Annotated in this window: 52 protein-coding genes and 3 pseudogenes (2 of these 55 running past the window's edge); 25 read left to right on the forward strand and 30 right to left on the reverse strand. The window is 65.7% G+C overall.

All coding sequences use genetic code 11. The annotated features are described in order from the left end of the window. Positions 1 to 844, forward strand: partial view of a sigma factor-like helix-turn-helix DNA-binding protein gene (locus AC1DK4_RS10030; RefSeq protein WP_441613975.1) — the 3' portion only. Its footprint begins 29 nt before the window's first position; only the last 844 of its 873 coding nucleotides appear in the window; its start codon lies off the left edge, out of view; the stop codon is at positions 842 to 844. Between the two features lie 16 nt (positions 845 to 860). Here the strand turns inward: AC1DK4_RS10030 and AC1DK4_RS10035 are convergent, their stop codons facing one another. From AC1DK4_RS10035 to AC1DK4_RS10135, 21 genes and pseudogenes are all read right to left on the reverse strand, one after another. After that, positions 861 to 1868: a bestrophin family protein gene (locus tag AC1DK4_RS10035; RefSeq protein WP_441613976.1), complete on the reverse strand. Its 1008-nt coding sequence runs from the start codon at positions 1866 to 1868 to the stop codon at positions 861 to 863. A 119-nt stretch (positions 1869 to 1987) separates the two neighbouring features. Then, a complete protein-coding gene (locus AC1DK4_RS10040) occupies positions 1988 to 2983 on the reverse strand; it encodes an alpha/beta fold hydrolase (protein WP_441649728.1) in 996 nt (331 codons plus the stop codon). A gap of 375 nt (positions 2984 to 3358) precedes the next feature. Beyond that, the gene (locus tag AC1DK4_RS10045) at positions 3359 to 3985 is read right to left on the reverse strand and encodes an FMN-dependent NADH-azoreductase (protein WP_441614072.1); all 627 of its coding nucleotides are present in this window, start codon (positions 3983 to 3985) and stop codon (positions 3359 to 3361) included. Continuing rightward, a complete protein-coding gene (locus tag AC1DK4_RS10050) occupies positions 3985 to 4437 on the reverse strand; it encodes a GNAT family N-acetyltransferase (RefSeq protein ID WP_441643211.1) in 453 nt (150 codons plus the stop codon). Before AC1DK4_RS10050 ends, AC1DK4_RS10045 begins: the two co-directional genes overlap by 1 nt. A 103-nt stretch (positions 4438 to 4540) precedes the next feature. Then, positions 4541 to 5440 carry an IclR family transcriptional regulator gene (locus AC1DK4_RS10055; RefSeq protein ID WP_441613979.1) on the reverse strand — a complete coding sequence of 300 codons (900 nt, stop codon included), beginning with the start codon at positions 5438 to 5440 and terminating at the stop codon, positions 4541 to 4543. Between the two features lie 43 nt (positions 5441 to 5483). Beyond that, positions 5484 to 6611 (reverse strand): FAD-dependent monooxygenase, encoded by a 1128-nt coding sequence (locus tag AC1DK4_RS10060; protein ID WP_441613980.1) that lies wholly within the window; start codon positions 6609 to 6611, stop codon positions 5484 to 5486. A 249-nt stretch (positions 6612 to 6860) separates the two neighbouring features. Continuing rightward, a complete protein-coding gene (locus tag AC1DK4_RS10065; protein ID WP_441613981.1) occupies positions 6861 to 7835 on the reverse strand; it encodes an oxygenase MpaB family protein in 975 nt (324 codons plus the stop codon). Between the two features lie 62 nt (positions 7836 to 7897). Continuing rightward, positions 7898 to 8920 carry a cytochrome d ubiquinol oxidase subunit II gene (locus tag AC1DK4_RS10070; protein ID WP_441613982.1) on the reverse strand — a complete coding sequence of 341 codons (1023 nt, stop codon included), beginning with the start codon at positions 8918 to 8920 and terminating at the stop codon, positions 7898 to 7900. Then, positions 8917 to 10293: a cytochrome ubiquinol oxidase subunit I gene (locus AC1DK4_RS10075; protein ID WP_441613983.1), complete on the reverse strand. Its 1377-nt coding sequence runs from the start codon at positions 10291 to 10293 to the stop codon at positions 8917 to 8919. Before AC1DK4_RS10075 ends, AC1DK4_RS10070 begins: the two co-directional genes overlap by 4 nt. 4 nt (positions 10294 to 10297) lie before the next feature. Beyond that, complete coding sequence (locus AC1DK4_RS10080) at positions 10298 to 10939, reverse strand: GbsR/MarR family transcriptional regulator (protein ID WP_441613984.1); 642 nt, start codon at positions 10937 to 10939, stop codon at positions 10298 to 10300. 131 nt (positions 10940 to 11070) lie between these two features. Continuing rightward, positions 11071 to 11229: pseudogene (locus AC1DK4_RS10085) on the reverse strand (MFS transporter); the annotation flags it as partial. A 46-nt stretch (positions 11230 to 11275) separates the two neighbouring features. Next, the gene (gene arsH / locus AC1DK4_RS10090) at positions 11276 to 12040 is read right to left on the reverse strand and encodes an arsenical resistance protein ArsH (protein ID WP_441613985.1); all 765 of its coding nucleotides are present in this window, start codon (positions 12038 to 12040) and stop codon (positions 11276 to 11278) included. Next, positions 12037 to 12459: an arsenate reductase (glutaredoxin) gene (gene arsC, locus AC1DK4_RS10095; protein WP_441613986.1), complete on the reverse strand. Its 423-nt coding sequence runs from the start codon at positions 12457 to 12459 to the stop codon at positions 12037 to 12039. Before arsC ends, arsH begins: the two co-directional genes overlap by 4 nt. 9 nt (positions 12460 to 12468) lie before the next feature. Next, on the reverse strand, positions 12469 to 13533 hold the full coding sequence (gene arsB / locus AC1DK4_RS10100; RefSeq protein ID WP_441613987.1) for an ACR3 family arsenite efflux transporter: 1065 nt from the start codon (positions 13531 to 13533) through the stop codon (positions 12469 to 12471). 28 nt (positions 13534 to 13561) lie between these two features. Beyond that, entirely contained in the window at positions 13562 to 13891 is a 330-nt protein-coding gene (locus tag AC1DK4_RS10105) for an ArsR/SmtB family transcription factor (RefSeq protein ID WP_441614073.1), read from the reverse strand. Between the two features lie 141 nt (positions 13892 to 14032). Then, a complete protein-coding gene (locus AC1DK4_RS10110) occupies positions 14033 to 14374 on the reverse strand; it encodes a copper-binding protein (RefSeq protein WP_441613988.1) in 342 nt (113 codons plus the stop codon). Continuing rightward, positions 14371 to 17538 carry an efflux RND transporter permease subunit gene (locus tag AC1DK4_RS10115; protein ID WP_441613989.1) on the reverse strand — a complete coding sequence of 1056 codons (3168 nt, stop codon included), beginning with the start codon at positions 17536 to 17538 and terminating at the stop codon, positions 14371 to 14373. Before AC1DK4_RS10115 ends, AC1DK4_RS10110 begins: the two co-directional genes overlap by 4 nt. After that, on the reverse strand, positions 17535 to 19064 hold the full coding sequence (locus tag AC1DK4_RS10120; protein ID WP_441613990.1) for an efflux RND transporter periplasmic adaptor subunit: 1530 nt from the start codon (positions 19062 to 19064) through the stop codon (positions 17535 to 17537). The genes AC1DK4_RS10115 and AC1DK4_RS10120 overlap by 4 nt, the downstream gene beginning before the upstream one ends. Continuing rightward, positions 19061 to 20362 (reverse strand): TolC family protein, encoded by a 1302-nt coding sequence (locus AC1DK4_RS10125; RefSeq protein WP_441613991.1) that lies wholly within the window; start codon positions 20360 to 20362, stop codon positions 19061 to 19063. Before AC1DK4_RS10125 ends, AC1DK4_RS10120 begins: the two co-directional genes overlap by 4 nt. 72 nt (positions 20363 to 20434) lie before the next feature. After that, positions 20435 to 20707: a hypothetical protein gene (locus AC1DK4_RS10130; protein WP_441613992.1), complete on the reverse strand. Its 273-nt coding sequence runs from the start codon at positions 20705 to 20707 to the stop codon at positions 20435 to 20437. Positions 20708 to 21051: 344 nt separating this feature from the next. Further along, positions 21052 to 21966, reverse strand: coding sequence for a LysR family transcriptional regulator (locus AC1DK4_RS10135; protein WP_441613993.1), 915 nt, complete (start codon positions 21964 to 21966; stop codon positions 21052 to 21054). A gap of 144 nt (positions 21967 to 22110) precedes the next feature. On the opposite strand from AC1DK4_RS10135, the gene AC1DK4_RS10140 reads away from it, so the two are divergent. The 10 genes from AC1DK4_RS10140 to AC1DK4_RS10185 all read left to right on the forward strand — a co-directional run bounded on the left by AC1DK4_RS10140 (position 22111) and on the right by AC1DK4_RS10185 (position 32105). Further along, complete coding sequence (locus AC1DK4_RS10140) at positions 22111 to 23163, forward strand: TauD/TfdA family dioxygenase (protein ID WP_441613994.1); 1053 nt, start codon at positions 22111 to 22113, stop codon at positions 23161 to 23163. A gap of 54 nt (positions 23164 to 23217) precedes the next feature. Then, positions 23218 to 24210 (forward strand): Bug family tripartite tricarboxylate transporter substrate binding protein, encoded by a 993-nt coding sequence (locus AC1DK4_RS10145; RefSeq protein ID WP_441613995.1) that lies wholly within the window; start codon positions 23218 to 23220, stop codon positions 24208 to 24210. A gap of 14 nt (positions 24211 to 24224) precedes the next feature. Beyond that, a complete protein-coding gene (locus AC1DK4_RS10150) occupies positions 24225 to 25007 on the forward strand; it encodes a class II aldolase/adducin family protein (protein ID WP_441613996.1) in 783 nt (260 codons plus the stop codon). Between the two features lie 81 nt (positions 25008 to 25088). Beyond that, entirely contained in the window at positions 25089 to 25913 is an 825-nt protein-coding gene (locus AC1DK4_RS10155; protein ID WP_441613997.1) for an enoyl-CoA hydratase/isomerase family protein, read from the forward strand. 33 nt (positions 25914 to 25946) lie between these two features. Continuing rightward, positions 25947 to 27125 (forward strand): thiolase family protein, encoded by a 1179-nt coding sequence (locus AC1DK4_RS10160; protein WP_441613998.1) that lies wholly within the window; start codon positions 25947 to 25949, stop codon positions 27123 to 27125. 26 nt (positions 27126 to 27151) lie between these two features. Further along, positions 27152 to 28159 (forward strand): Bug family tripartite tricarboxylate transporter substrate binding protein, encoded by a 1008-nt coding sequence (locus AC1DK4_RS10165; RefSeq protein WP_441613999.1) that lies wholly within the window; start codon positions 27152 to 27154, stop codon positions 28157 to 28159. A gap of 127 nt (positions 28160 to 28286) precedes the next feature. Then, complete coding sequence (locus AC1DK4_RS10170; RefSeq protein ID WP_441614000.1) at positions 28287 to 29519, forward strand: CaiB/BaiF CoA transferase family protein; 1233 nt, start codon at positions 28287 to 28289, stop codon at positions 29517 to 29519. Between the two features lie 31 nt (positions 29520 to 29550). Next, positions 29551 to 30549 carry a tripartite tricarboxylate transporter substrate binding protein gene (locus AC1DK4_RS10175; RefSeq protein WP_441614001.1) on the forward strand — a complete coding sequence of 333 codons (999 nt, stop codon included), beginning with the start codon at positions 29551 to 29553 and terminating at the stop codon, positions 30547 to 30549. A gap of 225 nt (positions 30550 to 30774) precedes the next feature. Further along, complete coding sequence (locus AC1DK4_RS10180) at positions 30775 to 31602, forward strand: AraC family transcriptional regulator (protein WP_441614002.1); 828 nt, start codon at positions 30775 to 30777, stop codon at positions 31600 to 31602. A gap of 77 nt (positions 31603 to 31679) precedes the next feature. After that, positions 31680 to 32105 carry a cupin domain-containing protein gene (locus AC1DK4_RS10185; protein ID WP_441614003.1) on the forward strand — a complete coding sequence of 142 codons (426 nt, stop codon included), beginning with the start codon at positions 31680 to 31682 and terminating at the stop codon, positions 32103 to 32105. Between the two features lie 33 nt (positions 32106 to 32138). On the opposite strand, the gene AC1DK4_RS10190 is transcribed toward AC1DK4_RS10185, so the two are convergent. Next, positions 32139 to 32903 (reverse strand): IclR family transcriptional regulator, encoded by a 765-nt coding sequence (locus tag AC1DK4_RS10190; protein ID WP_441614004.1) that lies wholly within the window; start codon positions 32901 to 32903, stop codon positions 32139 to 32141. 148 nt (positions 32904 to 33051) lie between these two features. On the opposite strand from AC1DK4_RS10190, the gene AC1DK4_RS10195 reads away from it, so the two are divergent. From AC1DK4_RS10195 to AC1DK4_RS10230, 8 genes are all read left to right on the forward strand, one after another. Then, entirely contained in the window at positions 33052 to 34056 is a 1005-nt protein-coding gene (locus tag AC1DK4_RS10195) for a Bug family tripartite tricarboxylate transporter substrate binding protein (protein WP_441614005.1), read from the forward strand. A gap of 1 nt (position 34057) precedes the next feature. Next, positions 34058 to 35626 (forward strand): AMP-binding protein, encoded by a 1569-nt coding sequence (locus AC1DK4_RS10200; protein WP_441614006.1) that lies wholly within the window; start codon positions 34058 to 34060, stop codon positions 35624 to 35626. A gap of 11 nt (positions 35627 to 35637) precedes the next feature. Next, on the forward strand, positions 35638 to 36804 hold the full coding sequence (locus tag AC1DK4_RS10205) for a thiolase domain-containing protein (protein ID WP_441614007.1): 1167 nt from the start codon (positions 35638 to 35640) through the stop codon (positions 36802 to 36804). 4 nt (positions 36805 to 36808) lie between these two features. Further along, positions 36809 to 37210, forward strand: a complete 402-nt coding sequence (locus AC1DK4_RS10210) for a Zn-ribbon domain-containing OB-fold protein (RefSeq protein WP_441649729.1) — start codon at positions 36809 to 36811, stop codon at positions 37208 to 37210. A gap of 32 nt (positions 37211 to 37242) precedes the next feature. Further along, the gene (locus tag AC1DK4_RS10215) at positions 37243 to 38061 is read left to right on the forward strand and encodes an SDR family NAD(P)-dependent oxidoreductase (protein WP_477131504.1); all 819 of its coding nucleotides are present in this window, start codon (positions 37243 to 37245) and stop codon (positions 38059 to 38061) included. A 413-nt stretch (positions 38062 to 38474) separates the two neighbouring features. After that, entirely contained in the window at positions 38475 to 39116 is a 642-nt protein-coding gene (locus tag AC1DK4_RS10220; RefSeq protein WP_441614010.1) for a cysteine hydrolase family protein, read from the forward strand. Further along, on the forward strand, positions 39113 to 40690 hold the full coding sequence (locus AC1DK4_RS10225) for an aldehyde dehydrogenase (NADP(+)) (protein WP_441614011.1): 1578 nt from the start codon (positions 39113 to 39115) through the stop codon (positions 40688 to 40690). The genes AC1DK4_RS10220 and AC1DK4_RS10225 overlap by 4 nt, the downstream gene beginning before the upstream one ends. A gap of 104 nt (positions 40691 to 40794) precedes the next feature. Next, on the forward strand, positions 40795 to 42114 hold the full coding sequence (locus AC1DK4_RS10230; RefSeq protein ID WP_441614012.1) for an epoxide hydrolase family protein: 1320 nt from the start codon (positions 40795 to 40797) through the stop codon (positions 42112 to 42114). Positions 42115 to 42156: 42 nt separating this feature from the next. On the opposite strand, the gene AC1DK4_RS10235 is transcribed toward AC1DK4_RS10230, so the two are convergent. Next, positions 42157 to 43152 carry a quinone oxidoreductase family protein gene (locus tag AC1DK4_RS10235; RefSeq protein WP_441614013.1) on the reverse strand — a complete coding sequence of 332 codons (996 nt, stop codon included), beginning with the start codon at positions 43150 to 43152 and terminating at the stop codon, positions 42157 to 42159. 59 nt (positions 43153 to 43211) lie between these two features. On the opposite strand from AC1DK4_RS10235, the pseudogene AC1DK4_RS10240 reads away from it, so the two are divergent. From AC1DK4_RS10240 to AC1DK4_RS10255, 4 genes and pseudogenes are all read left to right on the forward strand, one after another. Then, positions 43212 to 43508 (forward strand): annotated as a pseudogene (locus AC1DK4_RS10240) (cupin domain-containing protein); the annotation flags it as partial. A gap of 45 nt (positions 43509 to 43553) precedes the next feature. Next, entirely contained in the window at positions 43554 to 44003 is a 450-nt protein-coding gene (locus AC1DK4_RS10245; RefSeq protein WP_477131514.1) for a helix-turn-helix transcriptional regulator, read from the forward strand. A gap of 127 nt (positions 44004 to 44130) precedes the next feature. Then, a complete protein-coding gene (locus AC1DK4_RS10250) occupies positions 44131 to 45114 on the forward strand; it encodes an aldo/keto reductase (protein WP_441649731.1) in 984 nt (327 codons plus the stop codon). A gap of 41 nt (positions 45115 to 45155) precedes the next feature. Then, positions 45156 to 46082 carry a LysR family transcriptional regulator gene (locus AC1DK4_RS10255; protein ID WP_441614015.1) on the forward strand — a complete coding sequence of 309 codons (927 nt, stop codon included), beginning with the start codon at positions 45156 to 45158 and terminating at the stop codon, positions 46080 to 46082. Positions 46083 to 46302: 220 nt separating this feature from the next. On the opposite strand, the gene AC1DK4_RS10260 is transcribed toward AC1DK4_RS10255, so the two are convergent. The 6 genes and pseudogenes from AC1DK4_RS10260 to AC1DK4_RS10285 all read right to left on the reverse strand — a co-directional run bounded on the left by AC1DK4_RS10260 (position 46303) and on the right by AC1DK4_RS10285 (position 52746). Beyond that, positions 46303 to 47325 (reverse strand): DUF1254 domain-containing protein, encoded by a 1023-nt coding sequence (locus AC1DK4_RS10260; RefSeq protein WP_441614016.1) that lies wholly within the window; start codon positions 47323 to 47325, stop codon positions 46303 to 46305. 55 nt (positions 47326 to 47380) lie between these two features. Further along, positions 47381 to 48721, reverse strand: coding sequence for a DUF1214 domain-containing protein (locus AC1DK4_RS10265; protein ID WP_441614017.1), 1341 nt, complete (start codon positions 48719 to 48721; stop codon positions 47381 to 47383). Between the two features lie 12 nt (positions 48722 to 48733). Next, positions 48734 to 49320: pseudogene (locus tag AC1DK4_RS10270) on the reverse strand (SDR family NAD(P)-dependent oxidoreductase). A gap of 33 nt (positions 49321 to 49353) precedes the next feature. Further along, a complete protein-coding gene (locus AC1DK4_RS10275; protein ID WP_477131505.1) occupies positions 49354 to 50151 on the reverse strand; it encodes an SDR family NAD(P)-dependent oxidoreductase in 798 nt (265 codons plus the stop codon). Further along, positions 50111 to 51088, reverse strand: a complete 978-nt coding sequence (locus tag AC1DK4_RS10280; protein ID WP_441614020.1) for an alpha/beta hydrolase — start codon at positions 51086 to 51088, stop codon at positions 50111 to 50113. The genes AC1DK4_RS10275 and AC1DK4_RS10280 overlap by 41 nt, the downstream gene beginning before the upstream one ends. A 65-nt stretch (positions 51089 to 51153) precedes the next feature. Continuing rightward, positions 51154 to 52746, reverse strand: a complete 1593-nt coding sequence (locus tag AC1DK4_RS10285; protein WP_441614021.1) for a flavin-containing monooxygenase — start codon at positions 52744 to 52746, stop codon at positions 51154 to 51156. 225 nt (positions 52747 to 52971) lie between these two features. Between AC1DK4_RS10285 and AC1DK4_RS10290 the strand changes: the two genes are divergently transcribed. Next, positions 52972 to 53943, forward strand: a complete 972-nt coding sequence (locus AC1DK4_RS10290; protein ID WP_441614022.1) for a LysR family transcriptional regulator — start codon at positions 52972 to 52974, stop codon at positions 53941 to 53943. A 179-nt stretch (positions 53944 to 54122) separates the two neighbouring features. Next, positions 54123 to 55823 carry a GMC family oxidoreductase gene (locus tag AC1DK4_RS10295; protein ID WP_441614023.1) on the forward strand — a complete coding sequence of 567 codons (1701 nt, stop codon included), beginning with the start codon at positions 54123 to 54125 and terminating at the stop codon, positions 55821 to 55823. A 228-nt stretch (positions 55824 to 56051) separates the two neighbouring features. On the opposite strand, the gene AC1DK4_RS10300 is transcribed toward AC1DK4_RS10295, so the two are convergent. After that, on the reverse strand, positions 56052 to 56713 hold the 3' end of the coding sequence (locus AC1DK4_RS10300; RefSeq protein ID WP_441614024.1) for an isocitrate lyase. It continues 919 nt past the right edge of the window; 662 of the gene's 1581 nt are visible here — the last part of the coding sequence; the start codon falls outside the window, past its right edge; its stop codon occupies positions 56052 to 56054.

Raw genomic sequence — 56713 nt, forward strand, 5'->3', positions numbered from 1 at the left:
GAAAACCCGCCTGATCGGCATCGCCGATCGCATGCTCGGCATCCGTGCCGAGGCCGAGGCCGAGGACGTGGCCAGGGACGCATGGCTGCGCTGGCAGGAGGCTGACCATGCCCGCATGCCTTCCGCGCAGGCATGGCTGGTCACGGTCACGACAAGGCTGCCGATCGATCGCCCGCGTTCGCGCGGGCAAGAGCAGGCGGAGTACGTCGGCTGGTGGCTGCCGGAGCCGCTGGTCGAGCTTTGCGAAGACACCCCGCAGGCCGAGGCGGCACTGGCGAGCGATTTGTCCGGGGCGCTGTTCTGGGTCCTGGAGCGCCTCTCTCCCGACGAGCGCGCGACGTTTCTGCTGCGCCAGGCGTTCGACCTGGACTACGAGGAAATCGCCGCCGTCCTCGGCAAGACCGGCGCGGCCTGCCGCCTGATCGTGGACCGCGCCGGCGAGCACGTCCGCGCAAGCTGGCTGCGCTATGACGCATCCAGACAGGAACATCGCGCATTGCTGGCGCGCTTCATGGAGGCCGCCAGCGCCGGCGACTGTACGGCGATGCGGTCCATGCTCGAGCCAGACGCCGTCCTGGTTGCCGACGGCGACGGCAAGGGGCCATCGCGCGGGCGCGTCCTGCGCGGCGCGGCCCGGATTGCCGGCGTCTACCGGTCCGCCCTGCGCGCGGTACCGGGCCGGGTGCGCTACCGGGCGGCCCGCATCAACGGCATGCCGGGCCTCCTGCGCTATGTGGACGGCAAGATCGAATCGGCACACGCCTTGAGCATCGACGCGGGGCGCATCGCCACGATCTACGTCGTGCGCAATCCCGACAAGCTTGCGGGGGTCCCGTCCTTCTAGGCTGTTCGTCTAGAGACTAGAGAACGATGTGGCCGTCCGACTCCGGCTCGGGCGACACGGGCTCGTCGCCCAGGAGGTTCATCAGTTCGCATTCGATCTGCCGGCAAATCCGTGTGATGGGCACATCGTTGGCGTTTCCTTCGAACGGGTTCTCCGTGCTTTCGCCCACCTGTTCCAGCGCGAGATACATCCAGGAGATCATCGCGCTGAACGGAATGACCAGCCAGATCATGTTGCCGTGCATGATCCCCGTAACGCGCTCGCTGAGTTTCTCGAACTCCGCGAGGATGCCGAAGGGAAGCAGCAAGCAGAAGGAACGTACAAACAGGACATTGATGACTGCGTATTGCCTGGGATACGGATACTCCTTGATACGCTCCGCCCTGCCTTGTTGCTGGAAGCACTCCCGGAACGTCCGTTGGAATTCCATATAGAAAGGGTGGCTGATCTCGCCGGCGGCCAGGAGTCGCTTGACCGCCGCGGCCTGCGCGCCCAGCAGGCTGGTTGCCTTGTTGTCGGCTTGCAGAAGCGACGCAAGCTCGGCCGGCGGCAGGTACGGCGCAAGCGCCTGTTCCAACGGCATCTCCCACTCGGAAATCCGGTAGTACTTCCGGTACTCCACGTTGAAGATCTTGTCGGCGTTCTCCCAGACCCTGGGGCTTCTCAGTTGGTAGCGCAGCGCCGTCAACCATGCACAATGCCGCAGCACCAGTTCCCGGCCGGCCGTTGGCGTCGCCGGGAAGTCCCGGCAGATGACGGCCAGGAAACGGCTGCCGTTCAGGATGTCAGTCCAGATCTCTTGCGCCTCCAGTGCCCTGTTGTAGGTCTGCACGTTCTTGAAGCCGACGATGAACGACGTGGCCGTGCCCAGCAGCACGACAACCGGCAGCGGGATCGACAGCCATTTCAGCCCGAGGAACTGATAGAGGAAAATGGGCAGCGCACCGCATACGAGCAAGGCATAGATCTGCCTTCTCGACCAGAACACGAACTCGGACAACGTGTACGACTTTCCCAGGTGCATGGTATGCATCTCGCGGCAGTGTGGCAGCGCGCAGGGCCGGGGTGCGGGCCGCCGGCAAGGAATCCGGAGGCAGCCCGGCGGCCACAGGTGCGCCCGCCGATCTGCTCCCGAGGGACCGGTCAGCTACGCAGGAAGGCCAGCAGATCCTGGTTGAGCTGATCCTTGTGCGTCTCGGTCAGGCCGTGCGGCGCGCCTTTGTAGATCTTCAGGATGGCATGCGGGACCAGCGTCTTCGACGCGCGCCCGCCCACATCGACCGGCACGATCTGGTCGTCGTCGCCGTGCACGATCAGCGTCGGCTTGTCGAACTTCTTCAGGTCCGCGGTAAAGTCCGTTTCCGAGAACGCGCGAACCGAGTCGTAGGTGTTCTTGAAGCCGCCCGTCATGCCCTGCAGCCACCATGATTCGATCATCCCTTGGGATGCCTTTGCGCCGGGACGGTTGAAGCCATAGAAGGGCCCGCTCGCGATGTCCCGGAACAGCTGCGAGCGGTCTGCGATCATCGCCGCGCGGATCCCGTCGAAGGCCTCTATCGGCACGCCGCCCGGGTTGGCGGCGGTCTTGACCATCAGCGGCGGCACCGCCGAGATCAGGCCGATCCTTGCCACGCGAGCGCTGCCGTGGCGGCCGATGTACCGGGCGACCTCGCCGCCCCCCGTCGAGAAGCCGATCGCCGTCACGTTCTTCAGGTTCAAGGTATTGATGACCGTGGCCAGGTCGTCGGCGTAGTGGTCCATGTCGTTGCCGTCCCAGGGCTGGCTGGAACGGCCGTGTCCGCGCCGGTCATGCGCGACCACGCGGAAGCCGTTCGACGCAAGGAAGAATGCCTGGCTTTCCCAGCTGTCCGAGCAAAGCGGCCAGCCATGGCTGAGCGTGACTGCCGGGCCGCTCCTGGGGCCCCATTCTTTATAGTAGATGTCGACGCCGTCTTTGGTGGTGATCCTGTCCGCGGACTGGTTTCCGGCCGCGCCACGAACGGGGGCTGACGTGGGCACGCGGCCGGTGGCGGCCGCTGCGGCGGCCGGAAGGACGGTTGCGATCGTTGCCGCGGCGCCGCCGAGCATCAGGTTTCGCCGGCCTGCGCCGTCGGCAGAGAGGAGAGGTTCACGCTTCATGTTTCATGCTCCGGTGGTGATTGGCATCGCGATCGCTGTCGATTCACCGGGCCCTGGCCGGCCGGCCGGGCGAAGGGAGACTGTGCCGTTGACGGGGTAACGGCGCGAATGGAACGATGTACAGCGAGGTGGCCCGTCGCAAAATGCGTTGCGCGGCAAGGAACGCATCGTACGAGTGCCGCCGTCCCGGCGGTAGATACGCACAGGGGCTCATGCTGTTGTCCGGACGGCACCAATCCGTGAGCGCCGCGCACGGCTGCGTGCTTGCGCCGCCGCTTGTCTTTACGCGAAAGGGATGGCCGCGGAAGACGGCTGGTGCGGGCGGGAGCGCCCCCGACGCCCGCCAGCCGCGGCCGCCCGGACCCGGTCAGCGCGCTAGCCGAGCAGGCGCGGCAGCTCGGCCGCGATGTTTGTGCGGGCCGCCGCGAGCGCCTCGGCCACGGCCGTGTCGCCGAAGACGAGTCCCTGCAGCAGCACGAACTTCACGTCGTGGATGCCGATCGCGGCGAGCGCGTGGCGCAGGTATGGCGTCAGGAAATCCGGCTGCCGTGCGCGCTCGCCGGCAATGTGGCCGCCGGAGCCGACCAGCACGAATGTCGGCCGGTCCCGCAGCAGCCCGACCTTGCCGGCCGGCGTCGCGGCGAATGTGCGGTGGATGCGCAGCACGTAGTCGATCCACAGCTTGAGCGAGGCCGGCACGGTGAAGTTGTGCATCGGCGTGCTGATGACCAGCAGGCTGGTTTCCTCGAGCTCGCGGATCAGCCGCTCGGACCACGCCAACGCCGCGGCGTCCGGCTTGCTGCCCGGTGGCATCGTGATGGCGCTTGCGTAGGCCTTGTCGATCGCCGGCGGCGGCTCTTGCGCGAGGTCGCGCACGATCAGCGGGAAGTCCGTCGCGCGCGGGCCGTGCGACTCGCGCAGGCTGGCAATCAGTTCGCCGGCCAGGCGGTGGGCATGGCTCGCGGCGCCATGCGGGCTGGCATTCACGTGCAGTGCGCGCATCATGCCTCGCTCCCTTGCGACAGCGCTTCGACGAAGTGCATGCCGCGTGCCAGCAGGCCCTGGCGGAAATAGAAGCGCTGCGCGAGTGCCATGTGCAGCCCGGTATCGAGCACGAAATGCGTGCAGTCCCGTGCCACGGCCTGTTGCCGCGCCGCGTCCAGCAGCCGCGCGCCGAGGCCGGAGCGCTGCAGCGATGCGGCCACCACGAGGTCGTCGACGTAGACGAAGCGGCCGTAGATCAGGTTTTCCTGCAGGCGGTAGCCGGCCAGGCCGAGAATCTCGCCGTGCTGGCGCGCGGCCAGCAAGCGGTAGCCCTGGGCGTGCTGCCGCTCGAGCTGGCTGGCGAAGGCTTGCGCGTCCCGCAGGTGCGGCCGCAGCGCCTTCATGACGGGGAAGGCGGCCAGCCAGTCTGGCCGGGATTCGAGATGCTGGATGTCGATGGGTGCGTTCATGCTGGTTCCTTTAAGCGCGTACGGCCAATGTAGCGGGGCCGCGGTACACCTTCCAGAGCCAAGAAACGGCAAAACGACTAGGCCATCCGACTAGGCCATCCGACTAGGCGATCTGCCTGCCGCCGCGGGCGCCGCGGGTGGCGCCGGCATGTCCCAGCAGCCCGGACAGGTCGCGCGCCGCGCGCCTGACCTCGCGCTCGGTGCGCTCGCGCAGCGCGGGATCGCGCTCGAAGCGGATATCGGGGCCGGCCACGCTGATCGCGGCGACGGTGGCGCCGCTGGCATCGAACACCGGCGCCGCGCAGGAATCGATGCCGGGCTCGAACCCGGAGAAGCTCCACGCGCAGCCGCGCTCGCGGTCCGCCGCGAGCACGTCGCCCAGGCGCGCGTAGGTGGCCGGGCTCTGCGGCGTCGCCGTGGCGAGCGGCTCGTCGCCGAGGCAGGCGCGCAGGGCGCCGTCGGACAATCCCGCCACCAGCATGCGGCCCGGCGTGGTGAGGTGCGCGGGCACGCGGCTGCCCACCTGGATATTGCTGACCAGCGACGTCTGCGGCATGTCGCGCAGCAGGTAAAGCACATTGCCGTCGTCCAGCACGCACAGGTAGGCGGACAACTGCAGCGACTCGCTCAGGCTGGCCAGCACGCGCCGCGCGAAGACGGTGAGGTCCTTGCCGGCCAGCACGCGGGCGCCGAGCTTGAGGAAATCGAAGCCGGGCTGGTGGCCGCCCTGCGGCAGCCGCTCCAGCATGCCCTCGTGCTCGAGCGTGTCGAGCAGACGCATGACGGTGACGCGGTTGACGTCGATGCGCCGGCCGACTTCGCTGAGGTTCGCGGTGGAGCCGCCCTCGGCCACGAAGCGCAGCAGCCGCAATGCGCGGATCACGGGGCCGACGAGTTGCGGCTTGTCGTCGTCACCGGTGATCTCGGGGGCCGCCGGCGCGGCGGTCTCGGTCTCGGCCGCGGATGGCGCGGCGCTCTGGGCTGGCTTGGATGTCTTGCGCATGGATCCTGGTGGGCGGGTCGCGGTGCGGCCCCGCCGAATCGCTTCAGCCGAGCGCAACCTGCCACGCATTGTAGTCGTACACCCAGTCGGCGTTGCCGCCTTCCTTGAGCCACGCATTGCTGCGCGAGCCGATCTGCACGCGGCTGGTCCGTGCGTGGCGCGCGGCCTGGTAGCGCGCCAGCGCGGCCGGGACGTCACCGTCCTGCGCATCGGCCAGGCAGCGCGCGAGTACCACGCCATCCTCGATGGCCATGCCCGCGCCCTGTGCCATGAACGGCATCATCGGGTGGCACGCATCGCCCAGCAGCGCGATGTGGCCCGCCGACCATCGCGGCAGCGGGTCGCGCACGTACAGCGCGGAGATCAGCACGTCGTCGCAGGCGTCGAGCAGGGCGCGCGCCTCGGGGTGGAAGCCGGCATACGCCGCGCGCACATCTTCCACGCGGCCCGGCGTGGTCCACGATTCATGGCGCCAGGCGTCCTGCGCCACCGTGGCGAAGATGAAGATCTCGCGTCCGCGGTTGAGCGGGAACGTGACGATCTGCGAGGTCGCTTCCGGGCCCCACCACTTGGTGAAGGCCTGCAGGTTGGGCACCGACAGGCGCTCGGCCGGCACCACCGCGCGGTAGGCCACCACGCCGGTGAACACCGGGTGCTCGGGCCCCAGGATGGCGGCGCGCACGGCCGAGTGGATGCCGTCGGCGCCGATCAGCACGTCCACGTCTTCCTGCGTGCCGTCGGCAAAGCGCAGGGTGGCGCCGGCTTCGCGCGGGATGATCTCGGTGGCCTTCTTGCCCAGCTTCACGCACGCGGACGGCAGCGCGCCTTCGAGCGCGGTCATCAGGTCGCCGCGGTGCATGGTGAGCTGCGGCGCGCCGTAGCGGATCTCGGCCTCGTCGCTCATGGCCAGGCGCGAGGTCTCTTCGCCGGTATCCCACTGGCGGCTGATGCGGTGGGTGGGGCGCGCGGCGGTCTCGCGCAGCGCGTCGCCCACGCCTAGCCCGTCCAGCGCCAGCACGGCGTTCGGCGTGAGGTTGATGTCGGCCCCGACGCGCGCGAAGCGCGCCGCCTGCTCGAACACCACCACGTCCTGGCCAAGCTTGCGCAGCGCAATCGCCGCGGCCAGTCCGCCGATGCCGGCGCCGTTGATGCCAATCTTTCGTGAAGCCATGATGCTCTTTCCTTTTCCGGGGCGTCGCGGGATGCGGTCAGTTGCGCGTGGCGCGCTGTCGCCGTGCGATGTCCTGACCTTGTTTATGTTCAAAAATGAACGTAGCGTTCATAAAAGAATATTAAGGTGCGACGGCGAAGTCAATCCGGGGGTTTACGCGTAGATCGTGGGACAGGCGCGAGCGCGTGCAGCGGCGGGCGCACGTGTGCGCCGCCGCAAGACGAGGCCTGCAGGGAGGGATGCTGCCGCTCAGGAGGCCTGGGCCGACGCCACGGGTGCCGCTTTGAGCGCGCGCCGGCGCGCGCGGGCGGCCAGGCCGTTGCCGAGCGCCCAGCGCAGCGTCGGTGCCAGCATGCGCATGCCCGCCAGCGAGACCGGCAGGCGCAGGGCCGCGGCGCCGTGCAGGCCGAGCTCGCGCTGGGCCCAGCGCGGCAGCAGGGCAATGCCCGCGTCGGCCATGATGCGCACCGCCGGCTTGAGCAGCGGGCTGGCCACGGGCATCGCCATGACCAGCCGCACCACTTCATGTGTGCGCTCGCTTACCACCAGTTCGGGGCGCATGCGCTCCAGGTAGGCCGCGATGGCGGCCGCGCTGCGCGGCACGCCGGTGGCGCCGAGCATCTCGGCAATGCGCGCGGTCTCGTCGTAGTAGCGGTCCTGCTCCGCCAGCGGGAGCGGGCCGACATAGCGCAGGTAGGCCCCGAGGAAGCTCGAGACCTCGGCCACGTGGACCCAGGTGAGCAGCGCGGGGTCGTCGGCGGCGTAGGGGCGGCCGTCCGGCGCCGTGCCCTTGACCTGGGTGTGGATGCGCCTGACGCGGTCGATCAGCGCCAGCGCGTCGGCGCGGTTGCCATACGTGGTGCCCGCGATGAACTGCGCGGTGCGGCCCAGCCGGCCCTGCATGTCGGTGCGGAACGTGGAGTGGTCCCACACGCCGGCCAGCGCCAGCGGGTGCAGCGTCTGCAGCAGCAGGGCGCTGACGCCGCCGGCCAGCATCGCGGGAAAGTCCGCGTGCACGCGCCAGCAGACCGCGTCCGGGCCGAACAGGCCGGGGTCGCCGGGCGGGTTGTCGTAGTCCAGGCTGAGACCGGAGTTGCTGCGCGTGAGGCCGCGCACCTGCGCGCCCGCGCGGGCCCGCAGGCGGTTGAGCAGGCGGCGGGGCAGGGGGCCGGCCTCGGGGATGGTGGGGGGCGTGCCGGGTTGTTGGCCTTGCGAGCCGCTCATGAGTTGCTGTCTGTCCTTGTCGATATGGCCGCCTGCCGGGCCGGGCGCCCGGTCCGCATGCTTCAGTAGTAGTGCAGGTCGGTCGCCTTGCCCCAGAATACACGGTACGCGTACAGCGTGTAACCCAGGATGGTCGGCAGCACCACGGCCGCGCCCGCCAGGATCACGCCCAGCGATTCGGGCGCGCTGGCCGCCTGCCAGACGTCGATCTTGTCCACCACGAGGTAGGGGAAGATGCTGTAGGCCAGGCCGTTGAACGCCATCAGGAAGATCACGGCGGTGCCGGCGAAGGGCACGCAGCACCAGCGATCGTTGCCGCGTTCGAGCCAGGCCGGCATGCGCCGCAGCAGCCGGTCGAGGATCACGAACAGCGCCACCGTCACCAGCGGGATCGGCGCCAGCAGGATGATGTTGGGCAGCGAGAACCATTTGTCGAAGATGCGCTGGCTCACCAGCGGCGTCACCACCGAGATCAGGGTCACGCCGGTGCCGGTCAGCCACAGGCTGCGCCGTGCCCAGTACATGGCGCGCCGCTGCAGGCTGCCGCTGGTCTTCATGATCAGCCAGCCCGCGCCCAGCAAGCAATAGCCCGCCACCAGGCACAGCCCCACCACCACCGCGAAGGCGATATCCAGCCAGCCATGCCGGAAGCCGGTGATGTACAGGCCCAGCATCAGCCCCTGCGAGAAGCTGGCCAGCAGCGAGCCCGCGTAGAACGCGCGGTTCCACCACGGCTTGTGGTGCGCGCGCGCCTTCACGCGAAAATCGAACGCCACGCCGCGGATGATCAGCCCGGCCAGCATCAGCGCCACCGGCAGGTAGAGCTGGGTGAGGATCATGCCGTGCGCGATCGGGAAGGCCGTGAGCAGCAAGCCCACGCCCAGCACCAGCCAGGTCTCGTTGGCATCCCAGAACGGGCCGATCGAGGCGATCATGGTGTCCTTGTCGGCATCGTCGGCACGGCGCAGCAGCACGCCCACGCCAAGGTCGTAGCCGTCCAGGATCACGTAGATCAGCATGGAGACGCCCATCAGGGCCAGGAACACCAGCGGCATCCAGCCGGCGGGTTGGGTCAGGTCGTTCATTCTGCGCTCCGCAGTTCGCCGGGCAGCACGGCGCGAGGGGTTTCGAGCCCGGACGCGTCCAGGTCGGGGCTGCCCGCCTTGCGCGCCAGGTAGAACACCACCGAGATGTACGCCGCGATCAGCGCCGCGTAGAGCGCCAGGTACATCGCCAGCGTGGCGCCGATCATCATGGCCGGCACCTTGGAGGCGGCCTGCGCCGTGGTCAGCACGCCGTACACCAGGTAGGGCTGGCGGCCGATCTCGGTGACGTACCAGCCCGCCACCAGCGCCACCCAGCCCGAGAATGTCATCGCCAGCAGCGCGCGCGCCATCCAGCGCGAGGGCTGCCCGTGGCGGCGCAACTGCCAGGCCGCCGTCCACGACACCGCCAGCATCAGCAGGCCCACGCCCACCATGATGCGGAACGCGAAGAACAAGGGCGCCACCGGCGGGTGCGCGCCCTCGAACGCGTCGATGCCCTTGATCTCGCCGTCGGCGCTGTGGGTCAGGTAGACCGAGGCCAGCTTGGGGATGGCGATCTCGAAATCGTTGCGCTGCGTGGTGGCGTTGGGCAGGCCGAACAGCACCGCGGGCGCGCCCTTCTCCGTCTTCCAGATGCCTTCCATGGCGGCGATCTTGGCCGGCTGGTGGTGCAGCGTATTGAGGCCGTGCAGGTCGCCAGCGACGATCTGCAGCGGGATCAGCACCGCCGCGATGACCACGCCCGTGCGCAGCGACGACAGCACCTCAGGCGCGCGGTCGCCGCGCAGCCAGCGGTAGGCCGAAATGCCTGCCAGCAGGAACGCCACGGTCAGGCCAGAGGCCAGCAGCATGTGCACGAGGCGGTAGGGGAACGACGGGTTGAAGATCACCGCCAGCCAGCTCGTCACGTGCGCGCGGCCGTCGATCATCTCGAAGCCGGCCGGGGTTTGCATCCACGAATTCAGCGCCAGGATCCAGAACGCCGACAGCGTGGTGCCGCCGGCAACCAGCAGCGTGGCGACGGTATGCGTGCGGTTGCTCACGCGGCGCATGCCGAACAGCATGATGCCGAGGAAGGTGGCCTCCAGGAAAAACGCGGTCAGCACCTCGTAGGCCAGCAGGGGGCCGGCCACGTTGCCCACGGTCTCCATATAGCCCGGCCAGTTGGTGCCGAACTGGAAGCTCATGGTGATGCCGCTCACCACGCCCAGCGCGAAGGTCAGCGCGAAGATCTTCACCCAGAAACGGTAGGCCGCCATCCAGCGGTCGTCGCCGGTCTTGTTGAAGCGCAGCTTGAAGAACAGCAGCACCCAGGTCAGCGCGATGCTGATGGTGGGAAACAGGATGTGGAAGGTGATGTTGGCGGCAAACTGTACGCGCGCCAGCACCACCGGGTCGAGCGACGAGAACATGCAATTACTCCTTGCGGGTACGGGCCGGCCTGGCCTTGGGCTTTGCCTCGGGGGCCGGAGTGGCCGTGGTAGCCGGGGTGGCACCGGCGCGCGCCTTGCCGCCGATGGCGCTGCTGAGCTTGTCCTTGACCTCCAGCAGCTTGTTGACCCTGGAGCCCAGCTTCATCAGCTTCTCCAGCGTGGCCACGTCGAGCTTCTGGATATCGCCGAACCAGCTCGTCACCAGCACGATCAGCCCGTACATCTCCTTCATGCGCGCCTGCGCATGGCGGTCGTCGGCCGTGGTCGGCGACTCGAGCTGTACCTCGCGCAGCATCGACAGCGTCGGGTCGATCTCGCGGCGGCGGCGCTCCTCGGCCAGCGTGCGGAAGATGGCCCAGACATCGTCCGGCGCCGAGAAATACTCGCGGCGGTCGCCCGGCTGGTGCGACAGCCGCACCAGGTTCCACGACTCCAGCTCCTTCAGGCCGATGCTGACATTGGAGCGCGAGAACGCCAGCGCCTCGGCGATCTCGTCCGCGTTGAGCGGGCGCGAGGCGGTAAACAGCAGGGCATAGATCTGCCCGACCGTGCGGTTGATGCCCCAGCGGCTGCCCATTTCGCCGAAATGGAGCACGAAGCGCTGGACCAGGGGCGAGAGTTGCATGGCTTGTCTGTTTCGAATTTTTAGAAAGTTGTGAAAGTTTAGTACGAAACAGGGAGGTGGAGACGAGGGATCGGGGAGGGTGCGACAACGGGTCGCTGTTGTCGCTGGCGCTTGTCACGTCCCGAAGCTGGTATTTGCGCCTCCATGAAAGTCGGCAGCGGCCATCCGATGTTGCTGGCAAAGCCTGCAATCAGCGTGATCCCTGCGATGGCACCCGGCGAACGATTGCCGTGCAGCGCGACCAGCGTGGCAGACGCGGCTTCGCAGAGGCTTGCGCCCATGCCGATGCCCGGAGTTACCACCTGCCCGCCATGCTCGCAACGCCAACGGCACTGCTTATTCGACTTCGCCGCTATCGTTGTCGCCCGCCTGGGCTTCGTTCTCGTGGCTCATGGCAGCCGCCGCGAGCGCCGTGGCGGCTGACGGGGCCGCTTCCTTGCGCTCGCTGTACCGGTCGGTCAGGTAGTCGCTGCGATCGCGTATGAGTAGCGTGAACTTGTAGAGTTCCTCCATGACGTCGACCACCCGGTCATAGTAGGAAGATGGCTTCATCCGGCCGTTGTCGTCGAATTCCTGGTATGCCTTGGCGACAGACGACTGATTCGGGATGGTCACCATGCGCATCCAGCGCCCCAGCACGCGCAGCGCGTTGACGGCGTTGAACGACTGCGAGCCGCCGCAGACCTGCATCACGGCCAGCGTACGCCCCTGTGTCGGCCGCAGCCCGCCCAGCTCCAGCGGCAGCCAGTCGATCTGATTCTTGAAGACGGCAGTCAGCGTGCCGTGGCGCTCGGGACTGCACCACACCTGACCCTCCGACCACTCCGAAAGCTCGCGCAGCTCGGCCACCTTGGGGTGATCCGCTGGCACGCTGTCGGCCATCGGCAGGCCGTCCGGGTCGAACACGCGGGTCTGCGCGCCGAAGTGCCGCAGGATCCGTTCGGCTTCCTGCACGAGCATGCGGCTGTACGACGTCTCGCGCAGCGAACCGTAGAGCAAAAGGATGCGCGGCGGGTGGTCGCTGATGCGCGCCGGCTCCAGCTTGCGCAGATCCGGTGTATCGAGCACGGCCGGTACGACATTGGGCAGATCCGGGTTCACTTGACTCTCCGTCCTTGCCCGTCGATCACGACTTCGCCGTCTTCCTTGGTAAAAGGGCCTTGCTGGGGCGAAGGCAGGATGTCGAGCACCGCCTCTGACGGCCGGCACAGGCGCACACCAAGCTCGGTGACGACAAACGGCCGGTTGATCAGGATCGGATGGGCCAGCATGGCATCGAGCAACTGCTCATTGGTCAGCGCCGGATCCGAGAGGCCCAGTTGGGCGTAAGGGGTGCCCTTCTCGCGGATCGCGTCACGCACGGTAAGCCCGGCGTCGCGGATCATCGCCTGCAATGTCTGTCGGTCCGGCGGCGAGCTCAGGTATTCCAGGACGGTTGGTTCAATGCCCGCATTGCGGATCATGGCCAGCGTGTTGCGCGACGTGGCGCAGGCAGGGTTGTGATAGATGGTGACGGACATATTGGTTCCTCAAGGCGATTCGTACCAGCGTTGCGAGCGGTTGACCATGCCCACGACGAACAGCATCACGGGCACCTCGACCAGTACGCCCACGACGGTGGCGAGCGCCGCACCGGACCGGAATCCGAAGAGGCTGATGGCGGTAGCCACGGCCAGCTCGAAGAAGTTGCTCGCGCCGATCAGCGCCGAAGGGCCGGCCACGCAGTGGGCAACACCGAGCTTGCGGTTCAACAGGTAGGTCAGGCCGGAGTTCAGCAGTACCTGGATCAGGATCGGGACGGCCAGCAACAAGATGACCAGCGGCTGGTCCACGATGGCATCGCCCTGGAAGCCGAACAGCATCACGAGCGTCGCGAGCAGTGCGGCAATCGAGTAGGGGCCGAAGGCGCCGGTGACACGCTGGTAGGTGGCTTCGCCGCGCGCCAGCAGCGCCTTGCGGATGACCTGCGCGATCAGCACCGGAATCACGATATAGAGCCCGACCGAAGCGATCAGCGTGTCCCATGGGACGCTGATCGACGACAGGCCCAGCAGCAGGCCAACGACGGGCGCGAACGCCACGACCATGATGGCGTCGTTGAGCGCCACCTGCGAGAGCGTGAAATACGGATCACCCTTGCACAGCTGCGACCAGACGAACACCATGGCCGTGCAGGGCGCGGCGGCCAGCAGGATCAGGCCGGCGATGTAGCTGTCGAGCTGGTCGACCGGTAGCCAGCCCGCAAACAGATGGCGCACGAAGATCCAGCCGAGCAGTGCCATCGAGAACGGCTTGACGAGCCAGTTCACGAAGAGCGTCACGCCGATGCCGCGCCAGTGGCCCGCGACTTGGCCCATGGCGCCAAAATCGATCTTGATCAGCATCGGAATGATCATGACCCAGATCAGCACGCCCACGGGCAGGTTCACCTGGGCGACTTCCATGGCACCGATGGCCTGAAAGACCGCCGGCAGCCATTGGCCGAGCAGGATGCCAGCGACGATACAGAGCGCAACCCAGACGGTCAGGTAGCGCTCGAAGAAGCCGATGGCACTGGCCTGCGTTGCCGCGGCAGTCCGTTGCACTGTGCTCATTGCCCGACTCCGCGGTCTGCTCGCCAATTCAGGACCCCGCGGCAACGGAACAGGAGGGCACCGGCGAACACGGCGCGCCGCCGCAGCAATTCTCGGTGAGGTAGCCAAGCAAGGCATTCATGGTCTCGAAGCGAGCCATGTAGATGATCGACCGGCCTTCCTGCCGGCTTGCCAGCAGGCCCGCCCGGTGCAATTCCTTGAGGTGGAACGACAGCGACGAGGCCGGCGTCTCCATCAATTCAGCAATGCGGCCCGCTGGCAGACCTTCGGGCCCCGCCTGCACGAGCAGGCGGAACACGGCCAGGCGGACGGCGTGAGCGAGCGCGGCTAGCGCTTCCAGGGCGTTATTTGTTTCCATTTTTCGAATATAGTCGAACAATGGAAACCATGCAACCCGCTTAAGCAGCTCGCAGCTCACGGCCCCCCATGCTTCTGCATCTCCAGAGGTCAGGCTGGCTGCATGACTGGCGGCACTGCCAGACCTCTGGATTGCATCGGGTTACTTCTTCAGCTCGATAACCGTTGCCTTGCCGTCCAAGGTGTCGAAGGTTGCCGACACCCTGTCACCTTCCTTCAGGTTCTTCAATGTTCCGGGGTCCTTGACGGGAAATGCCATGGTCATCGCGGACATGCCCAGGTTGGCAATCGGCCCATGCTTGAGCGTGACCTTGCCCGTTGCCGCGTCGATCTTGCGAATCTCGGCCGGGACGGGTTGAGGCGCCTTCGCGGCGCCGGTCGCGGGCTTCATGTCCATGCCATCCATATTCGCGGCAAATGCCGCAGGCACCAGACCGAAAGCGAGCGCGAGCGCAATCGCAACGGCATCGAGGGGCGTCTTCATGTTTCCTCCTTGAGAGTCGGGTGGGTAAGGGCGGGGTATGTGGTCGCCTGGCGACGGCGCATCAGCAGGTACACGGCGGGTACCACGAATAGCGACAGCAGCGGCGCCGTGATCATGCCACCGACCATCGGTGCCGCAATGCGTTGCATGACTTCCGAACCGGTGCCATGCGACCACATGATCGGGATGAGCCCGGCAAGGATGACGGCCACCGTCATGGCCTTGGGGCGCACGCGCTGCACCGCGCCCTCCTGGATGGCGGCAAGCAGTGCAGCGACGTCCGTCTCTCCTCGCTGCTGTCGGTCGTGCCAGGCGTTCTTGAGGTATAGCAGCATGATCACGCCGAACTCGGCCGCCACGCCGGCCAGTGCGATGAAGCCGATCACGCCCGCCACGGACAGGTTGTAGCCGAGCACGTAAAGCAGCCAGAAGCCACCGATCAACGCCAGCGGCAGCGTCCCCATGATCAGCAGCGCCTCGTCGAGGCGGCCGAATACCAGGTAGAGCAGTACGAAGATGATCAGCAGCGTGAATGGCACCACCACCTTGAGCTTCGCACTTGCGCGTTCCAGATACTCGAACTGCCCGGACCAGCTCAGCGAATAGCCGGCCGGCATCGGCACCGCCCTGGCCACTGCGGCTTGCATGTCACGCACGGCCGAGCGCAGGTCGCGCCCGCGGATATCGACGTAGATCCATCCCGACAGCCGGGCATTTTCACTGCGCAGCATCGGCGGCCCCTGCACCACCTGGATGCGCGCCACATCGGACAGGACGATCTGCTGTCCACGATCCGTCACGACCGGAAGGCTGCGCAGTTGCTCGACGGAATCGCGATAGTCGCGTGGATACCGCAGATTGATCGGGAAACGCGCCAACCCGTCCACCACTTCGCCGACGTTGTCGCCACCGATTGCCGAGGACACGATGCTTTGTATGTCGCCGATATTAAGACCATAGCGACCCGAGGCCGCGCGGTCGATATCGATGTCGATGTAGCGTCCCCCGGTCAGCCGCTCCGCCAGTGCGGACGTGACACCGGGGACGGACTTCACGGCTTCCTCGATGCGGGTGGCAAGCCGGTCCATTTCCTTCAGGTCGGTGCCCGCCACCTTGATGCCAACCGGGCTCTTGATACCGGTGGCCAGCATGTCGATGCGGTTGCGGATCGGCGGCACCCAGAGGTTCGACAAGCCCGGCACCTTCACCACGCGATCGAGTTCTTCCACCAGCTTGTCCGGGGTCATGCCGGCACGCCACTGATTGCGCGGCTTGAACTGGATCGTGGTTTCGAACATCTCCAGCGGCGCCGGATCGGTAGCCGAGTCGGCGCGACCAGCCTTGCCATGGACGGTGGCGACTTCCGGAACCGACTTGATCAGGCGGTCTGTCTGCTGCAGCAACTGCGCGGCCTTGCCAGCCGAAAGGCCGGGTAGCGCCGAGGGCATGTAGAGCAGGTCGCCTTCGTCCAGCGGTGGCATGAATTCGCCACCGATCCGCGCGATTGGCCAGGCCGTTGCCGCCAGGGCGATGGCTGCCAGGACGACGGTGGTTCGCGGATAGCGGAGTACCTTCGCCAGGACGGGCTGGTAGGCGCGGATCAGCCAGCGGTTCAGCGGATTGGCGTGCTCGCCGGGGATGCGGCCGCGAATGAGGTAACCCATGAGCACCGGCACCAGCGTGATCGACAGGCCAGCCGCTGCCGCCATCGAGTACGTCTTGGTGAACGCCAGGGGCGAGAACAGCCGACCCTCCTGGGCTTCGAGCGTGAACACCGGCACAAATGACAGCGTGATGATCAGCAGCGAGAAGAACAATGCCGGACCCACCTCCGCAGCGGATTCGCCAATCACGCGCCAGCGCTCTGCCCCGGACATCGGCTGGCCAGGATGGCTGGCATGCCAGTGCTCCAGATGCTTGTGGGCGTTCTCGATCATCACGACGGCCGCATCCACCATCGCGCCAATCGCAATTGCGATGCCGCCCAGCGACATGATGTTGGCATTGACGCCCTGGTACCGCATGACGACGAACGCGGCCAGAATGCCAAGGGGCAGCGACACGATGGCCACCAGGGCGGAGCGCAGGTGAAACAGAAACACCAGGCACACCAGCGCAACGACGATGAATTCTTCGATGAGCTTGTGGGTGAGATTGTCCACTGCACGGTGGATCAGCCCGGAGCGATCGTAGGTGGTGACGATCTCGACGCCGGCAGGCAGGCTTTTCTTGAGCACTTCCAGTCTGGCCTTGACCGCATCGATAGTTTCCAGCGCGTTCTTGCCCGAGCGCATCACAATGACGCCGCCCGTCACCTCGCCCTGGCCGTCGAGCTCGGAGATGCCGCGTCGCGTCTCCGGCCCGAGCTGGATCGTGGCGATATCCCCCAGGCGGACAGGGATGCCCGCGCTGCTGGCCTCGATCGGTACCTGCCTGAAATCGTCGAGCGTCTTCAGGTAGCCCGAGGCCCTGACCATGTACTCGGCCTCCCCAAGCTCCAGTACCGATCCGCCTGCCTCCTGGTTGGCCCCGCGGATCGCGGCGAGCACCTTGGCCTGCGAGAGGTTATAGGCGCGCAGGCGGTCAGGCATCAGCACGATCTGGTACTGCCGGACCATGCCGCCCAGCGACGCTACCTCGGCGACGTTCGGCAAGGATTTCAGCTCGAAGCGCAGGAACCAGTCCTGTAAGGCGCGCAACTGACTCAGGTCGTGGCGGCCAGTCCGGTCGACCAGCGCATACTCATAGATCCAGCCCACGCCGGTTGCGTCGGGCCCCAATGCTGGCTTGGCCGCTGCCGGGAGGCGGGACTGCACCTGGTTCAGGTACTCCAGTACGCGCGAGCGAGCCCAGTACGGGTCGGTCCCGTCCTCGAACAGGACGTAGACAAACGAGTCCCCGAAGAAGGAGTAGCCCCGTACCGTCCTGGCCCCCGGCACCGACAGCATCGTGGTGGTGAGCGGATAGGTAACCTGGTTTTCGACAAGCTGCGGCGCTTGCCCCGGGAACGGTGTGCGGATGATGACTTGTGTGTCGGACAGGTCCGGCAATGCATCGAGCGGCGTGCCGTGGATCGCCCACAGACCCCACGCGGCCAGCATGACTGTGGCCAGCAGCACCAGGAAGCGATTGCGTATCGATGCCAGGATGATGCGCGCAATCATGGCTTGGCTCCTTCGGCGCCAGCCGGCTTTACCGACGATAGCGTGGCCGCGCCGTCCTGTTCCAGGCGGAAACGGAACCGGATACGATCGCCCGGCTTCAATCCCTTGAGCAATGCAGCGTCGCGTGCGGCGAAATCCATGGTCATGGCGCCCCACTGCGCGGCGGGAATCGGGCCATGCGAGATCGTCAGCCCGTCGGCATTGACCGCCTCGATGCGACCGGTGCCTTCGTATTCCTGCACCGCCGCGGCGGGCGGGGATGCACCGGCGGGCGATACCAGCCGCTCCGACGTGCCGCGCAGGCTCGCTTCGGAATCGATCAGGAACTGGCCGGAGGTCACGACCTTCTGACCGGCGCTTAATCCGGAGAGGACTTCGGTCATGCCGTCGGATTCATGACCTGTGCGGATTTCGGTGGCCACATAACCTTGCGGACCTGCATCGACCATGACGATGGTGCGCCGACCCGTACGAATCGCGGCCTCGGATGGAATCTGCAACACGTCCTGCCGGTCGCCGCTGTCGAAACGCACGTTGGCAAACATGCCGGGCGCCAGCCTGTGCTGCCTGTTTGGCAAGACGATGCGGACCTTGATGGTGCGCGTGGCCGGATTGACGTCGGGCAGAATCGCATCGACCTTGCCGGTCACGGGCTCCGGGGCGGCGGCGGCCGACACCGTGACGGCCTGTCCTGGTGCGATGCCACGCGCCTGGGCCTCGGGCACTTCCGCAATCACCCATACCTGGCCGAGATCCGCCAGCCGGAACAGTGTCATGCCCGGGGTCACCGTCATGCCCTCGCGTACCGCGATTTCGGTCACCACGCCATCGAGCGGGCTGGCGATGCCCTGGCCCGTCTGCAGCGTTCCCGACCGGGCGACCGCATCGGCTTGGCCAGGTGTCATGCCGGCTTGCAGCATGCGCGCTTTTGCCGCACCCGCCAGGTCGCCCTGTAGCCCTTGGGGCAGCCGCGCCACGGCCAGGTATTCTTCCTGTGCCGCCACCCAGTCGGGTGCGTAGAGGGTGATCAATGCCTGGCCCTTTCGCACCGGATCGAGTGTGGCCCGCACGCCCACATGCTGCACGAAGCCGGTGGTGCGCGCCTGGATGACCTGGACGCTGCGCTCGTCGATCGCCACATTGCCGGGTGCCTCTAGCACGGAGGCGATACGCGCGGACTTCACCTCTGCCGTGCGGATGCCCAGGTTCTGCGTGACGCGGCCGTCGATGGTGACACCGCTATTGCCGGCACCGTCGCCATCGGCATAGACCGGCACCAGTTGCATATCCATGAAAGGCGATTTGCCCGGCTTGTCGAAGCGCTGCCCCGGCACCATCGGGTCGTGCCAGTAGAGAACCTTCCTTCCAGCTTGTGGTTCGATATCGCCGGCTTTCGCTGTCGCGCCGGTCTCCGGTTTGCCGGGCATGGCAGGCATTCCCTGCGAAACGCCGAAGCGATAGCCCGCATATCCGGCCGCACCGGTCAGAACCAGGCACGCCATGGCGATCTTTAGTCGTGGGCTCATTTGAGATCCTTGGTAGCCGGTTCGGTTTGTGCGGTGGGCAGGGGCGTCAGGAAGGTGAGTTCGGCCCAGAGCCTTGTTGTGCGTCGCTCCAGGGCCAGGCGTTCCAGCGCGGTATCGATGGCGCGGTGATTGGCTTCAGCCACCGCCAGCAGCGAACCCGTGTTGGCGCGGTAGGCCGTCAGCGCGGCATCCGCCTGTGCGTTGGCAAGCGGCAGCGTGGCGTCGTCATAGCGCTTGAGGCGTTCCAGGTTGCGACGCAACTCCGCGAGGCGCGCACCGACTACCGCGTCGGTATCGCGCTGGATGATTTCCGCCTTGGCGCGCGCCTCCGTGGCCTGTGCGAGCCGTGCGGACACTTCACGGTCCTGCCGGTTGGCGCGATCCCACGGCAGCGGGAAGCTCACGTTGATCGACGCCAGGTTGGAGTACGCCGAGCCGCGCTGGCTATACATCAGCTCGACCGCGACGTCGGGCTTGCGCGCTTCGTCCGCCACGCGCACTTCGCTCTCTGCAAGGGTAACGGCGCGCTGGGCCGCGGCAATTTCCGGTACGCCGTCGTAGCGCGTACGGATGAGTTGCCCGATGCGATCCGGTACGGCCAGCGCAGGGCTTTCGCCGAGCGGACGCGCGGCGTCCGCGCCTATCCAGCGCGACAGATTGACGCGGGCGGTGTCGAGCGCCGCCTGGTTCTCGCCTTCACGGTCGAGCAGTTTTTGCACTTCCAGTTGCGCGGACAGCACGTCGGCACGCGTGCCGCGGCCGCTGCGATAGGCCACATTGGCGGCTTCCAGCGCGAGATTCAATGGATGCGCGTGGTGGCCAAGCAGTGCGGCCGCCTGCTCGGCGTACCGGCGGTCGATCCACGCGGCCACGGCGCTGCGCTGGACATTGGTCACGCCGACCATGCGTCGCGCATCGGCGGAAGCGGCTTCTGCCTCGAAGCGCGCGGCGCGCGCCCGTCGCTTGTCAGCGCGCGTGAATTCCTGCAGCACGCTGACCGAACGCGTGGTCATGGAGTCACGACTCAGCGAGAACTTGTCGTGGCCATCGGCAGGCACATCGTTCAGTCCAACCTTGAAGACGGGATCGGGCAACTGGCCTGCAGCAACAGCCTGTTGCACGGCCGCTTCGATGGCACCGTGCGAATCCTCGGCATCGTGCGCATGCGCCGTTGCAAGTGCGGCGGCCTCTTCGATGGATAGAACAGGGGCGGCATGCGGTGGCGCAGCAAGCGACACCGACATGCCGAGGGCGGACGCGCAAAGCAGCGCCCGCCGCAGATAACGCGGGAATGACATAAAGCCTCCGGAAACAACGACCACCACTCCCGAGAGGTCGGGAGCGACAAAGATGTGGCGTAGCTTCGGAGGCTAGGTGCGGAAACAGCAGTGGAGAATGGCGTGCGGCGGTGGCGGCGCACGCGGCTGGGTCTGCGCGCGCACGGCGATCAGCGGCGCGGCATCCAGTACGGGGGGCTCGACGAGGATGCTGACGAGGAGCGGGATATGCGCCGGAATCTGTGGCGCGGAGAGATCGGCGTGCTTTGCATCAGCCTGGCAATGGCTCATGCAAAGCGCTTTCTGGCCATCGTTCTGCGCGGCATCCTGGTCGGCCATGTCCGCGCAAGACACCATGTTCTCCATCGGCGCCTGTCCTGCCGGCTCGCTCAGGCCCATCGTACAGGCGTAAGCGGCCGTTGCCAGCTGGACTGACAGGAACACAAGCAGAAGGAGTCCGGCAATCCACGAATGCCGGCGGACGATATGACGCACGATCTAGGGGTATCTCAAACCAGTGCAAAGCATAACCAGTTTCCAGGCGATTGCAATAGCGGACTCTCAGGCGAACCAGCGGCACTATCGGCCGCCGGCGCCCCCCGCACTTGCGAGATGCGGGTGTGATCAGGCCTGCGATGACACGTCGCTGGCGCGTGCGCCATCGGTGTGCGGATCGCGGTTGAATCCGCAGGCCATTGCCGCCGGCCGGGTCACGCGACTGCGCATTCCCTCTCCCGTGACAGAAACGGAGAAAGCAGCGTTTCCCTGAATTCGACGCAGAACGGCGAAAGATAGGCGTCACCGCGCCAGAACAGCGCGATCCCGGGTTGCCGGAGCAGGCTGGGATCGCCGACCACGCAGAGGTCGCGTCCATCCGCCTGCTGCAACGCGCGCTGCGCCACGACGCCGAGCAGGTCGCTGTTGCGAATCAGCTCGCCAACCGAGCCGCCCGACCCGTTCCACTCCACGGCGACGCGTGGCGGCGGCAGTTTCTGGCGGGCGAGGGCCTCCTGCACGATCTGGTACACGCTGGATGACGGTTGCGGAAGCGCCCAGCGCTCGTCAGCCAGATCAGCCAGCGTCTTCCATGCGCGCAGCCGCGGATGATCGGCACGCGCGACGATCTGCATGGCCAGCGGCTGCAGAGGGGCGTGGAGCAGGCCGTCAGGCACGCCGGGAGGCAATCCTCCGCACGCGAAGTCGACTTCGCCAGACAGCAGCGCCTGCAGTGCGCCTTGCGTCAGGCTCGTGTCGATCGAGAAGCGGGCGAGCGGACGGCTCGCCAGGAACTGCGCGATCACCGGCATCAGGAACGCCGAGACAAGGTGGGGCGTGCCCGCGAGGCGGATATTCCCCGCGCGCGCCGAACGCTGGGCTTCCAGCTCGCCCATGAGATCGTGGCTCGCAAGCACGACCTGTTCGGCACGTGCGAGCAACGACTGCCCTGGCTGCGTGAGCGCCACGCCGCGGGCGGTGCGGTCAAACAGCCGTATCCCGGCTTCCGACTCCAGGCGGGCCAGTGCCTTCGACAGCGCGGATTGCGTCACGCCGGCCTGTGCCGTTGCGCGGTGCAGGCTGCCGTGTCGTGCCACGAGTACGAACGCTCGGAGATCATCTATCCGCATCCAGCTTCCTCCGGACTATGTTGGTTCGGGTTGACCCGGAAGTATTCCGTTTTGGAATCGCCTGGCATATCGGGGGAATCACTGGCACCGGCTGGCTTTCGTAGAGTTGTGTCACCCCGCCGGGCGAGCGAGGGCGGCAGGACGGTGCCGGAATGGCAAAGGGAAGACGAAATGAACGAAAGTCGGATCGCGGTGGCTTCGGAACTGGTCGAGGCATTGGGAAATGGGGTGCGGTGCCATGAGCGCGCGGCGGGGCAGCCGCCGCTCTTCATCGAGCCGTACGGCGACGCATTGCGGGAGAGAACGCGCTTTCGCGCATGGACGCGCAACGCCATGCCCGTGCTCGAGGCGCTCGTCAGCCGCCACGGCGGCATCGTATTGCGGGGCTTTCCGACACCGGATACCGCCGACTTCGCCGACATCATCGACCAGCTTCCCCCGTTCCAGGACGGATACCTCGGCGGACGTGCGCCACGCATGCAGATCGCGGGACGTGTGATGGAAGCGACCCGCCTGGATGCCAGCGTCGGGCTGGGCGTGCATTCGGAGATGGCGTACCGGCGACAGTTTCCAAAGCGGATCGCCTTCTTTTCGCACAGGACGGCGCCGGTGGGCGGCGAGACCGTCGTTGCCGATGCGCGCAATTTCGTGACACAGATGGGCGAGGAGCTGGTCGCGAAGATCGAGTCGCTGGGCGTGCGCTCGGCCCTGACCTACGGACCGAAGACGGATACGGTCGAAGCCTCGTATGTCGACCAGGATCAATACGGCTGGAACCATGCGTTCGGCACCGACAGTGCGGCGGAAGTCGAAGCCCTGTGCGCGGCGCGCAGCCTCGAGCCGCTCTGGCACGACGATGGCTCCCTGACGGTGTTTGCCACGCTTGCCCCTTTTCTTGACCATCCGCAGACCGGGCAGCGTCTGTACCGCTCGGGGCTGCACCGGTCCCACACGGCCACGGAAGTGCTCGATACGGTGATCCGGAAGAACCAGCGCTACCCGACCGGCATGTTTCTCGGTCGCGCGCAACGCCTGGAGACCGCAGAGGTCGACCACATCAATGCCGTATGCGACCGGAACACCCATAGCTGGGCATGGCGCGACGGCGACGTGATGGTCCTGGACAACCTGCAGGTATGGCACGGCCGCAATCCCTACCAGGGCGCGCGGGATGTTCAGGTCGCGCTGCTCGACTGAGCGCGCCGGACCAGCGGCAAACCATTCACGTCCATCCCGCAGGAGACAGGAAACATGCGAGCAGCTTTCGGATTCAGGTGCCTTGCCGGCACGCTTGCGGCACTCGGCCTGATAGGTTGCGCCATCACGGCATCTCAGGCCGCGGAGCCGGCCTATCCCTCGAAGCCGGTCAGGCTCCTGGTGCCCTCGGTGCCCGGCGGGCCCATCGACGCGGTCTCGCGGCTCATTGGCAGCCGTCTGTCGGCGCGGCTTGGCACGAGCTTCTACGTCGAGAACAAGCCGGGCGCCAACGTGCAGGTCGGCGCGAACTACGTCGCCAGGTCCGATCCGGACGGCTACACGTTGCTGGCCACCTCGCCCGCGCACATCTCCAACCCGTTGCTCTACAGCAAGCTTCCCTACGACACGGGCCGCGACCTGACGGGCGTGGCCATGATGGCGCGCGTGCCGCTCCTGCTCGTGGTGAATGCCGACTTGCCGATCCACTCTGTCGCGGATCTGGTGGCCTGGGGCAGGGCTCATCCGGACCGGATTCGCTATGGCAGCTCGGGCTCCGGTTCGACGGCGAACCTCGCCGGCGAGTTGATCTCGATGAATACGGGAATCCGGCTCGAGCACATCCCGTACAAGGGCTCCGCGGCCGCGCTGCCGGACCTGATGGCGGGGAGGTTCGAAGTCATGATCGACACCCTCCAGCTCTTCGCCCCGCACATACGCGCCGGCAAGGTGCGCGCCATCGCCTTCACCGGCACGAAGCGTGTCCCGGCACTGCCTGACGTACCGACCTTCGCGGAGAGCGGCTATCCAGACGTGGTGGCGAATTCCTGGCTCGCCATCGTCGCCCCCGGCAAGACGCCGCCCGGCGTGGTGGAGAAGCTGGGCCATACCGTCACCGATATCCTCGCCGAGCCCGAGGTGCGCAGGCAGATCGCCGAGTTCGGCATGGAGTCCGACGTCATGACCCCGGCGCAACTCAATCGCTACTTCGTCTCGGAGAGCGAGCGCTGGGGCAGGGTCATCAAGGCAGGCAACGTCCGCGTCGAATAGACCTTACAGAGAACATGAACCCTCCTTTCACCATTGCGCGCGAAGCCGTACGAGCCACCGTCAGCGACGCCGAATGGCGGGCCCGCCAGGAACTGGCCGCCTGCTACCGTCTCGTCGACCGCTACGGGATGACTGACCTGATCTACAACCACATCACGCTGCGGATTCCCGGCACCGAGCACCTTCTCATCAATGCCTATGGGTATCTCTACAGCGAGGTCTGCGCGTCGAACCTCGTCAAGATCGACCTCGACGGCAATGTCCTGCTGAACCCGCTGAACGAGCATGACTACCAGGTCAACCGCGCCGGCATGGTGATCCACACCGCCATCCACCGCGCGAGGCCTGACGTGCACTGCGTCATTCATACCCATACCCGCGCCGGCATGGCGCTGTCCGCGCTGCCGTGCGGATTGCTGCCGATGACCCAGACGGCGCTGCGCTTCCACGGCAGGACTGCCTACCACGACTTCGACAGCCCCGTCGTCGAACTCGCGCAGCAGGCGCCGCTGGTCAGCTCGCTCGGCGATCACGACGTAGTGGTGTTGCGCAACCACGGCCTGCTGGCGGTCGGCCCGAGCGCGGCCGAGGCGTTCAGCCGCATCTACTGGCTCGAGATGGCCTGCCGCACGCAGGTCGACGCCATGGCCGCCAGCGCGGAGGTCGTCCTGCCGTCGCAGCAGGCGATCGACGACACCGTCCGGGCGATGGATGCCCGCGCCGGCACCTTCGGCAAGCGCGAATGGCCGGCGTTGCTGCGACTGCTCGACCGGATCGATGCCGGCTACAGGCATTGAGTCGATATCCCGAGGACCTCGAGGAACAGGAAGGAGAGACCCGATGATCGTATATGGCAGCAGGGCTGCGGCAGCGTACAAATGAACCGCTTGAACGGACAAGGAGAAGATATGCCGACGCAGCAAAAGAATGTGGTCGATATGGCCAACGAAGGTGGTGTGTTGTGGTTGACCATGAACAGGCCGGAAGCCCTGAATGCACTCTCGGGCTCGCTGGTCAGCGCGTTGCAGGAGAGATTCGCCGCCGCGGCGCGTGATCCCGAGGTAGGCGTGATTGTCCTGACGGGGGCCGGGCGAGCGTTCTGCGCGGGCGCCGACCTCAAGGAGGCGGAAAGCCGCGGCGCCGGTACCGAGGCAAGCGCTGCCTTCCTGCGCACCATTTCCGGCCTGACGGATGCCATGGAACTCTGTCCCAAGCCGATCATCGCCGCCGTGAACGGTGTGACGGTGGCGGGCGGCCTGGAACTGATGCTCGCCTGCGACTTTGTCGTGGCCGCGGCATCGGCAAGGCTCGGCGACGGCCATTCGAACTACGGCCTGTTTCCCGGCGCGGGTGCCACCGTCCGGCTGCCGAGGATGGTCGGTGTTGCCATGGCGAAGTACCTGATGTTCTCGGGAGAGCTTATCCCTGCCCGCGACGCGCAGGCCATCGGCCTGGTGCAGGCCGTGGCCGAGGATGAGGCGTTCCGCTCCACGGTGGCCGCCCTGGCGCAGCGCCTGGCGGCGAAGAGCCCGCTGCTGCTGGGGCGGATGAAAGAGGCGATCAGCGATGCGCCGACGCAGCCCCACGGTGCGGCCATGCGTCGGGAACGGGACCTGAGCCAGTTGTATTCCGCCTCCTTCGACCGCGCCGAAGGCCTTGCCGCATTCCGCGAAAAGCGCGCACCGCGCTTCCAGGGGCGTTGATTCCCGGCGCTTCCAATCTCACCGGAGCCATAGATGAAACAGGCATGTGCAATTGTCGGGGTCGGCATGACGCCGTTCGGCAAGTTTCCCGATCTCACGGTCCGGCACCTTGCCGAGCAGGCCGCGAGGGCGGCCCTCGGCGATGCCGGAATGCAGCCGGATGACGTGGACGAGGTGTATTTCTCGAATGCGGTCGGGGGCATGATCACCGGGCAGGAAATGATTCGCGGGCAGGCGGCGCTTCGCTTTCTCGGACTGCGGGGGCAGGCGATCTTCAATGTCGAGAATGCCTGCGCATCGGGAAGCACGGCATTCCATCTGGCCTGGAGGGCGGTGTGCAGCGGCAGGGTACAGGCCGCGCTGGTGGTGGGCGCCGAACGCATGACGCATCCGGACAAGCGGGTTTCGCTGGCGGCGCTGGCCACGGCTGTCGATCTCGACGAGAAGCAGCCGGAACACGTCGGCGCGGGAAGCGGGTCCATCTTCATGGATATCTACGCCGCCCGAACCCGCAAGTACATGGCGCAGACCGGCGCCACGCGCGCGGACCTGGCGGGGATCGTGGTCAAGAGCCGCAGGGCCGCCTCGTTGAATCCGAATGCCCAGTTTCGGGCGGAGACGACAGTCCCGGACGTGCTGGCGAGCCGGGTCATCAGCGATCCGCTGACGCTGCAGATGTGCTCGTCGATCGGCGACGGCGCAGCCGCCATCGTCGTCTGCTCTCCCGAACGCGCCGCGCGCCTTTCCGCGCGGCGCCCGGTGTGGGTGGGTGGATCGGTCATCGTCTCCGGAACGCCTGAGGGCAGCGGGAAGCCTGCCGCCGTCCGCGCCACATTCCAGGCGTACGAGGAAGCCGGCGTCGATCCGCGCGACATTCACGTAGCCGAGCTGCACGATGCCTCGGCACCCGCGGAACTGATGTACTACGAGTCGCTAGGACTCTGTGGCCCGGGCGAGGGCCCCGCGCTATTGCGAAGCGGCCAGACGGGAATCAATGGCCGGATATCCGTCAATCCAAGCGGCGGCCTGCTGAGCAAGGGGCATCCCATCGGCGCGACGGGCGTGGCCCAGCTCGTCGAACTGACACAACAGTTGCGGGGCCAGGCGGGGCCACGGCAACGCGACGACGCCAAGGTCGCGCTGGCCGAAAACAACGGCGGCCAGGTTGGTCATGACGCGGCGGTCGCGGCGGCAACGATCCTGCATGTTTGACGGTTCTGCGGAGACTGGAGGCGAGCATGGAAATATTCGGCAATGAGCATTCGGCGGGACGGCGCGCATTCGGCAAGCACGTGCTCGGGCTGGCGGCGATGGGTCTGTGTGCAGGGATCCGTCCGGCGCTTGCCGCGCTCGACCCCGGGCGGCCGGTGTCCATCATCGTGCCGACCGCGCCCGGCGCCACCACCGACATCATGGCTCGCGCTTTCGCGCGGCACCTGACCCGGGCGCGAGGACAGGCCGCCGTGGTGGAGAACAAGACGGGCGCGACCGGCGCGATCGGTGCGCAGTTCGTCGCGCGGGCAGCGCCGGACGGGCATACGCTGCTGATCGGACCGAGCAGCACCATGGTGGTCAACCCGCTCGTCCAGAGCGTGCAGTACAGCACGTTGAACGACTTCCGCATCGTCGGACTGCTGGCGAAGGCCGAGACCCTGATCGTCGCCAACCCCGCAAAGGGATTCCGCAATCTTCAGGACGTGATCCGGTACGCGAAGCAGAATCCCGGAAAGCTGACCTACGGCTCGAGCGGCACCGGCAGCGTCCTCCACATGGCCATGGAGTATCTCCAGCTCTCGGCGGGGATCGAGATGATGCACGTTCCCTACAAGGGGACGGTCCAGGCCGAGGTGGCATTGCTCTCGAACGAGATCGACGTGCTGCTGACCAACACGTCGTCGGTGGAAGTGCATATCCGGGCGGGCAAGCTCGTGCCGCTGGCCATCACCAGTTCCACGGCCGGGAGCGAGCTGCGCGGCGTACCGAGGGCATCCGGGGCGGTGCCGGGCTACTCGGTCGATACCTGGCTGGGAGTCTATGTCCCCGCCCGCGCCGGTGATGACACGGTAGCCACGCTCAACGCCGCCCTGAACGGCTTCCTGGCCGATCCGGCAAGCGCGGGCAGCATGAAGAACTACGGGTTGACAGGGGCGCCGGGAACGCCGGCCGAGGCGCTCCAGTACCAGCGCGCGGAGCTGGGGAAATGGTCGCAGGTCGTGGCCGCCGCCAGGGCTGCCGGCCGCGTGTAGCGCTTGCTCGCGCCGGCGCTGCGCATCCTCCACGGAAAAGCCGGCTACCAGGTGGAGGTGGCGGCCTGCGAGGCTGCACGGATGCCCGGACGCCGGGTCTTCAGGAAATTGACAAGGAGTACATCAGATGAGTGAGCCGGGAATGCGCGACGAAGCCAGCGGCCAGCGACGGGGACCGCTTGCCAGCCTCAAGGTGCTGGACCTGGGGACGATGATTGCCGGACCCGTGGCCGGGACCCTGCTGGCCGACTTCGGTGCGGAAGTCGTGAAAGTCGAACAACCGGGTACCGGCGATCCATTGCGGAAGATCGGTCCCTTTGTCGATAACGAAAGCCTGTACTGGAATGTCGAGGGACGGAACAAGAAGTCGGTCACGCTCGATCTGCGCAAGCCGGAAGGCCAGGCACTGGCCCGCCAGCTGGCGACAAAGGTCGACGTGGTGGTAGAGAATTTCCGTCCCGGAACGCTTGCCGCGTGGGGACTTGACTACGAGGCCTTGTCCGCGCTCAATCCAGGGCTCGTCATGCTGAGCGTGTCCGGCTTCGGGCAGACCGGTCCCTACGCGAAGCGCGCTGCCTTCGATCGCATCGCGCTGGCGTTCAGCGGCGTCCTGCATATTTCCGGGTTCCCGGATCGTCCTCCCGTGAGACCGGGGGTGACGATGGCGGACTACCAGGCCGCGCTATTCGGTGCGTACGCAGTGATGATGGCGCTCTATCATCGCGACGCAAACGGCGGGGCGGGGCAGCACATCGACCTCGGGCTCTATGAATCCGTCTTCCGCTTTACCGATACCCTGGCCCCGGCCTATGACCGGCTCGGCGAGGTCCGGCAACGGCAGGGCAATCTTGCGGCGGCAGCGGCGCCGGGGGACATCTTCGAGACCTGCGATGGCCGTTATCTCGTGCTCACCATGTCCAACGACGCCATGTTCCGGCGCCTGTGCGGCGCGATGGGTACGCCGGCGCTGGCCGACGATCCCCGGTACGCCACCCATCGCCAGCGATGGGAGCATGTCGTCGAGTTGAATGCCATCGTCGGCCGATGGATCAAGGGGCTTGCGGTACCTGAGGTCGAGACCGCCTTGCACGACGCCGGGCTTGCGTACACGCTGACATACTCCATCGAGGACATTTTCTCGGATCGCCACTATCTGGAGCGAGGCAGCATTGAAAGCGTCGAGAATCCCCGCATCGGGACCGTCCGGATGCCTGGCGTGGGCCCACGGCTGTCAGCCACGCCCGCGGGGCCGATCCGTTCAGCGCCAACCCTGGCAGAGCACAACGAAGAAGTCTTCGGGGGATGGCTTGGCTTGAGCGACGCCGTGCAGCGGCAACTTCGGGAGGCGGCCGTCATATGAGGTTCCGCCGATCCCAATACAGGAGACACCCATGACACAGCGATCCCGCATTCGCCTGCTGGCCCTCGCGCTGGCCGCAACGTTGCCCGGCGTTCCAGGCCCGATTTCCGGCATCGGCGCAGCCCATGCCGAGACATGGCCTGCACGCCCGATACGTTTCCTGGTGCCGCTCGGCCCGGGCAGCAGCGCCGACTCCAGCGCGCGGCTGCTCGCCAGGCTTGCGGCGGAGGAACTGGGACAGCCCGTCGTGGTGGAAAACAAGCCGGGCGCGGATTCGCTGGTAGCGGTGCAGGCACTCCTGTCCGCACCGGCGGACGGGTACAGCATGCTGATGATCTCGCCGAGCTCGATGATCATCAACCCGCTGATCAACGCCTCCACGTCCTATGATCCGCAACTCGATCTCCGCCCGGTGGCCGGCATGATGCGACTCGGGGCCCTGCTGGTGACCGGCGGTGCGTCCCGCTTTCATACCCTCGCCGATGTGCTGGCCGAGGCAAGGCGGGCGCCAGGCTCGGTCAGCCTGGGCAGCTACACCGCCTACTATCGGCTCGGGGCGCTGCGCATGCAGCAGATGGCAAGCGTGACGTTCAACCAGGTCTCCTACAAGACCGCCACGCCGCTGCAGACCGACCTGGCCGGCGGCACGGTGGATGTCGCGCTGATCGATGTCGGCGGAGCGATGCCGCTGATCGCCTCCGGCAAGCTGCGCCCCCTGGCGGTGGCCGGCAAGGAACGGCACCGGTTGCTGCCATCCGTGCCGACGATCGCAGAGAGCGGACCGAAGCAGTACGAGATGGCGGGCTGGATCGGCATCGGCATTGCCGGGAAGACCCCCGAGCCTGTCGCGCAGTCAATCGAGACCGCCTTGATCAAGGCGATGAAGCGGCCGGAGTTCGTCAGGTACCTGACGGAAAACGTGGGCGCCGAGACGTTTGCGGTGTCGGGCAAGGAAATCCGGGCACTGGTTGAGTCCGAGACCGCCCACTATCGGCCGCTTGCCGGGCAGTTGCAGGCGGCGCAGCGTTGAGCGGACGGCCCGGCCTCCAGCGTATCCGGGGGCCGGAAGCGGCCGCCGATGGTCTGGCGTTTTTCGCTCAGGGCCAGTCTGGAAATTCCGTGGCCCCGTTGTTCGTCCTGCAACACCGGCGACTGGATCTTCCCGTGCGACAATCCGGGTAGCTGCTGCGCATCGCACCGCGCCCGGGGGCTTGTACCGCAGCGCGACACCCCGGGCCGCCAAAATTCATACATCATGAACCGACCAGCAGCGCTCTCATGCCCCGACTGGGTGAGGTGCGCCGAGCCGATGGAAGGCGTCGAGCGCATCGAAGCGTGGTTTCACGGCAAGGCGTATGCCATGCACCGTCACGACACCTATGCCATTGGCCGCACGCTCGCCGGCGTCCAGAGTTTCAACTATCGGCGCAGCCAGCGAAACAGCCTGCCGGGCAACACGATGGTGCTGCACCCCGACGAGATTCACGATGGCCAGGCGGGCACCGACGAAGGGTTCCGGTACAGGATGATCTACGTTGAACCCGCGCTCTTTCAGGATGTGCTCGGTGGACGCGCGCTGCCGTTCCTCGAAGGCGGCGTGACGACCGATCCGCGTCTTGCAGCGGCAACCGCGACGTTGCTGCAGCACGTCGGCCATACGCTCGAATCGCTCGAACAGAGCGATGCGCTCGCCGAACTGGCGTATGCCCTTGCCGCCGTTACTGGCACGTCCACGCGACGCCCGAAAGGCGACTTCCTCTCGGCGCGGCGCGCACGCGACTATTTGCACGCGAACTGCGCCCGCGTCGTCACGCTCGTCGAACTGGAAGCTGCGACGGGCCGCGATCGCTGGAGCCTGTCGCACGACTTTCGCACGTTCTACGGCACGAGCCCGTACCGCTATCTGACGATGCGGCGCCTCGATGCGGTGCGCCGCATGCTGCTCGCCGGCACCTCGCTCGCCCACGCCGCCGCGGCCGCGGGTTTTGCTGACCAGAGCCACATGACGCGCCACTTCTCGAAAGCATTCGGGCTGACGCCGGGGCGCTGGCTCCAGGCCGCGGGCAGCGTCCACCGCACCTGAAAACAGCCACGATCGTTCAATACGGACGCAAGGAGCATGCGTATCCTCGGCGCATTGACCTTTGAACGGAGAGAACGATGGACCAATCCTCGAACCACACCACCGCGCCGGCCGAACGCGGCCAGTGCCAGGCCATCGACCTGGCCGGCAAGATCGCGCAGATCAACGGTCACTGGCAACCGCGCGTCGTCGCTGAAATGAACGACTATCAGTTCAAGGTCGTGAAGGTCGAAGGCGAGTTCCAGTGGCATCGGCACAACGATACGGATGAAGCGTTCATCGTGCTCGAGGGCGAGCTGCGCATCGATGTCCGCGCGGGCCCTTTGGGCGACAGTTCTATCGTGCTGCGCGCCGGCCAGATGGCGGTGGTGCCCAAGGGCGTCGAGCACAAGCCCTGTGCAGACGCAGAAGTGAAGCTGCTGCTGATCGAGCCGCGAGGTGTGGTGAACACAGGCGACGGTGCGACGGGCGAGCGTACTGTCGAGAACGACCAGTGGATCTGATGCGGCCCCGGCATATAACGTTTGCGGATGCTTCTATAAGCCGGTCGGCAATAGCTTCCCCAGCGCGTCCTGGATCGTCTTGATGATGTAGGTCTGGCGCTGACGCTGCATGCGTGCCAGCGGCGCGGCTACGCTGATGGCGGCCAACGGCACGCCGCCCGTGGCGGGAATGGCAATGCCCACCCCGAGGGTGTCAGTGGCTACATGGTTACCGACGACAGACCAGCCTCGCTCGCGCGTGGCTTTCAGCAATAGCTGCATGCGTTCGGGCGTCATCCCGCCGTAGCTGCCCAAGGTCGCGGCGTTGGCGGCAATCATTGCGGCGGCTTCGTGTTCAGGTAACGAAGCCAGCAGCGCAAGTCCGGCGGCGCCGACCCCCAAAGGCTGGCGGCGGCCAACCTGCACGATCAGCACCTGGACGGGGAACGTGCCGATCTGGCGGGCGATGCAGTGTGACTGAGCGCCATCGCGCACCACCGCGAATGCAGAGTCTTCGGTAATTTCGCTGATGTGCCGCAGCACGGGTTGTAGCCGCGTCGCGAGTTCGTTGACGGGCGCGCCGCCGGAGACGTCCTGGATGCGCGGCCCGGGCACATACCAGTACCTGTCCCGCTTGGCCACGTAGCCCGCGGCGATCAGCGTGCTCAAGAGCCGATAGACCGTAGCCCGTTCCAGCATGCAAAGCCGCATGATCTCCATTACCCGTACGCCGCCCCGGGCGTGTTGCCGCACGCAGTCAAGCACGTCCAGGCCACGCTGCAACGAGCGGTTGCCATCGTCGATGTGCGTTGTCGTCACATTTTAGCCATTTGTTGGTTTGTCCGGCAGGCGGACATTGTAGCCTTCCCAGCGATCGTGATAAGCGGAAAACTTCATCCCAGCCGAGCCCGCACCGGTCACCTGGCGTAGCGGAGACAGACGGCACATAACCAGACTGGAGACAAGCATGACCTTGGCAATGTTGCGCCTGCGGTGGACACAGACCTCATGTGCCCTGATGCTGGCGTTGGCGCTTGGCCCGACGCTGGCCACCGCGCAGGACACCGCGGCAGGTACCTATCCAAGCCGCCCCGTCACCATCATCGTGCCGTTTGCTGCCGGCGGCGGCACGGACATCGTGGCCCGCATGCTTGGCAATGAACTGGGCAAGCGCTGGAAGACCAGCGTCGTGGTGGAAAACAAGCCAGGCGCCAGCGGCCAGATCGGCAATGCACTGGCGGCCCGTGCCAAGCCTGACGGCTACACGCTCCTGCTCTCCACCACCGCGCTGATCCAGGAGCCCGGCCTCTACAAGAAGCTGCCGTACACGGCGGTAAAGGACTTCACTCCGGTAGCCCAGGTGGCCACCTCCACCAACTTCCTCGTGGTTCCCGCATCGTCACCGGCCAACACGCTCAAGGAATTCATCGCCTATGCCAGGGGCCATCAGGGGCGCCTCAGCTACGGCTCGAACGGCAATGGCGGCTCCTCGCACCTGCACGGCTCGCTGTTCAATTCTGCCAACAGGCTCGAGATGGTCCACGTGCCGTTCGCGGGCTCCGCGCCGCTGCTGACGGCGTTGCTGGGCCAGCAGGTCGACGCCGCCTTCGTCGATATCTCGCCGCTACGCGCGCAGCTGGGCGGCGGCAAGCTGAAGGTGCTGGCCGGCACGGGACCGAAGCGCTCGGTGCTGCTGCCGAATGTGCCGACGATGAGCGAGGAAGGCATCGCGGGTTTCGAGCCCGTGGGCTGGTTTGGCATGTTCGTGCCATCCGGCGTTCCCGCGCCGATCCGCAAGACGATCTCCTACGCCGTGGTCGATGCACTGAAGTCCCCGGAGATCGTCAAGCGAATCGAGGAACTGGGGCTGGCGCCCGCGCAGGTGGCCCCGGACGCGTTTGCGGAACGCATGCGCGAAGACACCCCCAAGTGGGAACAGATGATCAAGGCTGGTAACGTAACGGTGGAATGACATGCAACTCTCTCCTGAACTGACGCACGGCGGCACGATTGCGGACCTCGTGATCGGCGCGATCGAGCGCTTTCCCGAGCGCACGGCGTTTGCCAGCGACGATGCCACGATCAGCTACGCGGCACTGGGCCAGCGCATCAGCCAGATCGCGCAGCACTTCGACAGCCTGGGCCTGAAGCCCGGCGACACCGTGGCGCAACTGGCCGTGAACCGCTTCGAGGTGTTTGCGATCGTCGCCGCGGTCTATCTGCGCGGTTTGCGCTCCGTCATGCTGCACGCCATGGGCAGCGAGGCCGACCACGAGTTCGTCCTTGATGACTGCGGTGCCAGCGTGGTGATCGTCGACGCCTATCACCAGGCGCGCGGCCAGGCGCTGCGCAAGCGCTGCGGCAAGGTGCGGGCATGGATGTCGCTGGGTGCAATTCCGGGTTTCGACGCGCTGGACGACGCGATGCAGGCCTACCAGCCGGCGCCGCTCGTGGCCTTTGGCGACGCGGAACTGGTGGTCCGCGTGGCCTATACCGGAGGAACGACCGGTCGCCCCAAGGGCGTGATGCTGTCCAACCGCGCGCTGGCGACCAATGTGGTGCTGGACCTGTCTGCCAAGGAATGGCCGGCCGACGTCAAGTATCTCTGCGTAGCGCCGATCTCGCATGGCGCCGGATCGCTGGTGGTTCCCACGCTGATGCGCGGTGGCTGCATTACGCTGATGCGGGGCTTCTCGGCCGACGGCCTGATCGACACGATCAACAAATACGGCTGCAACGTGACGTGGCTGGTGCCCACCATGCTGTACGCGCTGCTGGATTGCGCGCGCGTGAAAGAGGTCGACTGGTCGAAGTTCCATTCGCTGATCTACAGCGCGGCGCCCACCTCGCCCTCGCGCATCCGCCAGGCGCTGGATCTTCTGGGTCCCATCCTGATCCAGAGCTACGGGCAGACGGAGTCGCCGAACTCGATCCTGATCCTGGGCAAGCACGATCATCCGCGCCTGAGCGATGCGCAACTGGCTTCGGCCGGACGCCCCTATCCGCTGATGCGCGTCTGCCTGCTCGATGCCGACGGTGCCGAGGTGGCGGCCGGCGAGCGTGGCGAGGTCTGCGTGCGCGGGCCGTTGCTGATGTCGGGCTATCTCAACAATCCGGCGGAAACGGCATCGACGCTCAAGGACGGCTGGCTCCACACTGGCGATATTGCGTACAAGGATGCCGATGGCCTGTACTACATCGTCGACCGCAAGAAGGACATGATCATTTCGGGCGGATTCAACGTGTATCCCAAGGAGATCGAGGACACCATCTGCGCGCATCCGTCGGTGGCCTCGGCGGCCGTGATCGGCATTCCCGACGAAAAATGGGGCGAGATGGTCATGGCCTATGTGCAACTGAAGGACGGCTGCCAGGTGTCGGAGGACGAGATTGCCGCAGCGGTGCGCCAGGCCAAGGGCACCGTGGCGACGCCCAAGCGGGTGGAGATCATCGCTGCGTTGCCGCTCACGCCGCTCGGCAAGATCGACAAGAAGGCGCTGCGGTCCCGCCACTGGACCGCGGGTGCGCGGTCCGTCCATTGATGAGGCCGACCATGAACCAGACCCACGCCTATATCTGCGGCGCCTACGAGCACCCGACGCGGCACGCGCCGGACAAGTCGGTCGCCCAGCTCCACGCCGAATGCGCCAGGGGGGCGCTGGCCGATGCGGGGCTCACGCTGGCCGATGTCGACGGCTACTTCTGCGCGGGCGATGTGCCGGGCGGCACGCCGCTGCTGATGGCCGACTACCTGAACCTGCGGCTGCGCTGGCTCGACGGCACGGAGCTTGGCGGATGCTCCTACATTTCGCTGGTGTCGCACGCGGCGGCGGCCATCGCGGCAGGCAAGTGCTCGGTGGCACTGATCACCATGGCGGGGCGCCCGCGCAGCACCGGACAGTCGGTAGGCGTCAAGCCACGCGCGTTGAGCCCGGACCGCCCCGAAGCCGTCTGGGACAGCCCGAGCCAGTGGACCATCGCCACCATCTACGGCATGGCGGCGCAGCGCCACATGCACGAATTCGGCACCACCGCGGAGCAGATGGCGTGGGTCAAGGTGGCCGCTTCGACCCATGCGCAACACAATCCGCATGCGTTCCTGCCCAAGCTTGTCACGGTCGAAGATGTATTGGCGTCGGGCGTCATTGCCGATCCGCTGCACAAGATGGACTGCTGCGTGGTCACCGACGGTGGCGGGGCGCTGGTGGTAACCAGCGCGGCCGTGGCGCGTTCGCTCAAGCGGCCCTTGGTCAAGGTACTGGGCACCGGCGAAACCGTGCACACCAATCAGGGGGGGATGGTGGACCTGACCGTCACGGGCGCCACGAAGGCGGGCACGGAAGCCTTCGCGCAGGCCGGGCTTGGGCCGAAGGACATCCAGTACGCGTCCATTTATGACAATTTCACCATCATGGTCATCATGCAACTGGAAGACCTCAGCTTTTGCAAGAAGGGGCAGGGTGGCGCGTTCGTGGCCGACGGCAACCTGATTTCCGGCAAGGGCCAACTGCCGTGGAACACCGACGGTGGCGGGCTGTGCAACAACCATCCGCAGAATCGCGGCGGCATGACCAAAGTCGTCGAGGCCGTCAGGCAATTGCGAGGCGAAGCCCATCCGCAGGTGCAGGTGCCGGACTGTTCCATCGCGATGGCATCTGGGCCCGGCCTCGTGCTCGGCGGTGGCCATGCGTACTCCGCGCTGGTTCTGGAAAGGGAGTGAAAAAATGACCCCGACATCGTTTCTGGAAGATCCGTACGTGGCGGCCAACCCCGAGAGCCTGCCATTCTGGCGCGCGGCCGAGGAAGGCGTGCTGCTTGGCAAGTCCTGTAGTGACTGCGGCAAGGTGCACTGGTACCCGCGCGAGATCTGCCCGTTCTGCGGCAGCGACCAGACAGAATGGAAGCCGCTCAGCGGGCGCGGCACGGTCTACGCGTTCTCCACGTTGCGGCGCGCCGCGCAACCCTATACGGTGGCCTACGTGCGATTGGCGGAAGGCCCCACGATGCTGACCAACCTGGTCGAGATCGATGATGCCGACATGCGGGTCGGCATGCCGGTCCGGGTGGTCTTCCGGCGCACCGAGGAAGGCCGTATTGCGCCGAAGTTCGCCGCGGAGGTGGTTTGATGAATCATCCGCGCTAAGTGAGGATAAGAGACATGGAAACAGCTTTCCCGATGCCGCTGCGCCTTGACGGCCGGCATGTGTTCGTTGCGGGTGGTGGTTCGGCCGGACCGGGCTGGAGCATCGGACGCGCCGCGTCGGTACTGTACGCCCGGCTCGGCGCCAGCGTATCGGTGGCCGACTGCGACGAAGCGTCTGCCCGCGAGACCTTGCGGCTGATCGAGCAAGAGGGCGGCCGCGCGGTTGCCCTTTTTGGTGACGTGACGCTCGAGCAGGAGGTCGGGCGGCTCTTTGCCGAGGCGCGCGATGCATTCGGGCCGGTGGACGTGCTGCACTACAACGTCGGCATCGGCAAGGTAGGTGGCGCCATGGAAACGAGCGCGGCCGACATGGCGCGCATACACGGCGCCAATGTCGGCGGCCTGCTGTTGTGCGCGCAAGCGGTGCTTCCAGGCATGAAGGAGCAGCGGCGCGGTGCCATCGTCGCCATCTCGTCCATCGCGGGCCATCGCTATCTCGGCTATCCCCACCTCGCGTATGGCGTGACGAAAGCCGCCACCGAGCAATACATCCGGCTGGTGGCACATGAATACGCGGCCGACGGCATCMGCGCCAACACGGTGGTGCCCGGGTTGATCGATACCCCGCGGATCGCCAGCACGGTGGCAAAGATGTACGACGCGGAAGACTTCGATCGAGCCAGGCAGGAGCGTGCGCGTCAGGTGCCCGTGGGCCGCATGGGCACCGCGTGGGACGTGGCGCATGCTTGCGCCTTTCTCGTATCGGACGCCGCGGCGTACATCACGGGGACCGAGTTGATGGTCGATGGTGGTATCACCGGAAAATTCATCTGATACATGGCTTCGGCGCGGTGCCTGGCGAGCTTGGGTAGCGTATGCAGTGCACCACGCAAGCGCCCATCACCGCCACGCGAGGCATCTTCCCGGCATGCGTGGGCTTCTACCTCTTTCACTTTCGATCACCTAGAATCGATTGGATCATTCGGCAGGGCGGGCGTCACGCGGAGCATGTACGCGGAACCGGCGCGCACCGCATGAGTGAGTGAAGTAGCGTCCGGGCACTGTAGGCCGGGAGTTGCATGAGCGCCACCTGCCTGAGCTCATGCCAGCAGCGTTGCATCGGCCGGGCTCCATCGCCCCCGCCACAGTGACGCGCTATGGAATTGCGTCGCGCAAGCCGTCGGACGACGGCTACCTTTGTCGCGCACGTCGTAATCACGGTGCTTTGCATGTCATGGAGAGCCGAGATGCCCGATCCTGTTTATCGCGCCGACCGTACCGGCCTGCTGCTGGTCGATCCGTACAACGACTTTCTGTCCGAGGGCGGAAAGGTATTTCCGATGATCAAGGAAATCGCCGCCGAAGTCGGACTGCTGGACAATCTGCGCACGACGGTCGCCGCCGTGCGCAAAGCCAATATCCAGGTGTTCTACGTGCCGCACCGTCGCTGGCAACCCGGCGACTATGACAACTGGGATCATCCCAATCCGACGCAACGCCTTGTCCAGGAGCGCCACACATTCGAGCTGGGAACGTGGGGTGGCGAATGGCATCCCGATTTCATACCTCAGGCGAACGACATCATCATCAAGGAGCACTGGGCCCAAAGTGGATTCGCCAACACCGATCTCGACTTCCAGTTGAAACAGCAGGGTGTCACGCATGTCGTGATCGTCGGCCTGCTGGCGAATACCTGCATTGAATCCACAAGCCGCTTTGCCATGGAACTGGGCTATCACGTCACGCTTGTGCGCGATGCCACCGCGGCATTCAGCAAGGAAATGATGCGCGCGGCGCATGAACTCAATGGCCCCACCTTCGCCCATGCGATTCTGACGACGGCCGAGCTGACCGCTGCCCTGTCTGACGTCGAGCGGAGGCAGTCATGACGCTCACGGGTGGTCTTCTCATTGGTGCAGAGGAAGTCGCCCCAGGTGCGGGCACGATGAAGGCGCTGAATCCGGCAACGAATCTCGAAATCGAGCCGCCGTTCGCATTTGGCGGCATCGCGGAAGTCGACCGGGCGGCAAAGCTGGCCGATGACGCCTTCGACAGCTATAACAACACCAGTCTTGCAGAGCGGGCCGCGTTCCTCGAGCGCATCGCGGATGGCGTCGACGCCATCGCCCAGGCGCTTGCCCAACGGACTTCGCTCGAGACGGGCTTGCCGGTCGCCCAGCTCGAAGGAGAAGCCGCAAAGGCGGCGGCCCAATTCCGCCAGTTCGCGAATGTCGTGCGCCAGGGACGTTTCCGCCAGGCCACGATCGATCCCGCCCAGCCTGAGCGTCAGCCGCGTGCGCGAATGGACCATCGCATGCAGAAGATCGCCCTCGGTCCGGTCGCCATCTTTGGCGCGAGCAACTTTCCGATCTCCTACTCTGTCGCCGGCGGCGATACGGCCTCGGCGCTGGCCGCTGGTTGTCCGGTCATTCTGAAGGCACACAATGCGCACCCGGGCGCGTCCGAAATGCAGGCGCGCGTGATCCGGCAGGCGGTGAAGGATTCCGGGCTGCATGAAGGTGTCTTTTCTCTCGTGCGTGGCGGCGGCAATGAAATCGGCGAGGCGCTCGTCGATCATCCGCTTGTCAAGGGCGTCACCTTCACGGGCTCCGAAGGCGGCGGCATGGCGCTGTTCCGACGCGCGCAGCAGCGCCCTGATCCGATTCCCGTCTTCACCGAAATGACGAGCGTCAATCCGACCTTTGTCTTGCCGGCCGCGCTGGCCTCGCGAGGCGGCGAGATTGGCGATGGATTCGCCGAGCGCATGCTTGTCACTGTCGGACAGGCCTGCCTCAAGCCGGCCATCCTGCTTGCCATTAACGGCCGGGGTTACGAAGAGATGAAGCAGGCAATGCGCGCACGTGTGCAAGCCATGCACGCGCGCACCATGCTTACGCCGGGCATCAACACCGCGTATCGCAGGAACCTCGAGCGGCTGTCCAGCGCCGGGGCCGAACGAATCGCCGCTGGCGGCGATCCGCAAGGCATGTGGGAAGGCCAGTCGATGCTCTTCGAAGTCGACGGCGCGCGTGCCCTTGAAGAACCATCGCTGTCGGCGGAGGTTTTTGGACCTGCCGCGCTGATCATCCGGGTGAAGGACGAAGCGCAGCTCTTCGCAATGGCAAGGCAGTTCGGCGGACAGCTTTCCACCACGATGCAGATCGACCCGGATGACTACGCGATGGCCGGCCGGCTGCTGCCGATTCTGGAGCGCCGGACAGGGCGAATCGTCATCAACGCGTTCTCGCATCCGCAGGAGGTGTCGTACGCGTCGATCCATGGCGGGCCATTTCCCGCAACTTCCGACAGCCGCTTCACCTCTGTCGGCATGAGCGCAATCGAGCGATTCTTGCGCCCGGTCTGTTACCAGGGCTTTCCCGACAAGCTGTTGCCTGAAGCGCTGAAGCACCGGAATCCTTCTGGTATCTGGCGTCTCACCGACGGGGAACCGTCAACGGCCTGATCCGCGCCGGCCATCGCCCCGGACGATGCGCGACCCGCTTGATCGTGCGGGTTGCGCGCTTGCGCATTGCTTCGCGCGCTTGATGCACGCCGACAGGAGCTTGCATGGAACCCGATATCCTTCCCGAACACCCGCCACGCCGCCGCTTCTTCGGCGTGTCGGCGGCCGCGATTGCGGCGACATCGTTCAGCCAGTACGCCCTGGCCGATGCCACCATCGTTGACGTTTCCCGGGCGGCGAGCGGAGACAAGAGCGCTATTCGTCCACTTCGCGTCCGTGTTCCGGAGTCGCAGCTTGTCGAGCTGCGCAGGCGGGTCAAGGCGACCCGGTGGCCGGAGCGTGAGACGGTAACGGACGCATCGCAGGGGGTGCAGCTCGCAACGATGCAGAACCTGGCGCGCTATTGGGCAAGCAGCTACGACTGGCGCCGGATCGAGGCAAAGCTGAATGCGGTTCCGAACTTCGTTACCGAGATCGACGGGCTCGACATTCACTTCATTCACGTTCGATCGAAACAGAAGGACGCTCTCCCGATCATCGTCACGCACGGATGGCCTGGCTCGATCATCGAACAGCTGAAGATCATCGAGCCGCTCACCAATCCGACCGCACATGGCGGCGCGGCGTCCGATGCTTTCGATATCGTGATTCCGTCGCTGCCGGGTTATGGATTCTCGGGCAAGCCGACAACGACCGGCTGGGATCCTGTGCGCACCGCGCGCGCATGGGTGGCGCTGATGAAAAAGCTTGGCTACACACGCTACGTGGCCCAGGGCGGCGATTGGGGAAATGCCGTGACCGAGCAGATGGCGCTGCTAAAGCCGCCCGAACTGCTTGGCATTCACACCAACATGCCTGCCACGGTGCCTGATGACGTCGCCAAGGCGCTCAAGTTCGGTGAGCCCGCCCCGGCCGGCCTTTCGGCCGATGAGAAGCATGCGTATGATCAGCTCGACTACTTCTACAAGCACGGTCTGGGCTACGCCCTCGAGATGGCGAACCGTCCGCAGACCCTCTACGCGATCGAGGATTCACCAGTCGGCCTGGCGGCCTGGATGATCGACCACGACGCAAGCAGCCAGGCGCTGATCTCACGTGTGTTCGATGGCGCGTCGGAAGGCCTGACCCGTGACGATATTCTCGACAACGTGACGTTGTACTGGCTGACAAACACAGGCGTTTCATCGGCGCGTCTGTATTGGGAAAACAAGCTCAACTTCTTCGAGCCGAAGCACCTTGCCATCCCCGTCGCGGTCAGCGTGTTTCCCGACGAGATATATGCGGCCCCGAAGAGCTGGGTGGAAAAGGCTTATCCCAAGCTAATGCATTTCAATCGCTTGCCCAAAGGAGGCCATTTCGCTGCCTGGGAGCAGCCAATGGTGTTCACGGAAGAGATGCGCAGCAGCTTCCGGTCATTGCGCTGAGCACGACGCTCGCACCGGTGCGGACAGCAACGCCGATCTCGTTCAGGGAATCAGCAGCAGCTTGCCTGTCGTGGCGCGACTTTCCATGTCCGCATGGGCTCTTGCAGCATCCTCCAGCCGATATTCACCGCCGATGGGCATCTGCAACTTGCCCTCGATGATCCACTGGAAGAGCCGGGCCGTCCGGGAGCGGAGCAGTTCGGGCGTATGGACGTGATCAAGAAATACGGCGTAGCCGATCTTGATGCTCTTCGGCAGCTTCATGAGGTCGAGGGGCCCCGGCCCGCCAAGGACTGGCCCATACCAGCAGAATGTGCCTGAACTACGGAGCGCATCGAGCGAGCCCTGGAAGGTCGCCGGGCCGGACCCGTCATAGACGACGTCCACGCCTTTGCCACCCGACAGGCGAACCGCTTCTTCGGCGAACTGGCCGGCTGTGTCGACGATGACGTGATCGGCACCTGCCTGCTTGGCGACTGCTGCCTTGCTCTGTGAAGACACGCGACCGATGACGTGGCCCCCCCTGAGCTTGATGATCTGCGTCAACAGAAGGCCGACTCCGCCGGCTGCCGCGTGGACCAGCGCAATGTCGCCAGGTTGCACAGGATAGAAGTCGGTCGCGAAGTGACTCGCGGTAAGGCCCGCCATCATGATCGACGCGGCGGTCCGATCATCGATTGCATCGGGCACCGCCACTACGGAGGTTGCCGGGACGACGGCCATGTCGGTGTAACTGCCCGGGGAATAGACCCAGGCCACACGCTGGCCGACCTGGATATCCTCTACGCCTTCGCCAACCGCCACGACCCGGCCTGCGCCTTCGACACCCAGCGTTTTCGGGTACGGCATCTCAGCCCAGATGTTCCCCTGGCGGACACCAATATCCATGAAATTCACGCCGGCGGCGGCTACCTCGACCAGCACCTGGCCCGCCGCGGCCACGGGATCCGGCATTTCGACACACTTGAGTACCTCGGGACCGCCAGCGCGGTCTATCACTACAGCCTTCATTTGTTGTCCTCTGTCTTGAATGTTCATTTGCAGTCCGGCCTGCCAAGCCTGACGGCGGCGCGTATGAGACCTATGACGCCCCCGGCTCGGCGCTGCTTGACTGCGCGGAAGTCCTGGCGAGGCAGATCGACGACAAGATCGTGATCGGCGGTGGCGGCGCCGCGTCGACCTTTATCAGCGGCTGCTTCGAAATTGACGCGCGCGACGCAGCGCCGCTCATGTCCGTACTGCCGTCGCTGCTGTTGCTGAGGGCCGGCGAAGAATCGAACCGCGCAATCGAGGACCTCCTCGGGATGCTTGCGCGCGAAACCGCGCGTCGCGACATGGGATCGGACGCGATGATCGCGCGGATCTTCGAGCTTCTGTTCATCCATGCGGTCCGCGCGTATTGCGAGCAGCAGGCATTGCCCAGGACGGGTTGGCTCGCCGTGACGTCCGATCCTCATCTGAGGCACGCGGCGCGTGCGATCCACAGCGACCTCGCGAATGAGTGGACGCTGGAATCGCTGGCGAAGATCGCCGGGATGTCCCGTTCGGCGTTCGCGGCACGCTTCAAGGAGAAAGCCGGCCAGACTGCGCTCGATTACCTGATCCGATGGCGCATGCACAAGGCCGCGCAACTGATCCGGCGCGGCGAGCTCTCGCTGCATGAGATTGCCAATTGCATCGGCTACCGATCCGAGGCTGCGTTCAACCGCATGTTCAAACGCGAAGTTGGCACGACCCCGGGCCAATTCAAGCGGGAGAGCCGAATCGCCCCCCGCTCGCCGCAACCGTCGTCCACACTGAATCGCCCTGATACGCCCGCCGTCTCCACGAGCGCTTCGAGCGGTTCGAGCGGTTCGAGGCGATTAGACAATCGGCATCACGATTCATAAGATAGGCTAATAGGTCCATCCGGCTTTGCTGGTCTAATCAGCACACCGTCTGGCAGGTACAGTTCGGATCCGCGTGGCAGCCGTGTGGACTGCCGTCTGCGAAGTACCTTTGCCTTGGAGATGGATGATGCAAACACGACAACTTGGGAAGGGCGGACTGGAAGTCTCCGCCATCGGATTCGGCTGCATGGGGCTGAGCTTTGCCTACGGGCCGCCGACGGAACGCGCCGACGCGATCAAGCTGATTCAGTCAGCGTTCGAGCAAGGTGTCACCTTCTTCGATAGCGCGGAAGCATACGGCCCGTTCGTCAACGAAGAGGTGCTCGGTGAAGCCGTGGCGCCGTTTCGCGATGGGGTCGTCATCGCCACAAAGTTCGGCTTCCGTGATGGAAATCCGAGGGCTGGACTCGACAGCCGCCCGGAACGCATTCGCGAGGTCGCAGACGCGGCGCTCAAGCGTCTGAACACCGATCGGATCGATCTGTTCTATCAACACCGGGTGGACCCGCAGGTGCCCATCGAGGACGTCGCCGGCACGGTGAGCCAATTGATCCGCGAAGGAAAGGTCAAGCATTTCGGACTGTCCGAAGCCGGCGCGCAAGCCATCCGCCGCGCTCACGCCGTCCAGCCGGTCGCGGCGCTGCAGAGCGAGTATTCGCTGTGGTGGCGCGAGCCGGAATCGGAAATCCTGCCGACTCTGGAAGAGCTCGGAATCGGCTTTGTCCCCTTCAGTCCACTCGGTAAGGGCTTTCTGACGGGGGCCATCAACGAGCACACGCAGTTCGATGCGAGCGATTTCCGCAATACCGTGCCGCGCTTTGCTCCTGAAGCCCGCAAAGCCAACCGGGCATTCGTCGAAATGCTCGCACCCATTGCATCGCGCAAAGGCGTGACGCCGGCACAAATCGCATTGTCCTGGCTACTGGCGCAACGGCCGTGGATCGTGCCCATCCCGGGCACCACGAAATTGCATCGCATCGAGGAAAACAACGCTGCCGCGAATATTGTGTTGAGCGTCGATGATCTGCGCGATATCGAGGACGCTGTCTCTCGCGTGACGGTCCATGGTGACCGATACTCGGCTCAAGGTCAGAAGATGGTCAACCGATAGGCCACGGCGATGAGCTTGTCGAATGTCACAAGGGACGTGCCATGCGGGAAAACTTCAATGACATTTTCGCCTTTCTCATCGTTGCGCGTGAAGGCAGCTTCACCAAGGCCGCCGCACAACTAGGCGTGTCCCAGTCCGCGCTCAGCCAGACGGTGCGAGCACTGGAGACGCGTCTGGGTGTGCGCCTTCTGACCCGCACCACGCGAAGCGTTACCCCGACTGTGGCCGGCGAGCGATTGCTCAGTCGGATCGGTCCAAGCTTTCAGGACATTGAATCGGAGATTGCAGCGTTGTCCGTCCTGCGGGATAAGCCCGCGGGAACGATCCGGATCTCGGCGCCGTTTCACGCCGCCGAAGCGGTCATCTGGCCCAAGCTCGAGTGCTTTCTGCGTGATCACCCGGATATTCACGTCGAAGTAAACGTTGAGCACCGCCTGATCGATATCGTCGCGGAGCGCTATGACGCGGGGGTTCGTCTGGGCGAGCGTGTGGCGAAAGACATGGTCGCCGTGCGTATCAGCCGGGACAGCCGAATGGCGGTAGTCGGCTCGCCCGGATACTTCGGTGCGCGTCAGCGACCGCTCACGCCAAAGGACCTCGCGCAACACAACTGCATCAATCTGCGCTTTCCCACATACGGCGGCTTGATGCCGTGGGAATTCGAGAAAGATGGGCACGCGCTGTCGGTACAAGTGCAAGGGCAGTGCGTATTCAACTTGAGCCCTATGGTCTTGCGTGCCGCGCTCGCGGGAAATGGACTGGCCTACCTCCCGGAACTGGTCACAGACGAGTACGTCGCCACAGGTCATCTGATTCGTGTTCTGGAGGACTGGAGCCAGGCAATCTCCGGCTATCACCTTTATTACGCGAGCCACCGGTTGACGTCACCGGCCTTCGCCTTGTTCGTGGAGGCGATGCGGGAGACACGAGACGGCGCGACGGCGCCGAGCCCGGAGCGCGACACATAGCGTCCGCTCGAGATCGCCTCGATAGATGTCGCGCGACCCGGCGGTGCCGGTCGACGGCCACGATCGATGCGCGACGGGCAGTACCTGACCCTTCGCAGCCGCCCACGCTTGCTGTCCCTGCGACGGCCTTTTCAGCAAAGCGGACATGGAGCCCGTTCACTGGAGCGGCACAACCCTTCCCCAATCCCCTGGAAGCCCTTCCCGTTGGGTGACGCCTCATTCACGAAACGGGCTGCGGCAGCGGAAACGTCCAGCGACCGTCGAGGATTTCCGCATGAGGGAGATAGAACCGCACCATGTAGTTCCATCCCGGCGTGACGGGAATGCAGTTCGGGGTATCCGGCCTGCAATCGCCCAGGCGCAGCGAAACCGTACCGTCGGCCGCGTGCTTCGCGGTCAGGCTGTTGATGGTGTACGCACCCTCCGCATTGGGCTCGAAGTAGCCCGCCGCGTTGTACACGCTGATCGACCAGAAGCCGTCCACCGGTACGTGAGGCACGTCTATCCTGTACGCCGTCTGGCCGTCATTGTGTTCAGGCTTCACGATAAGATAGAACGCCTCGCGCTCGGGGATGCCACCCCACGCGATCGCGCTGCCCACCAGATGGCGTACCGGATCCACCTTGCCGGGCGGCCCGAACATGCCTCGGGAATCGGGCACCGTCGCCCCGAGTGTGATGAGCGCATGGCGCAGCGTGTCCTGGCTGGCCTGGTCCCATGCAGGGACGTCGAACCGCCCGGGACCGTCGGGCTGGCTGGCGACGATCGCGTCCTGCATGGCGTGCGCGATCCGGCCGTCCTCCGGATCGCGGGGATCTACCATCGTACGCACGCCGACCAGCGCGTAGCGGGTGCCGACGTTTTCCTTCGTCAGCGTGTAGCGGCCCGCGCCAAGGTGCACGGCTGCGACATGGTGGTCCTCGTTGTACACCGACATGGACATGTAGCGCGGTCCGGCGTCCGGCATGGATATGGTGACGGGGCCTGCGTCGAGATCGAACACGGCGCTCGAGTACAGCGTGTCGCGGTTGCCCCGCACGACGGTCTGCGCCTCGACCGGCATGACCTTGCGCGCATGCACGAACTGGCCGAGGGCGCCGCGTTTCACCACCCGCTCGAAGTACCGATCCGATTCGGCGCGCGCGAAGTTGTCGACGGTAACCGGCACCGGCGCCGCCGACTGCGCACAGGCGGGTAGCGCCGCGGCCGCCAAAAGCGTGGAAGCGGCTGCACGGCAAAACATGGTTTTCGTCTTTTCTCCGGATGGGTTTCCGTTGCCTCGGCGGGGCCGCAACGGCTCATTGCCGCCTGACCAGCGGCGCAGGGAAGGTCGCCCCATTCGCTATGTCGGCGTCCGCGCCGTAGTAGCGCAAGGTCAGGTTGTAGCGGCTGCCGGGAGGCGTGGGCAGCCAGTTCGAGCGGGGCGTTCCGGCCGGCAGCTCGGGTGCATAGACGATCGTCAGCGAGCCGTCGGGGTTGTACTGCAGCGCGGACTCCTTGTTGAGCAGATACCTGTCGAGCGGATTGGGAATGACCTTGTAGTCGTGTGCATCGACGGCGGTCACCGACCAGAAGTACCGGGCGTGCTGCGCCGGCAGTTGCCCGGCGGTGAAGGTCTGCGAATAGGTCGCCCCGCCTTCCAGGTCGCGATGGCCGAAGTAGGTCACCTCATCGCTGTTGTTGGCCCAGATGCCTGCCAGGCTGACCGCGGTACGCATCTTGTAGTCGTTGCCGTAGTTACCGGTGACCGCCGCCCGGACCCAGCCATTCCGGGTCGTCCCCAGGTTCCGGACCTGCGACTGAAGCGCCGGCCATGCCTGCCCACGGATCACCCGGTCGAGCCTTGCCCGCGCGTCCGGGCCGGACCTTGCGAGCACTGAGACCGACGCCACTTCGCTACGGATCGTCGACATGCCCGGGTTGATGTCCGGCTCACCATCCAGGATGGCGTCGGCCCAGTCGAACGCTTCCGCGCCCGGCATCGCCTTGTTGGTAAAGACCGGCACCTGGATGGGGGGCCCGATGCGCGGCTCGACCAGGGGAGTCAGCTTGAATCCGCGCTGGAGACGCGCCGCTTCGGCGGCGTCCGCGCCCAGCTCGACTCTCGCCAGGACCCTGAAGGTCTTGCCCGGCAGATCGATGCGCCTGATGCCCGCCGGCAGGCTGACCTTAGCGCCTTTGAGGCAGAGCGCATAGGTGCCGTCGGGCTGGGCCGGATAGGTGCGCTCGTTGATATTGAGAACCGTCTCCCCCCAGCCATTGAGCATCTGCCATGTGTAATAGCGCCCGGCGATCTTCGGAATGTCGAGTTGCACGCAGGATGTCTCGTCGACGGCAACCCACGCTTCGGAATACGCCACGTCCAGGTTCGGATTCGCCCAGGCGACCGCGCCCGGCGCGCGATGGACCACCTGGTTCCAGCGCAGTCCCTCGCGCTCGAAGTCCTGGCGCTCCTGCCGCAATATCAGCAGCCGGCCCAGCAGGTAGAGATAGGCATCGCTGATCTGCTGGTCCGTCGGCACCGTGGCCGGGATCACCAGTGACTGGCCGTGACTGCCATCCTGGACGGGCGGCGCCGTGCAGGCGGCGAGGAGGACAACAGCGGCGCCAACGGCGGCGGCAACGCGCAATTCAGGCATCCGGCGTCTCCATCATTGTGCGCAATAGCCGCCGTCCACCAGCAGGCTCGTTCCCACCACGAACGAGGCATCGTCGCTGGCCAGAAACAACACTGCCTTCGCGACTTCCCCGGCCTGTCCCAGCCGGCCGATCGGATGCGCCGCCACGAGCCGCGCGCGGAGCTCTCCAGTCGCGCGGTCGATGAGCGGCGTCTCCACGAAACCCGGACATACGGCATTGACGCGTATCCCGTGCTTCGCATACGCGACGCCGAGCGAGCGCGTCAGTCCATCATCTGCTGCCATTGCTCGATGCCGACGTCCTCGATCGGCGACGAAGGATGCGCGATGCCCGCATTGGCGACCATGATGTCGAGGCGCCCGAAGCGGGACACCACCTGGTCGATCACCTTGCGCACGTCGTCCTCCCGCGAGACGTCGATCTCGCAATCATGCGCGTCGTACCCGTTCTCGACCAGTTCACGTGCGAGCGTCTTCCCGAGCGCCGAGCGGTCCGCGATGAGCACGCGGGCGCCCTCCGCGGCGAAGAGCCGTACCGTCGCCTCGCCAATGCCGCTGGCGCCGCCCGTGACGATGGCGACCTTGTCCTTGAGTTTCATGCCGATTCTCCGCTATCCGGTAAATGCAGGCGGCTACGCCGCCGTGAAGCCGCCGTCGAGTACCAGCTCGGCGCCGTTCATATACGACGACTCATCCGAGGCGAGGAACAGGACGAGGCTGCTGACGTCGCCGACGGTGCCAAGCCGGCCCATCGGCGACGCGGCGTGGCCGAGCGCCTGCTTGCCGTGTCCCGTGGCGCCCGATGCGTAGTCTGCCATGGCGGTATCCACCAATCCCGGATGGATCGAATTGACCCTTACGCCCCGGGCGGCATACTCCATGGCGGCACCCTTGGTCATGGCGCGCACGGCGCCCTTGCTGGCGCTGTACATCGTTGACCGCGCCGAGCCGACCAGCCCGGCGACGGAAGACGCGTTGATGACCGAGCCCCTGCCGGCGCGGGCCATCAGCGGCATGACGTGCTTCATGCCGAGGAACACGCCAGTGACGTTGATTGACATCAGCCGCTCCCACTCGCCGAGCGTGGTGTCGGCCAGGGGCTTGAGGACGAAGATGCCCGCATTGTTGAAGAGCACGTCCACGGTGCCGAATGCCTCGACAGCGGCGCCCGCCACGTCCGTCCATTGCGACTCACTGCTGACATCGTGACACAGCGCGACGGCGCGGCCGCCGGCTGCCGTGATCGCGGCGGCAACTTCGCCCGCCCCGTCGCGGTCGATGTCGGTGACCACGACGCTCGCGCCTTCCTGTGCGAAGCGAAGCGCCGTCGCGCGTCCGATGCCTGCCGCGGCGCCCGTGATAATCGCTACCTTTCCGTCCAGTCGCATATCAAGCGTTCTCGTCCGTTGTTGTGGGGTTCGCCATGCCATGCAGGCGAACGCCGTTCAGGAACGCGGCACCGAGTGCCGCTGCCGCGTCGTCCAGCGCCTGCCGGCCCTTGTCGAGCGCGCCGGGCATCCAGCAGAAGCCGTGGATGGTCCCGTCATACCGCCTGCATTCGACCGGGGTGCCGGCTGCCGCCAGGCGGTGTGCATAGGCCTCGCCCTCGTCACGCAGCGGATCGAATTCCGCCGTGACCACGAAGGCGGGTGGCAAGCCGCGATGGTCGGCCGCCCGCATGGGCGAGGCATAGGGATGCATCCGGTCCGCGTCGCCCATGTAGTGGTTCCAGAACCAGGTCATGCTCTCGCGCGTGAGCAGGTAGCCGTCCGCGTTGTCCCGGTATGACGCGGTATCCAGCGCGCCATCGGTCACCGGATAGAGCAGCAACTGGAAACAGGGCTGCGGCCCGCCGCGGTCACGCGCCATCAGGGCCACGACTGCCGCGAGGTTGCCCCCCGCGCTGTCGCCACCAACCGCGATGCGCGAGGGATCGGCGTGCTGCTCGCGCGCATTTCCTGCGAGCCAGCGGAACGCGGCATAGGCGTCCTCGGTGGCGGCCGGAAACCGGTGCTCCGGCGCGAGCCGGTAGTCGACCGACACCACCACGCACCCCGCGCGGCTGGCAAAGCGACGGCACGGCACGTCGACCGTGTCGAGATCGCCCACGACCCAGCCGCCACCGTGGAAGTACACCAGCGCCGGAAAAGGACCGTCCCCATGCGGCGTGTAGATGCGAACCCGGATGTCGCCCGCGGGACCGGCGATCATGGCGTCCTCCACGCGCGCGACCGCTTCCGCCTGGCCGGCCAGCGGGCGAAAGTCGAAGGACTGCCGGGCCTGCTCCGGGGTGCACGTGTGCAACGGCGGCCTGCCTGCCGCCGCGATCATGTCAAGGATGTAGCGGGCCTGCTCGTCGAGTGCCATGTTTGTCTGTCTCCGGATGACTYGTCTTGCCGGCTGTCTGGTCCACCGGCTTCTATGGGAAGCGCTCAGGCTTGCTGGAAGTCGTCGTAGCCGTTCGCCGCGACGCGGTCGCAGATCTCCCGATAGACGCTGATGCCTGCCAGGTAGATGGGAAAGCTCATCTTCTTGCCTTCGACGTTCGAGCCGTTGTACCAGGAGTCGCCCTTCGGGAAGAGCGTTGCATCCGCGACTTCATGGCAATGCCGGCTCCAGGCTTCTTCGGCTTGCGGCTTCGCCTCGATGACGGCGATCCGGTTCACTTCCATATGGCGGATGCAGGCATCGATCCACTCGACGTGCTGTTCGATCGACCAGACCATGTTGGACAGCACCGACGGACTTTCCGGCCCGGTGATCATGAACATGTTGGGAAAGCCGGCGGTGGCCAGGCCCAGGTAGGTCCGGATGCGTTCGCCGTTGCTCCACTTGTCGCGCAGGCTGACGCCGTCCTTGCCGCGGATGTCGATCCGGAACAGCGCCCCGGTCATGGCGTCGTAGCCGGTGGCGAAGATGATCGCATCGAGCGGATAGTCTGCGTCGCGGGTGCGCAGGCCGGTGGGGGTGATCTTCACAATGGGGTCGGCCTTGACGTCGACCAGCGTCACGTTGTCGCGATTGTAGGTCTCGAAGTACCCGGTATCCATGACGGGGCGTTTCACGCCATACAGGTACGTCGGCGCGAGCTTTGCGGCGATCTCAGGGTCCTTCACGATCTCGCGGATCTTGCCACGGATGAACTCGCCCACGGTTTCGTTGGCGCGCGGATCGGTGACGAGGTCCTTGTACAGGCCATGCATCCATCCGCCTTCGTTCCACGCCTGCTCGTAGCGATTCCTCCGCTGCGCTTCGGTATCCTCGAATGCGCGGCGATCGCCGCGCGGGCGCGTCGTTGTGCCTCCCCAGGACTTCAGGACCTGTTCCCTGATGGCCGGATAGTTCGCCTTGATCTCCTCGACATACTGACGGTCGTAAGGGCGATTGGCGGCGGGCGTGCTGTATTGCGCCGTGCGCTGGAACACGTAAAGATGCGCCGCCTGGCGGGCGACCTGCGGAATCGCCTGCACGCCGCTCGATCCGGTGCCGATCACGCCGACCCGCCTGCCTTCGAAGCTTACCGGCTCGTGCGGCCATGTTCCCGTGTGATACTGCTCGCCGCCAAAGTTGTCGAGTCCCTCGAAGCGGGGCGTGCTCGACGTCGACAGGCAGCCCACGCCGGAAATGAAGTACTTGGCCATGGCCACGCGGCCATCGTTGGTCTCCACGCGCCATTTGCCGGCCGCTTCGACGTAATGCGCCGAGACGACGCGCGTGTCGAACCGGATGTCGCGGCGCAGGTCGAACCGGTCCGCCACGTGATTCAGGTAGGCGAGGATCTCGGGTTGCTCCGCATAGCGGCTCGTCCAGGTCCACTCCTGGAGCAGTTCCTTCGAGAAGGTGAAGTTGTAATAGACGCTTTCGACATCGCACCGCGCGCCTGGATAGCGGTTCCAGTACCAGACGCCGCCCACGTTGTCGCCGACCTCGTACACGCGGGCCGACAAGCCTGCCTCGCGCAGGCGGTGCAGCATGTACAGGCCGGAAAATCCGGCGCCCACCACGATGGCATCGTAGTTGTCCATTCCTCTGTCTCCTTCATTCTTTTCGACCGGATCCCAACGCGGGTCCTGGCACGCCGTTCAGTTTTTCTATGCTCGCATCCGCGTGTCGGGCCTGTCCAATTCAACTTTTTCCGTCGCATTCCCGCCAGGCATACCTGACAGATCCCGGCCCCGGAGACGCACCGCCACCGTCCGTGGCAGAATCACCCCCCACCGATAGCCGCGCAACACGTGGGAGTGACAGGAATGGATGCTCGTCTGAAACAGGCCGTCGCCGTGGGCAGGTTCGGCTCCTTCTCGAAGGCGGCGGAAGCAGCAAATGTGACCCAGTCGGCGGTCACCAAGAGCGTTGCCGACCTGGAACGGCGTATCGGTTTCCCGATTTTCCTGCGCACCTCGCGGGGCGTGGTGCCGACCAGCGAAGGACGCGCCTTTCTCGAGCAGGCTTCGCGCCTCCTGGCTGATGCCGACGAGTTGTTGAGCGGAACGAGTCGCACCGATCCGTTCAGCGGCAGCCTGCGCATCGGGATTTTCCCGACAACGTTCGAGTGGATGCTTGCCAGGCCGCTCGAAGTCCTGGTGCAGCGTCATCCGCGGCTCCTGCTGGACATCACGTCAGGAACGAAGGAACGTGGCGTGCAACTGCTCGACCAGGGCGATATCGATGTCGCCATCGGTCTCGAATCCACGTTCTCGGACAAGGCGCGCTTCCGGCTCGAGTACATCGCCACCCTTTCCGCCGCGATTTTCGTCAGGCGCGGTCACCCGCTGCTCGGCATCAGCGCGCCAGTCGCGGGGGATGTCGCTCGTTACGACATGGTGCTGCCCAGCCCGATATGGGACTTGTCGCTCTATCCCACGGTCAGCAAGATCTACGGACACGCGGAGCCAAGCCGCGTCCACAGGATCGAGAATTTCTCGCTGCAATGCAAAGTCATCGAGAACACCGACGCCTTCGGCTTTGTCGATCTCGAACTCACGGCGACGGATTACTTCCTGTCACGCTTCGCCGTCGTGGAGGCCATCGAAGCCCCCACCACCGCGCGCATCGTCTGTGCGGTGCGCCAGCAATGGACCCCCAAGGCCGGCGTGAATGCCCTGATTGCGATCCTGCAGCAGGTGCATGCCGACGGCATGCTGAATAGCGATATCCAAAGCCGGCTGTTCGGACATGAATGTGCGGCACTGCCATCGGAAGGAACGACGCGTCGATTGTGATCGGGACGTCGTGTTCTCGTCCCGCGCCTCTGCATAAGGCTTCTACATAAGTCCTCTGCATAAGAATCGGATAAGTTCCGGCCCACCCATGGTTTGTCCTAGCCACCCGCGCTGCCTGTTGCCTGCGCGGCGGCGAATCACGCAGAATGGCCGTCGCTACGAGTTCAGGACGCAGACACATGCAACAGCAATACGACTTCATCGTCATCGGGGCCGGCTCGGCCGGTTGTGCAGTGGCCGCACGCCTGGCTGACAGCAATGCCGGTACCGTGGCCCTGCTGGAAGCTGGCGGGCACGACTTCAGCCCGGCCATCACGATTCCCATCGGCATCGCGTCGACGGTGCCGAAGGCAGGGCCGTACAACTACGGCTATGCCACCGAGCCGCAGCCGGCGCTCGACGGCCGCATCGGCTACCAGCCACGCGGCCGGGGGCTGGGCGGCAGTTCGTCGATCAACGGCATGATCTACATCCGCGGCACGCCGTCGGACTATGAGCGCTGGGCCGCGGCCGGATGCGACGGCTGGGGCTGGAACGACGTGCTGCCGTATTTCAAGCGGTCGGAACGCAACGAACGTCTGGGCGGAAAGGCCGAGGACGCGTGGCACGGCGGACAGGGGCCGCTCGACGTGGTGGATACGCGCTCGACCAACCCGTTCGACCGCCGGTTCCTGCAAGCGGCCCAATGTGCCGGACTGCGCCACAACCACGATTTCAATGGCGCCGACCAGGAAGGGGTGGGCTTCTACCAGCGCACCCAGCGCGATGGCGAGCGATGGAATGCCGCGCGGGCGTACCTGCACCAGGGCAAGCGCGAGTCGATCAATGGCGGCCGTCACAACCTCGACGTGCTGACCGGCTCGCAGGCGCTGCGCATCGTCTTCGAGGGCAAGCGCGCGGTCGGGGTGGTGATCGAGCGCGATGGCCAGCAGCTCACGCTGCATGCGCGGCGCGAAATCATCCTCAGTGGCGGGACGTTCGGCTCGCCCCAGTTGCTGATGGCTTCGGGCGTGGGACCGGCCGCGCACCTGAAGGCGCACGGCATTCCCGTCGTGCACGACGCCCCGGACGTGGGCCGGAACCTGCAGGAACACCCGAACCTGAAATTGCAGCAGCGCGTGGCCAGCACCGACCTGTACGCCTTCAGCGTGCGCGGCGCGATCCGCTTATACGGCGAATGGCGGCGCTACAGGCGCGACCGCTTCGGCATGTTCGCTTCGAACATTGCCGAGACCGGCGGCTTCGTGAAGACTGACCCCTCGCTGGCGGAGCCCGACGTGCAACTGCATTTCTCCACCGCGCTCGGCGACCCCGCGGCTCGCAGCGCGCACGGCTATAGCCTGCACGTCTGCGTGCTGCGGCCGTACAGCCGGGGGCAGGTACTGCTGGCATCCGCCGACGCGCGCTTGGCGCCCCGCATCGACCAGAACCTGCTGGCCGATCCGCGTGACATGGACACCATGCTCGCTGGGCTGGGCATCGTCCGGCGCATCCTTGACCAGCCGCCGCTGGCGCGCCTCGAACCGCAGCCGCACAACTACGGCGGACTACGGTTCGACGGCAGCGATGACGAGGCGGCGCGCGCCTTCATCCGCGCGAAGACCGACGTCATCTTCCATCCGGTCGGCACATGCCGCATGGGCGGCGACAGCGCCTCCGTGGTCGACCCGCAACTGCGCGTGCGCGGGGTGGAAGGCCTTCGCGTGGCGGATGCCTCGATCATGCCGACGCTGATCGGCGGCAACACCAATGCGACCGCCATCATGATCGGGGAGAAGGCGGCGGACCTCGTGTGCGGCATCGAGCGGGCGGGAGCAGGGAGCGTGGAGGCGCCCCGTGCCGCGGCCATCCAGCCGTCCGTCGCCGTGGCGCAAGTCTAGGCGCCAGGCAAGGCGCGTTCGCCGTGTGCTTTCAGCATGGCGCGGAGAGGGGTTCCCCCTCATGTCGGGTGACAGCTTGCGGGGCAGTTCGGTCATATCGCGTCTCGGATCGAAAGACTCAACTGGCCGGGAAACGTTCGATGAGGACCCCTGCGAGCCATGTCGCCGGACAAAAAAAAGCGCCAACCCGTTTTGGGTTGGCGCTTTGTTTGAGGCGTACTACTGGTATCAGAACTGGTTCATCGTGTTGTCTTTACCTGCCGCCTTCAGGGCTGCATCGCCGCTGAAATACTCCTTGTGGTCGTCGCCGATGTCCGAGCCGGACATGTTCTGGTGCTTGACGCAGGCGATGCCCTGACGGATTTCCTTGCGCTGCACGCCGGCCACATAACCCAGCATGCCCTGGTCGCCGAAGTATTCCTTGGCCAGGTTGTCGGTCGACAGTGCGGCGGTGTGGTAGGTCGGCAGCGTGATCAGATGGTGGAAGATACCTGCTTCGCGCGACGCGTCGGCCTGGAAGGTCCGGATCTTTTCGTCGGCGAGCTTCGCCAGTTCGGTCTGGTCGTATTCCACGCTCATCAGCTGGGTGCGCTCGTATGCCGACACATCCTTGCCCGCGGCCTTCATCGCGTCATACACCTGCTGGCGGAAATTCAGGGTCCAGTTGAACGACGGGCTGTTGTTGTACACCAGCTTGGCGTTCGGGATGACCTTGCGAATCTCGCTGACCATGCCGCCGATCTGGGCGATATGCGGCTTTTCGGTCTCGATCCACAGCAGGTCAGCGCCGTTTTGCAGTGCGGTGACGCTATCCAGTACGCAGCGCGCTTCGCCCGTGCCGGCGCGGAACTGGAACAGGTTGCTGGGCAGGCGCTTGGGGCGCAGCAGCT

Source organism: Cupriavidus sp. 05N38 (assembly GCF_056397345.1).

Coding starts and splice junctions, on each gene's coding strand:
- AC1DK4_RS10035 (WP_441613976.1), bottom strand. CDS start 1,868: ATGCACCTGGGAAAGTCGTACACGTTGTCCGAGTTCGTGTTCTGGTCG.
- AC1DK4_RS10040 (WP_441649728.1), bottom strand. CDS start 2,983: ATGAAGCGTGAACCTCTCCTCTCTGCCGACGGCGCAGGCCGGCGAAAC.
- AC1DK4_RS10045 (WP_441614072.1), bottom strand. CDS start 3,985: ATGCGCGCACTGCACGTGAATGCCAGCCCGCATGGCGCCGCGAGCCAT.
- AC1DK4_RS10050 (WP_441643211.1), bottom strand. CDS start 4,437: ATGAACGCACCCATCGACATCCAGCATCTCGAATCCCGGCCAGACTGG.
- AC1DK4_RS10055 (WP_441613979.1), bottom strand. CDS start 5,440: ATGCGCAAGACATCCAAGCCAGCCCAGAGCGCCGCGCCATCCGCGGCC.
- AC1DK4_RS10060 (WP_441613980.1), bottom strand. CDS start 6,611: ATGGCTTCACGAAAGATTGGCATCAACGGCGCCGGCATCGGCGGACTG.
- AC1DK4_RS10065 (WP_441613981.1), bottom strand. CDS start 7,835: ATGAGCGGCTCGCAAGGCCAACAACCCGGCACGCCCCCCACCATCCCC.
- AC1DK4_RS10070 (WP_441613982.1), bottom strand. CDS start 8,920: ATGAACGACCTGACCCAACCCGCCGGCTGGATGCCGCTGGTGTTCCTG.
- AC1DK4_RS10075 (WP_441613983.1), bottom strand. CDS start 10,293: ATGTTCTCGTCGCTCGACCCGGTGGTGCTGGCGCGCGTACAGTTTGCC.
- AC1DK4_RS10080 (WP_441613984.1), bottom strand. CDS start 10,939: ATGCAACTCTCGCCCCTGGTCCAGCGCTTCGTGCTCCATTTCGGCGAA.
- arsC (WP_441613986.1), bottom strand. CDS start 12,459: ATGTCCGTCACCATCTATCACAACCCTGCCTGCGCCACGTCGCGCAAC.
- arsB (WP_441613987.1), bottom strand. CDS start 13,533: ATGAGCACAGTGCAACGGACTGCCGCGGCAACGCAGGCCAGTGCCATC.
- AC1DK4_RS10105 (WP_441614073.1), bottom strand. CDS start 13,891: ATGGAAACAAATAACGCCCTGGAAGCGCTAGCCGCGCTCGCTCACGCC.
- AC1DK4_RS10110 (WP_441613988.1), bottom strand. CDS start 14,374: ATGAAGACGCCCCTCGATGCCGTTGCGATTGCGCTCGCGCTCGCTTTC.
- AC1DK4_RS10115 (WP_441613989.1), bottom strand. CDS start 17,538: ATGATTGCGCGCATCATCCTGGCATCGATACGCAATCGCTTCCTGGTG.
- AC1DK4_RS10120 (WP_441613990.1), bottom strand. CDS start 19,064: ATGAGCCCACGACTAAAGATCGCCATGGCGTGCCTGGTTCTGACCGGT.
- AC1DK4_RS10125 (WP_441613991.1), bottom strand. CDS start 20,362: ATGTCATTCCCGCGTTATCTGCGGCGGGCGCTGCTTTGCGCGTCCGCC.
- AC1DK4_RS10130 (WP_441613992.1), bottom strand. CDS start 20,707: ATGGAGAACATGGTGTCTTGCGCGGACATGGCCGACCAGGATGCCGCG.
- AC1DK4_RS10135 (WP_441613993.1), bottom strand. CDS start 21,966: ATGCGGATAGATGATCTCCGAGCGTTCGTACTCGTGGCACGACACGGC.
- AC1DK4_RS10145 (WP_441613995.1), top strand. CDS start 23,218: ATGCGAGCAGCTTTCGGATTCAGGTGCCTTGCCGGCACGCTTGCGGCA.
- AC1DK4_RS10150 (WP_441613996.1), top strand. CDS start 24,225: ATGAACCCTCCTTTCACCATTGCGCGCGAAGCCGTACGAGCCACCGTC.
- AC1DK4_RS10155 (WP_441613997.1), top strand. CDS start 25,089: ATGAACCGCTTGAACGGACAAGGAGAAGATATGCCGACGCAGCAAAAG.
- AC1DK4_RS10160 (WP_441613998.1), top strand. CDS start 25,947: ATGAAACAGGCATGTGCAATTGTCGGGGTCGGCATGACGCCGTTCGGC.
- AC1DK4_RS10165 (WP_441613999.1), top strand. CDS start 27,152: ATGGAAATATTCGGCAATGAGCATTCGGCGGGACGGCGCGCATTCGGC.
- AC1DK4_RS10170 (WP_441614000.1), top strand. CDS start 28,287: ATGAGTGAGCCGGGAATGCGCGACGAAGCCAGCGGCCAGCGACGGGGA.
- AC1DK4_RS10175 (WP_441614001.1), top strand. CDS start 29,551: ATGACACAGCGATCCCGCATTCGCCTGCTGGCCCTCGCGCTGGCCGCA.
- AC1DK4_RS10180 (WP_441614002.1), top strand. CDS start 30,775: ATGAACCGACCAGCAGCGCTCTCATGCCCCGACTGGGTGAGGTGCGCC.
- AC1DK4_RS10185 (WP_441614003.1), top strand. CDS start 31,680: ATGGACCAATCCTCGAACCACACCACCGCGCCGGCCGAACGCGGCCAG.
- AC1DK4_RS10195 (WP_441614005.1), top strand. CDS start 33,052: ATGACCTTGGCAATGTTGCGCCTGCGGTGGACACAGACCTCATGTGCC.
- AC1DK4_RS10200 (WP_441614006.1), top strand. CDS start 34,058: ATGCAACTCTCTCCTGAACTGACGCACGGCGGCACGATTGCGGACCTC.
- AC1DK4_RS10205 (WP_441614007.1), top strand. CDS start 35,638: ATGAACCAGACCCACGCCTATATCTGCGGCGCCTACGAGCACCCGACG.
- AC1DK4_RS10210 (WP_441649729.1), top strand. CDS start 36,809: ATGACCCCGACATCGTTTCTGGAAGATCCGTACGTGGCGGCCAACCCC.
- AC1DK4_RS10220 (WP_441614010.1), top strand. CDS start 38,475: ATGCCCGATCCTGTTTATCGCGCCGACCGTACCGGCCTGCTGCTGGTC.
- AC1DK4_RS10225 (WP_441614011.1), top strand. CDS start 39,113: ATGACGCTCACGGGTGGTCTTCTCATTGGTGCAGAGGAAGTCGCCCCA.
- AC1DK4_RS10230 (WP_441614012.1), top strand. CDS start 40,795: ATGGAACCCGATATCCTTCCCGAACACCCGCCACGCCGCCGCTTCTTC.
- AC1DK4_RS10235 (WP_441614013.1), bottom strand. CDS start 43,152: ATGAACATTCAAGACAGAGGACAACAAATGAAGGCTGTAGTGATAGAC.
- AC1DK4_RS10250 (WP_441649731.1), top strand. CDS start 44,131: ATGCAAACACGACAACTTGGGAAGGGCGGACTGGAAGTCTCCGCCATC.
- AC1DK4_RS10255 (WP_441614015.1), top strand. CDS start 45,156: ATGCGGGAAAACTTCAATGACATTTTCGCCTTTCTCATCGTTGCGCGT.
- AC1DK4_RS10260 (WP_441614016.1), bottom strand. CDS start 47,325: ATGTTTTGCCGTGCAGCCGCTTCCACGCTTTTGGCGGCCGCGGCGCTA.
- AC1DK4_RS10265 (WP_441614017.1), bottom strand. CDS start 48,721: ATGCCTGAATTGCGCGTTGCCGCCGCCGTTGGCGCCGCTGTTGTCCTC.
- AC1DK4_RS10275 (WP_477131505.1), bottom strand. CDS start 50,151: ATGGCATGGCGAACCCCACAACAACGGACGAGAACGCTTGATATGCGA.
- AC1DK4_RS10280 (WP_441614020.1), bottom strand. CDS start 51,088: ATGGCACTCGACGAGCAGGCCCGCTACATCCTTGACATGATCGCGGCG.
- AC1DK4_RS10285 (WP_441614021.1), bottom strand. CDS start 52,746: ATGGACAACTACGATGCCATCGTGGTGGGCGCCGGATTTTCCGGCCTG.
- AC1DK4_RS10290 (WP_441614022.1), top strand. CDS start 52,972: ATGGATGCTCGTCTGAAACAGGCCGTCGCCGTGGGCAGGTTCGGCTCC.
- AC1DK4_RS10295 (WP_441614023.1), top strand. CDS start 54,123: ATGCAACAGCAATACGACTTCATCGTCATCGGGGCCGGCTCGGCCGGT.